Genomic DNA, 57,671 nt, shown 5'->3' on the forward strand with positions numbered 1-57,671 from the left:
CTTTTCAATAAGCTCTTCCTTGATATCTCCTTTAATCTGCTCAGCTCTTTTAGCGATAATTGAAATCGCTTCATACATATTACCAGTAGGTGAAGTAAGGGCATCACGATTGTAGGTAATAGTTGTAGTTGCTGCGTCTAAATTTTTAGTATCCATATTAATTACTCAAATTCTCTGATTCAAATTTTTCTATTTCGGCCATGATCTCCTGTGCATCTTCTTTATATTCACTATTAGGAAATCTGCGTGCAAAGTTATTATAATATTTTTTAGCAAGCGCTAATCGTTCTGGAATTAAATTTTCAAAACTATTAACAGCATAAATATACTGAGATTCAAAAAGATAATAATGTGCATCATCTAGGTAATTTGATCCTGGATGATCGATTATAAAATTCTCAAAACCTGCAATGGCTGCTTTAATATAAATTCCGCCTCTGTGATGATATTGTTTAGCAATTTCATAGGCCTTGCGATCTAATTTCTCTCTTAATTCAGCTACAAGAACATTAGCTTCTTCATTATACTTCCCTTCTGGGTAAGCATTTATATAATCTTGCAGTTTAACAAGTGCCGTATTAGTTTCAGATTGATCTTTAGAATATACAGGAGACATGTGATAGTAACTCTTGGCTCCTAAAAAAATCGCTTCCTCCACATTGTTATCTAAAGGGTGAGAAGTTACAAATCGCTCAAATTGATAAGCACTGCTTAAATACCTTCTATCTCCATAAAGCGCCTTGGCATACTTAATAGCCATAGGAGCAGCACTGTCAGTACCTCTATATAAGGGAATGATCTGTTCAAAAAGATCGATACTCTTACTATATTTCTCCTTCTTCATTAATGTATCAATCATACTCACCTTGACATTAGGATCATCTGATTTTAATGCCTTTTGATAAGGACCACAAGACACAAGAACTAAAAAGATAAAAAATATTAAAACAATTTGTTTCATACTACGGTATTGATAGGCTGCAAAAGTAATGTATTCACAACACTCCTTATAATTTTAATTGTGAACGACAGTTAATACGTTTTAGTACGCATTCATGAAATCAATTATACTAGTTCTCAATTTTTGTGAAACTGGCACTAGTGGTAATCTTAAATGTTCTTCACATAAATCGAGATGGGCTAGCATTGCCTTAATACCACCAGGATTTCCTTCGGCAAAGATTAAATCGATACTAGCTTCAAGTTTATGATGCAATTTATATGAATCAACTGCATTACCTTTTAAAGCTAGTCTAATCATTTCGCTAAAATCGCTAGGCAATCCTTGACCGATTACAGATATCACTCCAGCACCACCCGCAAGAGTCATTGCGTTGGCGATCATATCATCTCCAGATATCACGAGAAAATCATCTGGTGTATGTTTTATCATTTTCATGGCAGCTACAAGATCTCCTGCTGCTTCCTTTATCGCTACAATATTTGTATAATCATTTGCCAATCGAACTACGGTATCAACAGCCATATTACTCGCTGTTCTTCCAGGAACATTATATAAAATAATAGGCTTATCAGTAGCTTGTGCGACTGCTGCAAAGTGTTGATAGATACCTTCTTGAGTAGGTTTGTTGTAAGCAGGTGAGACACTAAGTACAGCATCAAAAGATGAAAGGTCAGTTTGTTTTAATTCATCTACTACAACAGCTGTATTACTACCACCTATACCTATTACAAGAGGCAATCGTCCTGCATTGGTTTCAACCACGGTTTTTACAACATCCTGTTTTTCCTGTTTAGAAAGGGTAACGCTTTCTCCAGTCGTTCCTAAGACAACTAGATATTCTATACCATTATCAATTTGGTAATTCACTACGGACTGTAAAGCACTGTGATCCACATCATCGTTTGCTTTAAAAGGAGTTACAAGTGCTACTCCTGTTCCTTTAAGTTGTTGCATATTATCGGGTTAAAATTTTTATATACTTTGCTATTTCTTTTACAAATACGTCTTTGTCGTTTGATGACACATTAATTGACAAATCATAAAGCTCTTCTCGTGCATCATTGATGGCTACTTTAAGAGCTGCCTGTGCCTTTATCGTCACAAATGTAGCTAGTTCATCCGGATCTTTTATGAGTAATATTTGTAAATCGTGTTTTTTTTCAAGCGCCTCGACTAGTTGCTCATCAACAACGGTTGCATTCCATTTAATAGACTTTTCATCAAACGGAATACCATCCATTTCATGTAATTTCTTTTTATCAGTTACTTGATTTAAAACTGTCAAGTTTTTATCGTCAATTTTAAGTTGTTCACACCACCTTAAAATATCATCATAGGCAATTTGACTAGCGCTAGAGGTTATGACTAACAATGATTTAGGTACCACAGGAACACTATTCCTGTTTTGCGATTTCAATTTTCTTATCGCTTTCCTCAGCGATCTACGCTTTATTCCTTTAAAAAACATTTACTTTTACTGTGGAAACAAAAATAGAATATTTCACATGGCTTTTTGCTACAACTTTCCTCTTAAAACAGATAGGAAATTAGGTGTTTATCTCGCTTTCGCGAAAGCGCTTTTCTTAATCACACTATTAACTAGTTGCAATTCAAACACAAACGTTCATTTAGATACCGTTGACTATAAACGAATAGAAATAAACGACTCACTAGCTCAAGAAGATAGTATCGCGCAATTTATTGCCCCTTATGGCGCAAAAATAAATCAAGAAATGAATAGAGTGCTTTGCTATAATCCTAAAAGCATGCACAAAAATGATACTCCACTGAACACAGCGCTTGGAAATATGCTATGTGAAATCATTGTGGAACAAGTTAATCCTGTTGTTAAAAGTAGGTTAGATACCAACATTGATGTTGTTTTACTAAATCACGGAGGAATAAGAGCTCCCTTACCAGCTGGTGAGGTAACAACCAAAAGAGCCTATGAAATAATGCCTTTTGAAAATGAGGTTGTGGTAGCACAGCTTAATAAAGCTCAAATGGAGCAACTTATCAAATATATAGTAGATAGAGAAAGAGCTCATCCTTTCTCCGGCATGAAAATTTCTTTAAATGCTGATAGTAGCCTGAATAATGTATCTATTAACGATCAACCTTTAACTGAAAAGATCTATTATGTTGCTACCAGTGATTACTTGTATAACGGCGGTGATAGCATGAACTTTTTTAACAATACAACGGTAACAAAAACTGATTATAAAATAAGAAATGCCATGATTGACTATTTCAAAAAGGTGGATACTCTTAAGTTTGAATCCGACAATAGATTTACTAAAGCAAATTAATCATGAAAAGAAGTACATTTCTTAAAAGTTCAACCGCTGCGGTAGCTGGAATGGGTTTATTTGCCAATTTTTCTACTGCAACCAGTTTATATAAAGTAAGTAGTATAACTGAGAAAAGCAAAAAGATCACCATTTTACATACTAATGATACTCACAGCCACATTGAACCTATTGTAGGAGGACGCAATGATGGTCGTGGTGGTGTTGCTCGTAGAGCAGCTTTAGTCAATCAAATTAGAAAGGAGAATCCTAATACTCTTTTGTTGGATTGTGGTGATATTTTTCAAGGAACCCCATACTTCAATTTCTATGGTGGAGAGCTAGAAATTAAACTCATGAGTATGATGGGTTATGATGCGGCAACAATTGGTAATCATGATTTTGATAATGGAATAGATGGGTTGTACAAGCAGCTTCCACATGCCAATTTTGACTTTGTAATATCCAATTATGATTTCAAGAATACCATATTGGATGGTCATACATTAGAAAACAAGATAGTGACACTAGACGGCATCAAAATAGGAATGTTCGGATTAGGAATCGAACTAGACGGATTAGTAAATAAGACCAACTATAAAGAAACCAAATACCTAGATCCTATAGATATCGCTACAGATCAGGCACGCATACTCAAAGAGGAAAAAGGATGCGATCTAGTTATTTGCATGTCGCATTTGGGATATTCCTATAAATCAGATACTGTAAGTGATGTAAGCCTAGCAGCAGCGACGTCAAATATTGATGTAATAATTGGTGGTCACACTCATACTTTTCTAGAAAAACCAGAATTGATTCTTAATAAAGAAGGAAAAAACGTGGTTGTTAATCAAGTAGGCTGCTATGGAATGTATCTAGGTAGAATAGATCTTTACTTAAACGAGACAGATATTAACAATCAAGCTGGAACCGTTTATAATCTATAGAAATTTTATTTTACTCTTTTAAATCCTCTTTCAGGGAATTGAGTATCATACTTAACAGGAGATTCTTCCATATGTTCGTAACAACTTTGAATTTTTTCAGAATCTGAAAACAGTAGCTTGTTCTGCTTATCAAGCCGTAGATAGAGTAAATAAATTTCATCACCTGCTCCACACATACCACGACCATTTCCTCCTGGCTTACTGGGTTCTATAACGGTGATAAGCATGTGAGTAATGTCATGAACTTCTTTAAATCCTTCTATGTGTACTTCATATACATATTCAAAACCCATCGTTCCAAAGTCTAATACCAGATCATCGTCAACCGTGAGGTAGGTATCATATTCCCCTAAATCCCAAAATTTACTTACCACATCTTCTTCAAACGTAACTTCCCAAACTTGTGAGGAACCTTTCTTATTCCAGCTCATATTATTGAATATACCATCATCAGAGTCTCCATAAAACTTCTCGTCATAATTTACTGGATGACAACTATAATCTTCATCAATTTCTAGTTGAAAATCGCCATCGTATTTTGCATAAATGATGAATTCCTCATTTTCTGGATAAGTTGAAAAATAAACCTGTATGGGTATTGATTGAGTACTTGAATCGTATTTATACCAACCTGTATATTCTCTTTCATATTCACAAAAACCTTGATATTCCATGTACAAGGTTATAGGATATTTACCTACCTTACCTTTTACCATCATTTGATTATTTGTGATAGTTCTATAGGAATAGGTTTGGGATTTCAACCCAAAACTATTTAAAGCGAGTAGAAAAACTATCAGTAATCTCATAATTACAGCATCTTTAAAAACTCTTGTTCGCTAATCATGGCAATACCCAATTTTTCAGCTTTAGCAAGTTTTGAAGGTCCCATTTTATCACCTCGAATGAGAAAGTCTGTTTTACTTGAAAGCGAGCTGCTTACCTTACCACCATTATCCTCAATAAGTTTTTTTAGATCATTACGCGACATTTCAAAAACACCAGAAACTACAAAGCTTTTACCAACTAGTTTATCAGTTTGACCTTCTAATTGCTCTTCACTTAATGAGAATTGTAATCCAGCATTTTTTAACCGTTCTAGAATGGATTGCTGCCTTTCGTCAACTATGAATTTTACAACAGTTTGTGCTATGCGGTCGCCTATTTCTGGGATAGCGGTTAGTTCTTGTAACTTCTTTTCTGTAGGACTGGAAACGTCGGCAAATAAATCTAGATTTTCTTTATCAGGTGCTTCTGGTAAAGCTATGAGAGCATCCATGTTTTTATAATGTTTGGCTAGTTTTTTTGCCACTGTTTCACCTACGTACCGTATTCCTAAAGCAAAAAGAACACGCTCAAATGGAATTTGCTTACTTGCTTGTATCCCGTTAATCATATTCTCTGCACTCTTTTGAGCCATACGTTCTAAAGGCAGAACTTGTTCAACGGTAAGGTCATATAAATCGGCATAGTTAGAAATTAGTCCTGCATCAACGAGTTGACCAACAGTCTCTGCTCCTATTCCATCAATATCCATTGCCTTTCTTGATATAAAATGCTCAATCCTACCTTTAATTTGTGGTGGGCATCCTAATTCATTGGGACAAAAATGTTGAGCTTCGCCTTCTTTACGGACTAGTTCTGTATTACATTCTGGACATCGTGTAGCATATTCAGTAGGACTGGAATTATCTGGTCGTTTAGTAAGCTCTACAGCAACAATTTTAGGGATAATTTCTCCACCTTTTTCTACATAGACCTCATCTCCTACTCTAATATCTAGTTTTTCAATTTGATCGGCATTATGTAAACTCGCTCTTTTTACCGTAGTACCTGAAATTTCAACCGGTTCTAGATTAGCTACTGGTGTTATGGCACCAGTACGACCTATTTGATAGGTGATTTCATTAAGTCTAGTACTCACCTGTTCTGCAGCAAATTTATAAGCCATTGCCCATCGTGGTGCCTTGGCCGTAAAGCCTAGTTCTTCTTGTTGTTGCAGGCTATTTACCTTTATAACAACTCCATCTGTTTCATAAGGTAAATCCTTTCTTGCAACATCCCAATGTTCTATATACTGCAACACCTCATCAATACTCTGCACCAATTGAGATTCTGCAGGCGCTTTGAAACCCCAATCACGCGCTAGGTTCAAACTGTCGTATTGTGATTGCACCGGTAAGTTATCTCCTGCAAGTTGATATAACAAACATTCCAGTGGTCGCTGTGCAACTATACTACTATCTTGTAATTTTAAACTACCACTAGCGGTATTACGTGGATTGCGATATAGTTCTAATCCTTGAGCTTCACGTTCTTGATTCATTTTATGAAATCCTTGCCACGGTAACACAATCTCACCACGAATTTCAAATTTATCAGGCACTTCACTAGCTCGTAGTTTTAATGGGACTGACTTAATGGTACGCACATTGGCAGTAACATTATCACCTTGAGTACCATCTCCACGAGTAACTGCCTTTACAAAAACTCCTTTTTCATACCTCAAACTTATACTTGCACCATCGTATTTAAGCTCGCATACATATTCAATAGGACCATCAACAATTTTTCTTAATCGCTGTTCCCAATCCAGTAAATCTTCTTTACTATAACTATTATCTAGTGAATACATGCGGTATTCATGCTTCACGGTTTCAAAATTCTTAGTGATTTCACCACCTACCCTAACACTGGGACTATTAGGGTCAAAAAACTCAGGATTTGCTGCTTCGAGTTGTTTGAGTTGCTCTAATTTCTTATCAAATTCAAAATCTGAAATGGTAGGATTGTCGTTTACATAATAGTTGTAATTATGTTCTCGCAATTCATTTCTTAATGCTAGTATTTGTTCTTCAGGACTCATTAAATTGTACTATCTTCTGCAAGTATTTTGTCGACTCTAAATTACAATAATGCTTCAAAGAATTCTACTAATCACCATATTGATATTAACAGTATTATCCTGTACCAAAACCACTAGACATGTAGACCTTAAAAGTCCCAGTATCATTCCAGCGCCGCAATCCTTGCAGGTAAATGATGGATATTTTACGTTTCATGAAAACACTTCGTTTAGGTTTGATCCTGAGTTTCCTATGGCTGGCAAGTTCTTACTTGATCATTTTGATAAAATGGGTTTTGACGAGTTAAACGATTATGATGATAAGGAAGACAACTACATCTATTTGAAATTCAATGAAGAGATCGATAGTACCGAAGGGTACCGAATGAAAATCGATCCTGAACGAATACTTATTCATGCCCGTACGGATGCAGGCGCTTTCTATGCGGTACAATCGCTCATCCAGTTGTTCCCCATACTTAATGACAAGGATGAAATTCACTTACCAGCACTAACCATTGAGGATGAACCACGTTTTAAATATCGTGGTATGCATCTCGACGTTTCTAGACATATGTTTCCAGTAGCGTTTATCAAGAAATACATCGATGCTATGGCGATGTTAAAGATGAATAATTTTCACTGGCATCTCACTGATGATCAAGGCTGGCGCATCGAGATCAAACAATATTCTAAACTTCAAGAAGTGGCTGCTTACCGTGACAGTACTTTACTAGGACATTACAACGATACACCGCACAAGTACAACACGACTAGATATGGTGGATACTACACACAAGATGAAGTGCGTGAGGTTATCGCTTTCGCGAAAGCGAGACACATCAACATCATTCCAGAAATCGAATTACCTGGTCATGCTCAAGCGGCCATTGCTGCCTATCCAGAACTAGGATGCGCCAATAAAGATGTGAATGTAGCTACAGAATGGGGCGTTTTTGACAACATTTATTGCCCTAACCCAGAGACTTTTGAGTTTCTAGAAAACGTACTAGACGAGGTAGCAGCCTTATTTCCATCACCATACATTCACATAGGCGGCGATGAGGCACCAAAAACACAGTGGAAACAAAGTGTAATCGCACAACGATTTATCAAAGAAAATGGATTAAAAGATGAATACGAATTACAATCCTACTTCATTAAACATTTTGAAAAATACCTAGCTTCAAAAGGCAAGAAAATCATCGGTTGGGATGAAATCCTAGAAGGCGGACTAGCAAAGGATGCCACAGTTATGAGTTGGCGCGGCATGCAAGGTGCCATAGACGCTGCAAAGAAAGGTAACGATGTTATTATGACGCCTACTTCTCATTGTTATTTTGACTATTACCAAAGTGATGATGAGAATGAACCACTAGCTATAGGCGGCTTTTTACCATTAGAAAAAGTGTATGGTTTCAATCCAATTCCAGATGAGCTTAGTGGTGAAGAAATAACGCACGTTTTAGGCGTACAAGGAAATGTATGGACTGAGTACATGCCTACTACAGATCAAGTAGAATACATGGCTTTCCCACGCATGCTAGCACTTAGTGAGGTCGCTTGGTCTCCAGTAGAAAAAAGAGATTATAACTTGTTTGTCAATAACCTAGAAGTCATGCTTCCACGGCTAGACGCTATGGATATTAAATACGCCAATCATTTATATGTAATTGAAGGAAATTTGAATGAAGATCAAGAATATGAATTAAGCACTAAAACCTTAGGCAAAGAAATCAGATACACTACTGACGGAACTGAGCCAAATACCAATTCAACTATTTATGAATCACCTATTCCATTTAAGGAAAACATGATTGTAAAAGCTCAAGTATTTGACAATGCTCAACCGCTTGGACGTTTATTCTCTCAAGAATTCCTTTATCATAAAGGTGTAGGCGCCACTATTACTATTAATCATCCACCACATAAATCCTATAGTGGTAGTGGTGCAAATGGACTTATCAATGGTATAGTAGGTAGTGATACACGTTATGGTGATAAAGAATGGTTGGGCTTTTGGGGTGATGATCTGGAAATTGAAATAGCATTTGATGAACCTACAGAAGTAAACGAAATCCAATTACGATTTTACCATGCACCTGGACAGTGGATTTATTCACCAAAATCATACGATTTGCATCTAGAGACTAAAATGGGTAGAATATCCGATCGGGTATTCATACCTAAAGGGAATGAAAATCTAATTACTTACAAATATAACAGTGAGAGATTCAAAGGTTATGAGGATATGATGTTTTACAAATTGGAACTGATTATCCCCAACTATGGTACCATTCCAGATGGCGCGCAAGGCGCTGGAAATAAAGCCTGGACATTTATTGACGAAATCATCATCAAATAAGCATGAACAACCTACCTAAACACCTACTTTTTTACCTAGTCTTTTTGACCGGATTATTAATCTGGTCTGGAATTGAACCTAAAGAACGATTTACTTGGTTTCTAGAAGTTCTTCCTGCCGTTATAGGGATGATGATATTGATTTTTACCTACAGGAACTTAAAGTTTTCAAACCTTACCTACTTCTGGATATTTGTTCATTGTATTATTTTAATTATAGGTGGAAAATATACCTATGCAGATGTACCACTTTTTGACTGGATACAAGAATACTTTGATCACTCCAGGAACAATTATGATAAGTTAGGGCATTTCATTCAAGGCTTTACACCAGCATTAATTGTGCGTGAAGTATTACTACGTAAAAACGTAGTTCACGGTAAAAAATGGCTCGCCCTTATCGTTATCTCAATTTGTTTAGCCATCAGCGCAGCTTATGAATTAATAGAAGCTGTCGTGTCCATGATCGTAAGTGATGGTGCAGACAGTTTTCTAGGTATGCAAGGTTATGTTTGGGACACGCAAACTGATATGCTACTTGCATTAATTGGTGCTTGTATCGCTGTTGCTTTTTTGAGTAATTTTCAAGATAATTCCATCGCTAAAATTGAAACAACATGATTTTAGAAATCTGCGCTGCAAATTATCAAAGCGCCATCAATGCTCAAAAGGCTGGCGCTCATCGCATTGAGCTATGTAACGAGTTAGCCGTAGGTGGCATCACGCCTAGCTTCGGACTGCTCAAAAAGGTAATTGCAGACCTCAACATTCCTGTAATTGTATTAATACGACCACGATCTGGTGATTTTGTGTACAGCAAAGCCGAGTTTGAAATCATGAAACAGGATATTCAACTTTGCAAAGAGTTAGGTGCCGCTGGTATTGTTTCCGGAGTATTGACTTCGGATTTTAAAGTGGATATTAAACGTACTAGCGAACTTATAGAGCTTTCTAGACCATTACCCTTTACCTTTCACAGAGCTTTTGATCACGTAGAAAATCCACAGCAGGCCTTGATTGATTTAATCAATTTAGGTGCACATCGCATACTCAGCTCTGGTCAGCAAGCTAGTGCTTTTGAAGGTATTAGTTTATTAATGGAGTTACAGCAACAAACAGGCGATGAATTAATTATCATGCCTGGTGGTGGCATTAATGCTAGTAATAGTGATGCTTTCGCGAAAGCGAACTTCAAAGAAATTCACGCAAGCGCTACAGCAATAAGTGAGCAAACCAGTGAAGAGAAATTGCCTATGAATACACCTAAATTTCTTCAAGAAAACATAGAAATCACATCAAACATTGAAAGCATTAAAGCAATCCTTAATAGAATCACGCATGAAATATAGTTGGCTCCTAATCATAGTGATTTCACTAGTCTCATGTAATGATAAACAACCCCATGTAAAGCGTCAATATCTTAACCATAACTGGTCCTTATTGAAAGAAGCTGACAATAGTTTAGTATCAGATTCTGTAAGAATTCCCTCTACGGTTCACAAAGAGTTATTACCACTTATCGAGCATCCTTTTCAAGCAAATAATGAAGACAGTTTACAATGGATTACTGAGGAAAACTGGATTTACAAAACCATTTTTAAGGTAAACAAAGAAATTCTTGACAAAGAACACATTACTTTAAACTTTGAAGGCATTGATACGTATGCCAGCATTGAGCTCAATGGCCATAAGATTCTTGACACCGACAATGCTTTTCTCAACTGGCAGATAGATGTAAAGCCATTTATAGAAAAAGAAAATGAGCTTTACGTTACCATAAAGTCTCCTTTAGAAAAAGAACTTCAAAAAGCAGCAGCAAATCCGTATCAATTACCAGAAGGAAATCGTGTTTACACACGTAAAGCACAATTTCAATACGGTTGGGATTGGGGTCCAAACCTAAACACTATGGGAGTTTGGAAATCAGTTTATCTTGAGGCTTACAACGATTTTAAAATTAAGGATATTTACTTAAAGCAAAATAGTCTTAATGATTCTATTGCAAATCTTTCGGCACAAGTGACATTATCAAAACCTGTTTCCTCACCGCTTACCTATTCTCTTAAAATCAATGACAGTATTTATCCATATAAAATTACAGACTCCTTGACAGTAGCCACAAAAACAGCTACTCAAGAACTGCATTTTGAAATACAAAATCCTAAAAAATGGTGGCCGCATAATCTAGGTGAACCCTATTTATATGAGGTAGAGATTAGCATTTTTAAAGATGAAAATCTTATTGATCAAAAAACAATTAATAAGGGACTGCGCACAGTAGAATTGGTAAATGAGCCAGACGAATACGGAACCAGCTTTTATTTCAAGGTGAACGACGTTCCGGTATATGCAAAAGGTGCAAACTACATTCCACAAAACAGCATGCAAGATTTGGTCACGGATGATCATTATGAAAAGCTTTTAAATGACGCTGTAGATGCAAATATGAACATGCTACGTGTTTGGGGTGGCGGCATTTATGAGAGTGATGTTTTCTATGAAAAATGTGACGAAAAAGGAATCATGGTATGGCAAGATTTTATGTTTGCTTGTGCGATGTATCCTAGTGGAGATAGCTTTCGCGAAAGCGTAAAAAAAGAGGTCACTCAACAACTTACTAGATTACGAGATCATTCGAGTATAGTACTGTGGTGCGGTAACAATGAAAGTCGTGAAGGCTGGCATCGTTGGGGCTGGCAAGAAGGTCGCAGCCAGCAAGAACGTGACAGTATTTGGGAAGACTACCGCAACATTTTTCAAATAGACATGCCGAAATACGTAGCCGAAATGACCAAGGAACCCTACTGGGAAAGCTCACCACAATACGGTCGTGGCAATCCTAAATATGAGTTTAATGGCGATGCACATGACTGGCGCGTGTGGCACGATGCTTACCCGTTTGAGCATTTTGAAGAGCATGTGCCAAGGTTTATGAGTGAATTTGGTTTTCAGGCGCATCCCTCTTATGAAACCATTCGCTACATTAATTCATCTGGTGAAGTAGATATTAAGTCAAAGGAATATGCTACACATCAAAAACACGCTCGAGGTGACGAGCTTATACAAACTTATATGGAGCGCGATTTTCCCATACCAGAAAATGATGAAGATTATGTGTACGTGAGTCAGCTCGTACAAGCTTATGGAATGTCTAAAGGTATTCAAGCACATCGTCGTGCGCGACCTTACAATATGGGAACGCTATACTGGCAGCTCAACGACTGCTGGCCAGCGGTAAGCTGGTCGAGTATCGATTATTTTGGCAACTGGAAAGCCTTACACTATCAGGTAAAACGTGATTTTGAGAATGTTCTAATTAGTAACGTAGTTGAAAATGATACTTTGAAGACGTATGTGGTAAATGATAATCTCGAGACAGAAGTAGGCGATTTCAAAATCGAAATCAAAGACTTTTCGGGCAAATCGCTTTTTGTTGATGCCATCGATAGTTCTATATGCTCAGTTAATGCTGGTTCTAGTGAGCTCATTCATGCGCTTTCCTTAAAACATTTAAACCTTGATCTAAACAAAATTTACGTGTCTTACCAATTTGGTAATCACAAAAGCATTAAAACTTTAACAAGACCAAAAGATCTCAAATTACCTAAAGCAGAAATCAAAATAAAAAGTCCAAAGCGTAATGACTTTTATGAAATTACGATCGTTTCAAATGTATTTGTAAAGGATCTATTTGTCTTTTCTAGTATAGATGGTCATTTTTCTGATAATTTCTTTGACTTGGAGCCTAATACTGAAAAATCAATTCTGTTCTATCCAAAATCGGAAGAGCATGGTGTCCTGCATATTAATAGCTTAAATGATATGGTAAGGATCAGTGTGAAATAATTTTGTTTATTGCTCCAAAGAACCAAACAATTCTTTTCTCAAAAGCAAGATCAAAATTAAAAAGTAAAATATGTAATTTAAAAAGTAAGCCATTACTACAGCATTTTTTCCATAGTACGGTAATAAAACCATCGTAAAAAGATAGAAACAAAAAATGCTTATAAGTTCAGCCACTAGATAGCGCTTAAGATCATTTAATGCGATAAACCTAAAAGCCATTACAGTGGTGATGACCTTTATAAAATCACCTAATAATTGCCATTTAAACATGCTAGAAGCAGGTAAAAACTCTGACGTGAATAAATATTCAAGAATAAAATCTCTACATAAATAAACAGATATAAGTCCTGCTACAACCATAGGAAGTATGGTTTTATAAAAATTCCATATCGTACTTCTATATTGTTTAAAACTAGAATCCTTGCTCAAATTAGGTAATACGTATAAACTGATTAAGGTGGTAACAAATACCATGTAATATCCTGAAATACGTTGAACAGATTCCCACCATCCTGCTGCATGGTCACTTACTTGATCAATAACCTCGTTGCGCACTTCAATATTTACAAGCGGTATAAGTATAGCGCTCACTAAAGCCATAACACTGTATTTAAAGAGCTGTAGTGCTTGCTCATTACTCCATTCAATTGAAAAGGTGAGCACTCCTTTCTTACCTTTTAAATAAAAGAAGTACACCAAAAGAGCCAAAATAAATTGAACATAAGGTGTCACGGCTATACTAAGCAGCGCACCGTATAAATTCTCATTTACAATCAAATAAGCGCCCAGAGCAAATACCGACAAGGCAACGATAATATTAAGAACCACATAGGTCTTAAACCACTCAAATCCTTGCAACAAGGAACTTACTGCAACAAAAACAAAGTAAAATGGTAATGAACAGCCAAAGATCCGTAAGACAAATGAATAACTATCACTATCGAATAAATACAAAGACAGCCAGCTAGCTGTAAAGTTGATACCTATAGCGGTTAATACGCTTACTATAAAAGTTGCTATCCATGCTGTTGTAAAAGTTTTGCTTAATAGTTTAGGCTCATTCTTTAAGGCAGCAGCGTTTTTAGTAAGACCGTTTTCCAATCCCAGAACGGACAGGCTTTGAAGTCCTTGAGAAAAATTACGTAAGTTTCCTAAATAACCCAATCCTGCATCACCTACAAATCGAGCCAAAAGATTAGACATAACAGCACCTAGCGCAATCCTGACAAGAATAAAAATACTATTCCAACTTGCCATTTTAAGCAGCATATTTCTATTAAACAATAAAAACAGCCTGCGCATCAATAAGAATTTATGGTTTGTATAATATGATGAACCTCTTGAGTATCTAACAAAGGATGGCATGGAAGACTTACCTGTTTTTGATGTCTACTTTCTGTGGCGGGAAATTGTAAGTCATTCCACTTAGAAAATGCTTTTTGTTGATGAGGTGGTACCTCATAATGACATCCAGTTTGTATTCCATGATGTTTCATAAAGTCTATAAAGGCTACCCTATCTTCTACAAAAATTGGGTAAATATGAAACACTGAACGATTTGCTAATTGCGTGCTTAGTAGCTGCACCTTTTTGTTATCAATACCTTGCCTATATTTGTATGCGATGGATCTACGAGAGTTGTTGTCGTTTTCTAAAACCTGTAATCGCGTACTCAAAAATAGGGCCTGTAAAGGATCCATGCGTGAATTTACTCCTACTTCACTATTTAAAAATTGGGAATCACGCCCGTAATTGGCGATTTTGCGACACATTGCAGCTAGCTCTTGGTCGTTTGTGGTGATAGCGCCTGCATCACCTAGTGCTCCTAAATTTTTAGTAGGATAAAAAGAAAAGGCACTTGCCGCTGCAAGACTTCCACTAGTTTTACCACTACTTGTACGACCACCGTGAGATTGTGCTGTATCGGTATATATTTTTTTGTGGTTCGCTTTCGCGAAAGCGTACACATCATCATCTACCATGATTCCATATAGATCCACAACTATAATAGCATCATAGTCTTCTTTAATTTTTTTAAGATCATCAACCTGTACGACACACTGCTCGGTTTCAAATAATACAGGCGTGTGATGGCTGTGAACAACGCTTAAAATAGTTGCTATATAAGTATTTGCTGGCACCGCAATTTTAGCATTTTTAGGAAGTCGATTTAGAGCGGTTTCTGCTCTTAGGATAATACTCAAGGCATCCAATCCATTACCAGTACTCACGCAATACTGAACGTTACAATAGCTTGCAAATTCCTTTTCAAATGTATCTACAAATTGACCTCCAATATACCTACCAGATTCATGCAACTCTTTTATAGATTCCATATCCTGAGGTAGAAATCGGTTTTGTATTTTTTTTAAATCGAGAAATGGAATGTGCACAAAAATTATTTATTACGAATATATAAAGAGTTTCCTATACAGGTATCTCGCTTAAAAACCATCTATAAGCCAGGTAAATTAAAAACCCAAAGTTGATTATTGTAACAATGAATTTCTTTACAGTAAAAGGTCTTTTAAAACTTAACAAACTTGCTATAGATCCAGCTATCACAATCACTGCAAAAAAGGTCATGAGATACGATATCCATGAACTGATATCATTAGAGACTGTGCGAGGAATAAAACTTAGTATTATGAAAATTCCAAATACTACAACCTGTATAACGGCAAAATGAAAGGCTTTCTTTTCCAATGATTTACATTAAAATAACACTCATTAACTATGCTTAACCCAAATGTAACACCTTGAAATGGAACACCACCGTACATTTGTAATGAATTACATAACAAACGAAATAATTATTGTAATATTCGATATAAAGAAAAACTTAAACTAAAGTTTTTCTTGCTATGAAAAAGAAAAATATTCCTTAATCGACTTTGATTGTTAAAAGATTCATTTGATAAAATAGCCTAAAACCAGCGCCTGATTAGCGCTGGTTTTTTTATTTTTTATGTGGTTTAAAATGCCAAACCGTTTGTATTTCAAAACTCGCTCCCATCTCCTTCTTATTTTTAGCGAGGCCTTTATTTATTCCTCCATTAGGATCATCTACGGCACCTAGATCATATTTAGTGATATTACACTGTCTTAAAACTTCTATAGTTTCTAAATATAAAAAATCCATAGCCCTTAATGATCTTGCCTCAATTGTACTTGCCATATATTGAGCTCTTGCAATGTTCCCTTTGATGAACATTACGACACCGGCAATTATTCCCTCTTGATTAGAAACAGTATAAAGTCTGATTTCTTTGGGAAATTTACTCTTCAACTCTTCAATTTCTTGAAGACTATGAACAGGACTAGCAGCATATTTATGTTGCAACAAGGGTACTAATACTTGATTCCAAAATTCACCCCAGTTATCATTTTCCTGAAAAATTAAATGATTCCAATTACCATTGCGATAACCAGCGGTCCGTTTAGATGAAATAGACAAATCAACATTTAATTCAAGGTATGCATTATTAACCCTTTTAAATGGCTGAAAGTCTATACTTTCAATTACCTCATTTATAAAACGGTTGATTTGAGAATAAGAGTTAAACGGTTGTTTGATAGTAATCTCCTTAATTTCATTTGAAATTAAATAAGACACCACTTGATTCATAACCTGTTTAAGAACATCCTTTGATAACTCTTGGTCTAGAATTATACCGCCGTAAGTAAGACCTTGATGACTGTACCACTTGTCTCCTACTCTATTGCCAGGTAATACAGCAATAAGAGTTTGTGACCTATAAACCATTAGGCTATAATCATTAAAACGATCCTCATGGTACTCCATGAAAGATCGTTTTAATATAAAGGTCCCGTTAAGAGATGAATCTATAAATTTATTCCATGAAGTAGCATCATCACTAGAATAACGATGGATGACTATTTCATTATTCATAAACTAGTTTAATAATTCTCTAGCCGCTTGTAGCGCTTGATCGATTCCTGCTGGATTTTTTCCTCCTGCTGTTGCAAAATGGGGTTGTCCACCACCACCACCTTGTATAAACTTACCTAGTTCTCTTACAATTTGTCCAGCGTTTAATTTCTTTTGATCTACAAGATTCTTTGAGATAATTACAGTAAGTGTGGCTTTATCACCTGCGTTTGATCCAATGATCAGGAACAAGTTAGTGATCTCTTGATCGATTGAAAAAGCCAGGTCTTTAACAGACTTTGCATCTAGATCAGTCTTTGAAGCAATAAATTGAACACCATTTATATCTTCTGCGCTATCAATCAACTCTTGTTTTAGATTGCCTGCTTTAGCTTTTTTCAATTCCTCAATCTCTTTTTTAAGATTCGAATTTTCTTCTTGTAGGGATTGAATAGCTGTTACAGGTTCTTTTGCGTTTTTTAACAGGGCTTTAATCTGCTCAAAATGTTTTGATTGATCATAAAAGAAATCCTTGACTGCATCGCCAGTAATAGCTTCGATACGGCGTATTCCTGCAGCTACTGCAGATTCATTTGTGATTTTGAAATGCCACACATCACTGGTGTTTTTAACATGTGTACCACCGCATAATTCATAACTGCTTCCAAATTTTATGGTACGTACTACGTCTCCATATTTCTCGCCAAATAAACCTATCGCACCATCTTTGATGGCATCTTCATAGGTATTGTTTCTATTTTCTTCCAGTTGTAATTGTTCAGCAATACGAGCATTTACAAAATCCTCAACTTGTTTAAGTTCTTCAATGGTTACTTTAGAAAAATGTGAAAAGTCAAAACGCAAACTAGCACTGCGTACCATACTTCCTTTTTGTTCTACATGAGTTCCCAAAATTTTACGCAACCCTTGATGTAAAAGGTGTGTAGCTGTATGGTTAGCACTGGTTCTAAAACGCTGCTTTTGGTCAACTTGAACGATGAACGTTCCTCCTAACTCTTTAGGCAGGTTTTTAGTTATGTGCACTGTTTGCCCGTTTTCTTTCTTAGTATCAATGATGTATACCGTATCACCATTTACACCTTCAATATATCCCTTGTCTCCTGTTTGTCCACCACTTTCTCCATAAAAAGGTGTCATGTTAAAGACAAGTTGATAGCGATCACCATCTTTTTTAGTCGTTACTTTCCTATATTTTGATATACGTACTTTGGCATCTAGTTTATCATAACCAATAAACTCTTGTGTATCATCATCACCTAGTATTACCCAGTCAGACGTTTCTGTTTCACTTGCCTTTCTAGAACTTTCTTGTTGTTTTTTTAAGGCCGCAGTAAATCCTTCTTCATCCATTTTGAGTTGTTGCTCGCTTAGAATAAGTCGAGTAAGCTCTTTTGGAAAACCATAAGTATCATTAAGTTCAAATGCTTTTTTACCTTCTAGCGTATCCTGGCCTTGTGATTTTAAGTTAGCAATCATGCTATCAAGCAAGGCTAGACCATTTTCTAGGGTACGTAAGAAAGAAATCTCCTCTTCTTTGATCACATTTAAAATCAAGTTCTTTTGAGATTTCAACTCAGGAAACGCCTCACCTAATTGTTTGGATAAGGTCGTTACTAATTGATAAATAAAAGGTTCCTTTCTATCCAAGTATGTAAAGCCATATCTTATAGCTCTTCTTAAGATCATTCTTATAACATAACCAGCACCATTGTTTGACGGCAATTGACCATCAGCAATAGAAAAAGACACTGCTCTCACATGATCTGCGATTACACGTATTGCAATATCTTCTTGCTCTGTTTTTCCATAAGCATGACCAGTAATAGTTTCAATCTCTCTAATTAGTGGTTGGAAAACATCAGTATCATAATTTGACTTTACTCCTTGTAAAACCATTGCCAAACGTTCAAACCCCATTCCTGTATCTACATGCTGTGCAGGAAGGTTTTCTAAAGAACCATCAGCAAGTCTATTAAACTGCATGAATACAAGATTCCAAATTTCAATCACTTGTGGATGATCCATATTGACTAGTGTAGCACCGTCAACCTCTTGTTTTTCCTTGTCGCTTCTAATGTCAACATGAATTTCAGAACAAGGACCGCATGGTCCTTGCGCGCCCATTTCCCAAAAGTTGTCTTTTTTATTACCGTTTAGGATTCTATCCTCAGCAATGTGTTGTTTCCAAAAATCATACGCCTCGGTATCGCGCGATAATCCTTCGGCATCATCACCTTCAAAAATAGTTACGTATAAATGATCTTTAGGAATTTTATATACTTCTGTAAGCAGTTCCCAAGCCCAATCAATAGCTTCTTTCTTAAAGTAATCACCAAAACTCCAGTTACCTAGCATCTCAAACATGGTATGGTGATAGGTATCAACTCCTACTTCTTCTAAGTCGTTATGCTTACCACTTACTCGCAAACACTTCTGACTATCGGCAACTCTGTTATTCTTTGGCTCTGAGTTTCCTAGAAAGTACTCTTTAAATTGATTCATACCTGCGTTTGTAAACATCAAGGTAGGATCGTCTTTTAACACCATAGGTGCGCTGGGTACAATTTGATGACTTTTTTCAGCAAAAAAATCTAGAAAGGTCTGTCTTATCTGCTTAGAATTCATACTGGTGGTCTATGAGTTTTAATTTTATATTTTTGTAAAAATCGGTAAGGGCAATTTCCTGCATCAATTAAGTACCTTTACTACTTATTTTGATTTTTAATATTACGCTTTCGCGAAAGCGTAATAAACTAAAAACAATACCGTTTTCAACACAGCAAAAATAGTATAAAAAGCATGTCTAAAATTAAGTATTACTACGATTCTGAAACTCTATCCTATAGAAAGGTGGAACGCAAGAAGCGTCATGTATTTTTTAGATTTATAGGATTTCTCGCTGCGAGTATGCTTTTTGGCCTATTATTCTTCTTCATCATTAATCAATACGTGGAGTCTCCTGCGCTGGTTGACGCCAAGGCCGAAAATGAATTTATGAAGCTCGAGGTTGAAAAAGCAAATGAGCAAATAAACAATCTGGCGCAAGTCATTGCCGAGGTTGAGGAGCGCGATAATACTATATACCGTATCTATTTTGACGCTGCGCCTATAAGTGACGAGCAACGCATGGCCGGTTTTGGCGGTGTAAATAGATACAAGGATCTTGAAGGTTTTAATACTAGTGAACGAGTTATACAGCTTAAAAAAGATATTGACCAACTTAAAAAAAGAGTGGCTATACAATCACAATCGCTTGATGAAATAGCAGAATTAGCCAAGGACAAAGAAAAACTTCTCGCTTCTATTCCAGCGATTCAACCTGTACGTAATCAGGATTTAACAAGGATGGCAAGTGGATATGGGTATAGAACCGATCCTTTTAATAAAACAAGAAAGTTTCACTACGGAATGGATTTTACTGCTCCTAGAGGAACACCTGTGTATGCAACTGGTGATGGTGTTGTTACAAGAGCAGATGCTAACAGCTCGGGTTATGGAAATCATATAAGAATTGATCATGGTTTTGGTTACATCTCGTTATACGCTCATTTAAATGCTAAAAATCCTTACAACGTGCGTGTAGGACAAAAAGTAAAGCGTGGTGACATAATTGGTTATGTGGGTAGTACAGGACGCTCGCAAGCTCCTCATTTACATTATGAGGTGTCTAAGGATGGAGAGCGCATCAACCCTATCAATTTCTATTATGGAAATTTATCTCCTGAAGAGTTTAACGAATTGCTGAAGAAATCGCAGCAAGAAAATATTTCTCTAGATTAATGCATATCGACCTACCTGAAAAATTGTATTACAGTATAGGCGAGGTGTCTAGAGCTTTTGATGTCAATCCATCATTAATCAGGTATTGGGAAAAGGAGTTTGATGTATTACAACCCAAGAAAAATGCTAAGGGTAATAGAAAATTTACTAAAGACGACATCAAAAATTTACAAACCATCTATCGATTAGTAAAGGAACAAGGTTTTACACTTGAAGGTGCCCGCGAATACATGCGTACACACAAAAATCAATTAGATAAATTTGATATTATTCAAAAATTAGAAAACGTCAAGGCCGAACTTCTCAAGATTAAAAAGCAAATGGATTAACCGTAAAGGTGATCCCATATTACTATGAAAATACTTCAAGTAATAGATAGTTTAGATGCTGGTGGTGCCGAAAGAATGGCTGTTTCAATCGCCAATGAACTAGCAGCGCATGGACATGATTCTCATTTATGTGTGACTCGCGCCGAAGGTCTTTTAAAGAAAACTATAGATAAAAAAGTAGGCTACATATTCTTGAATCGTAAAGGCAAGTTGGGTATAAGAGGTCTTTATAAACTTTATAAGTATGTCAAGAAAAACGACATCACCCATATTCATGCGCATGCAACCTCGTTTTTCCTTGCTAGTTTGATTAAAAAGGCTCTACCATCACTCATCTATATTTGGCATGATCATTACGGCAATGCCGAACAGTTACAGGATAGACCGCAAGGATGGATCAAATGGGCTAGTAATTTATCGTCGCAAAATATTGTTGTCAATGAGCTTTTGTTGGAATGGCACAAAAATATACTGGGTAAAAACAATGCGATATACTTAAAAAACTTTGCTCAAAAAACTGAATCAGATACTACAGAAATTAGTCTACCGGGCAAGCCTGGTAAGCGTATTGTTCACCTAGCCAATTTACGACCTCAAAAAGATCATCTCAATTTGCTCCAGGCCTTTGAGAAAATTGAAAGTGACTGGGATTTAATTTTAGTAGGTAAGGATTTTAACGATGAATATAGTGAGCAAATAAAAAATTATATTTCAAGCAGAAAATTAGAAAATCGAGTGCATATCTTAGGCGCTAGAAATGATATAGGCTCCATTCTTAATCAGTGCGACATTGGCGTTCTTTCATCAAAGTCAGAAGGTCTTCCAGTAGCCTTACTAGAGTATGGATTATATAAACTTCCGGTAATAATGACTAATGTAGGTGCTTGTAAAAAGGTTGTTGGAAGTTACGGTAAGGTAGTAGCAGCTAATCAACCTTTAGAATTAAATAATGCTATCGAGGAATTAATAAATTCAAAAGAAGAAAGAGAACAACTGGGAACTGCTTTTAATAAGCACGTACTTTTGAATTATGGGGCTACATCCTACATCAATCAACTTGTAAACCTGTATAAGTCGCATGTTTAAAATTGAAAAACTTTCTTATCCGGTTTTAATAATTGCACATATTGTGCTTACTATCTTTATGATAGCTATTCCGTTTTTGGTCAAAGTGTACTTTTATGGAATTACAGGATACTTTATACTAAGAGCGTTAAGTAATCAAGATCGTGGTCAAGAAGTTTTACTAGCAAGTTTTTATCTCGTTACTTTAGAGGTTTTCCTGCGCATGAATAGCGCGTTATTCTTTTATGAAATGATCAAATATTTGGTTATTGTTTTATTAGGATTAGGTATATTTTTTAAAGGATTTTCACTGCGCAGTATTCCATTTGTATTTTATTTATTGTTATTGATTCCCAGTATTGTAGTTGCCTCGCAAAACATTCCGTTGGGAGAAAGTTTACGTAAAGCTGTAGCCTTTAATTTGAGTGGTCCGGTATGTCTAGGTGTTACTGCGATTTATTGTTTTTATAGAAAAATTCCTCGTGAAAGATTGGATAGCATGCTCAAATTAGGAATTTGCCCATTGGTAATGACTACTTTTTACTTATTCCTGGTAACGCCAGATGTAAGAGATGTTGTTACTAATACAGCTTCCAACTTTGCTGCTTCAGGTGGTTATGGCCCCAATCAAGTGGCAACGGTTCTAGGAATAGGTATGTTCATATCCTTTGCACGGTTTATTATCATTAAAAACAGACTGCACAATATTATTGATATCATACTCTTTATCGCCATGACTTATAGAGGTTGGGTAACCTTTTCACGTGGTGGAGTGATCACTGCCTTTTTAATGATTGCAGGACTTTTAATTACTGTAATATTTTTAAAACGATCCGAATTTAAATTCTCATTCCTTCCTAAACTAGGCGTTCTTGCTGTAGGTTTATTGCTAGCTTGGGGTTATACATCGCTTGCTACTAATGGGATGATTGATAAAAGATATGCTAATCAGGATGCCGCCGGTAGAGCCAAAGATGATTTATCTACTGGTAGAACAGAGTTGATTCTTATTGAACTACAAGCCTTCTTTGAAAACCCTATTGCAGGAATAGGCGCAGGACAAGTAAAATATTATCGAGCCCAAAAAGATGGAATTGTTGCAGCTTCACACAACGAGACTAGCCGATTGTTATCAGAACACGGTAGCATCGGTATTCTTTCCATTATTGTATTAATTATCACGCCCTTATTGTATCGCATTACAAATCGAGGAAATATTTACTTCTATCCGTTTCTTATATTTTGGATTGCAACAATAAACCACAGCGCCATGAGGATAGCAGCACCTGCATTTATTTATGGATTCTCACTTTTATACGTTACCTACCCTACAAAGAAAGTTAACAAAATAGAAGGTCCTACTCCAGGACTCGAACCAGCAACTAGCGCATGACACGTATTGTTTACATAGGAAATCAACTGTCAGGTAGTGGTAAACCCTTAACAACCATTGACACCTTGGCTCCTTTATTGAAAAATTTAGGCTATGAGGTTGTAACAGCTAGTTCTGAACAAAACAAGTTGTCAAGGTTCCTAGAAATGGTGTATACCGTGTATAAAAACAGTTCAAAAACTAACTATGTCCTTATAGACACCTACAGCACCTTGAACTTTTGGTATGCCGTAATTGTAGCCCGAGTATGCAGAACAATGAATCTCAAATACATTCCGATATTGCATGGTGGTAATTTACCTCAACGTTTAAAATCCCATCCTAAAACTACATTGAAGTTTCTCAATAAGGCTTATAAAGTGGTAAGTCCTAGTGATTATTTAAAGGACGCTTTCGCGAAAGCGATCACTCAAAAAATCGTTCACATACCTAATAACATAGAGTTACAAAACTATCCTTTTTTACATCGCCAGGCAGCCAAACCTAAATTATTATGGGTGCGGTCATTTGCGCACATTTACCAACCCAAAATGGCGGTGCAAGTACTTCATAAATTACAATCCGTTTACCCTAATGCCGAATTATGTATGGTAGGACCCGATAAAGATGGAAGCCTAGAAGAATGTAAAGAAATGGCAGATTCATTAGGGCTTTCAATAAATTTTACTGGCCTTTTAAGCAAAAACGATTGGATCGCATTGAGCAAAAATTACGATGTGTTTATAAACACCACAAATTTTGACAATTTACCAGTGAGCCTTTTAGAAGCAATGGCGCTGGGATTGCCTATCGTAAGTACAAATGTGGGTGGAATTCCATACATCATTAAATCAGGAAAGAATGGGTTATTATGTGAAGCACAAGACGTTAACGGCATGGTTTCACATATAAAAGCATTAGTTGATCAACCTGAACTTGCTAGCAAGCTTAGTAAAAATGCTAGATCCTATGTTCAATTTTATGATTGGGATCAGGTACAACTTCTATGGAAAGAGTTGTTAACCTAGTTTATAATTTTATCTTTGGGTTTTCTAAATCGAAACCGTGCCCTCAAAAAATTCGATTCACTTTGAGATTTCTGAACGTAAAATTCTATTACGAGTTCTAGATGTGCTGGTAGTATTGACTGCCCTAGAAATAGTCGGTTTTTATTTTGAGTTTGATTATTTTAGAATAACTGCAGAGCAGTGGAGCTGGACCATAGTATTAACAGCTTATTTACTGTTTTTCAATACTTTGTTTGAACTATACAATCTAGTAAGAGCTAGTCGGATAACAAGTACTTTGAACAGTGTAATAACCGCGAGTAGTTTAACTTCACTTGCCTATTTACTTACGCCCTTTTTTACACCTACCTTACCAGAAAACAGGTTACAAATATTGTTTTTCTATCTGGCTTTAACTCTTTCTATGTTGCTGTGGCGTTCAATCTATATTAAACTTTTTGCCAGTTCTAGATTTGACAAAAAAATTGTTTTATTAGGAAACGCTGAAGATATCACATTAGTAGCTCAAAATTTAGAAGAAGCAAATCCTTATTATAAGGTAATCGGTTACTTAAACACAAACACACAAGCCAGTCTTAAAGGCCAGTTTATAAAATTAAACGAACTTACTATAACACAAGCGCAAGAGCTACTCAAATCAAATGAAGCCACAGGTGTTGTCGTTTCAGGCAATCAAATTGATGGTATTACACCCCAAGTTTATAACTGGCTTATTGAATTGGTGGAATACGGTCATGAAGTACGAGAATACACACAAGTTTATGAAGAAATGACTGAACGAGTACCCGTGCAATTTATAGGTAAAGACTTTTATAGGTTTTTCCCCTTTGCCAGAAACAATCAAAATGCCTTGTATCGATTTTATCATCGAACCATGGACATTGTATTGTCATGTGTAGGATTGGCATTTGGAATTCTACTACTACCCATAGTGCTTTTAGGAAACTTGCTGGGTAATCGTGGCCCTTTACTATATAAACAAGAACGAGTGGGCATTAATAGAACCGGTTTTTATATCTATAAGTTTAGATCTATGGTGACCAATGCCGAAGAAGGAGGCGCTCAATTCGCAAAAAAGAACGATGTTAGAATTACCAAATTCGGAAGGTTTTTGAGACGTTCAAGAATTGATGAATTCCCGCAATTTATAAATATTCTTAAGGGCGACATGAGTATCATTGGACCTAGACCAGAACGTCCAATTTTTGTTAAAGAATTATCCAAAAAAATCCCCTTTTACGATACCAGACATGTTATAAAACCTGGTTTAACCGGATGGGCACAAGTAAAGGCAAAATATGGTGAGACCGATGATGATCACTTGCGTAAATTACAATACGACCTGTTCTATATAAAAAAACGTAGTGTTTTTCTTGACATTAGAATAATTGTCAAAACTTTGAGCACTGTCTTATTCTTTAAAGGACAATAGCCTATTTGCGCTTCATGACACCACGACGAGTAAAAGAGAATAGAAATATCCCAAGCATTAAAAAGACACTTACCCGTGCGATAAAATCTCCGTGCTTCACATAAAATGTGATTTTGTTATTGGGATAAATGGTTCCTTTAAGCGCTCCTTTTTTTTCGTATCCTAATGTGGTAATGATCTTACCGTAATCATTAATGACAGCACTAATTCCAGTATTTGCACTGCGAGCAATCCATTTTCTAGTTTCAATAGCTCGCAATCTTGCTAGACTTAAATGTTGCTTATGACCTTGAGTGTTTTGCCACCAACCATCGTTGGTAATAATACTTAAAAATTGAGCACCATTATGTACATAGCCGGTTACATATTTACCATACACAGACTCATAACATATAATAGGAGCTACTTTTAAACTGTCTCTAGTAATAAAAACTTCACGATCTTCTTGTGTCGTTTTTGTGGCAACCGTACCACCTAAATCCAACATCACGTCTCCTAATATTGGTTGTAACACGTTCTTGTATGGGAAATTTTCAACTCCTACAACCAGTTTAGATTTATGATAAAGTTCCACTGGATTTGTGGAATTCATAAACACCGCACTATTATAGTCGTTATAGTAAAAATCGCCATTTTTAATATAGTTAGTTTGTGAAGTGGCTTTGTCTTTATTTTTGAAGCTATCGCCTAATGATACACCACCCAAATAATAGGTATTAGGATAATCAAATAGAAAACGTTTAATCCTATTAAGAGCAGGATTTCTATTAATTCCAGTAAGTCGCATACCAGATGCCAAAGTAGTTTCTGGAGCGATAATAAGTTTAGTGTTTGCAGTAATAGAATCTACAGCGAGAGTCATTAAATTCTCTGCCATTTGAGAATTAGAAATGTCATATTTCTCTGAATAAGGATCTATATTTGGTTGTAAGATTACTACCTCTGTTCCTTCAACATCATTTGTTATACTATTTATAGACAGAAAATGTGATAGGGATATCGGAACAACGATAAGTAGTATTGCAGGAATACCATAACGTATAGTAATTCCTTTAGTTGAAACTGAATTTTCTTTTCTGCTAGAGTACTGTAACCAGGCATTATATAGTAATGTATTTACCACAAGCACCCATAAACTTCCTCCAAAAACACCTGTAAATTCATACCATTGAATCCAACTCACGGATTCACTAAAACCATTACCTAATTGCAACCACGGCCACGAAAAATCCCAATGTAAATGTAAGTATTCAAAGGATAACCAAATAGCAATAAAAAATGATGAAGAAGTAAAGCTACTCACTTTTTTAGAAACCAAATGATACACTAAAAAAACGAGTGCCATAAGTAGGCTATTTACCAAAACAGCAAACCACATTCCAAAAGCACTGCTATAAAACAACCAACCTGTTGTAATGATATTCCAAATGAAAAAAGTAAGGTACGCATGCAAAAATACCTTCCATTTCACCGCCTTAACAGCTGTTTTATTAATCTGGTAATGAGCTATAAACAAGGGTATAAAAGCAATGAACAACAAACCAGCAAATCCATTAGTAGGCCAGGCAAACGCAAGTAACAATCCTGATAAAACGCTAAGTATTGGATTTAGAAAATTCTTCATTAAGATTGCTAGTTAATTTTAATACTATCGCGAGAATACAGACAAATCGATATTTACAGAAAACACATTGCTATACAAATCATCACCGTTACCAATATTTGTAAGTGCATAGTCCACAGATATACCTCTATACTTAAATCCAACTCCGATATTCGGTTGAAAATTTAGGGTTTCGTCACCATTAATACCTTGTACGTTTTGAAAATTACCAGCGCCAGCTCTTACAAATACCATATCTATATAACCGTATTCTAGCCCAATGGCAGGCGTAGCGCTTACACTAGATGAAGAAATAATATCATTAGTCTGGATGAATCGCATGTTCAAATCAACCTCGGCAGTGAGTATATGGTCGTAGTGAAATTCAAAAGTTCTTGCTACACCTATTTGTAATTTAGGTAAGGTAACTTCAGTAGTTTCTGGAAGATCTTGGTTTTGATTTTCAACTGCTCCTCTTACTTCTTCAAACTTCTCCTCATCGATGGTCCATGTATTATAGGTAGTAGTAATATCACGTGCCATCACTCCTATTTCCCAATCACCTCTTTTAAATTGAGCTCCTACATCAAACCCAAATCCCCAAGAATTAGCAAATTCTCCGATAACCCTACGTATCACTTTAAAGTTTCCACCATAGGTAAAACCGTCCAACTTTGCCTCGCGTGCATAGCTTACTGTGAATGCCCAATCGGCAGTTGAAAAGGTTGAAATACGATCGTAATTGATGTTTCCTTGTGAATCAATTAATTGAGTGGTATTTAAAATATCATCAACAGAGAAACGAATAAGTGATGCCCCAAAACTACTTTGATCATCAATGGGCATCGCAAATGCTGCATAATTGTACTGGGCAATATTTGCAAAGTAGCTACTGTGCATGAGTGACAGTTCCTTTTGTTCCAATCTCATGAGTCCTGCCGGATTCCAGTATCCCGAATTTACATCATCGGTTTGAGCGACCACAGCATTACTCATACCTAGCGCAGCGGCGTCTACACCTATATTGATAAATTCATTTGAGTAGGCTGCTGTAGATTGCGCTTTCGCGAAAGCGAAACACATCACAAACAAACCGGTAATAACAATTTTTTTCAACGCCATTCTTGTACGCAAATATCCGTTTTTCTGATGTAATAACTACTATTATCGACTGATATTGCTTTGTTCTATGTAGAGCACTGGTTTTTGTGCATATTTGTGTTATGAAAAAACAAGTACCTAATTTAATTACACTACTTAACTTATTGTCTGGATGCGTGGCTGCTGTCTATGCTTTTCATGATAATCTACAGATGACATTGCTTTTTGTAGCGATAGGTATAGGGTTTGATTTCTTTGACGGATTAGTTGCTAGATTATTGCAGGTGCAAGGTGAGCTGGGCAAACAATTGGATTCTCTAGCAGATATGGTTACTAGCGGACTAGTACCAGGAATTGTTATGTTTCAATTGTTACAGGATTCTACTGGTATTACTTTGTTTGAAACAGGTGTTGAGTTTACTACAGCGAGTGCGCAGCAACATGTCATGGCTTATTATATACCGTGGATTGGTTTTTTTATAACGGCTGCTAGCTGCTACCGACTGGCTAAATTTAATATTGATACTCGCCAGACTGATTCCTTTATCGGTCTTCCTACTCCTGCTAATGCTCTATTCATTATATCGCTAGGTTTGATCGCACAGACCACTCAAATAGATTGGATTTATTTTTCATTAACCAATGAATGGGTCCTGCTTGCCATTACTGCATTGAGCTGCTTTATTTTGAATGCCGAATTACCCTTGTTTGCACTCAAGTTTAAGTCATTCTCAATTGCTAAAAATAAATTGAGATACGGTTTTTTAATAACTTGTGTCGTTTTACTCTCGTTATTGGGATTACTTGCCATACCGTGCATTATAATCCTGTACGTGGCATTGAGTATGATTACTGAATTAATAAGCAGTAAAAAATCCTAATCTTCAAAGATTTTCTTTTTTCTGAGTTCAAAGTTTTGACCTAGGTAAACTTTTCTCACTATTTCATCTTCTGCTAGTTCTTCTGGAACTCCATGTTTAAGGATAGTACCTTCAAACATCAAATAGGTACGATCTGTAATAGCTAGTGTTTCTTGAACGTTGTGATCGGTAATTAAAATACCAATATTCTTTTTAGTCAATTGAGCAACAATACGTTGTATATCTTCAACTGCTACTGGATCTACTCCTGCAAAGGGCTCATCAAGTAAAATAAAGTTTGGGTTTGTGGCTAGTGCTCGTGCAATCTCGGTACGCCTGCGCTCTCCACCAGATAATAAATCACCACGACGCTTGCGACGCTCGGTCAAACCAAATTCCTCTAGCAACATATCGCAACGTTCTCTTTGCTCTTTTTTGCTAAGATCTGTAAGCTGTAAAACTCCCAAAATGTTGTCCTCGATACTTAGTTTTCTAAAAACAGAAGCTTCTTGGGCTAGATATCCAATACCGCTTTGAGCTCGCTTGTACATAGGATATTTTGTAATCTTTTGATCGTTTAACCAAACATCACCACCAGTAGGTTTAATCAAACCAACGGTCATGTAAAAGGAAGTTGTTTTACCTGCTCCGTTAGGGCCTAACAAACCAACTATTTCTCCTTGATTAACATTGAAAGACACTCCTTTTACAACTGGACGGCCTTTATAAGATTTTTGAAGATTATCTGCTCTTAATTGTTGTTGCATGCAGCAAAGTTAGTTTTTTATGGGCTACTGTCACATAGACCGATTTAATTTGTTTCTTTGTAATCGAATATAAGCATTATGACAATACCTAGATTTCTTTTAGGAGATAACGCCAGTTATCCAGATGATATTTTTATTATACACACAGAATATCCCAGATTTATTATCAATTTAAAGGATGATAGTATCGAGTTTTTGGAAGAAATAAGTAAAGCTGATAAAGAGGATCTTGAAGAGGAAACTAAGAATTTAATTGAAGAAGCTTCTAGATTCTACGACGAACAGATGGAATTCTACGAAAACAATGAATGATATCAAACAAATAGATTGGGACCTTACGGTTATTCTTAATGATTGGGGAAATGATCAAGTTGATTTATTTTTCAATGTGGTCACCCATAAATTTTATGCTATACCATTGTACTTGGTCTTTTTGTACTTCCTTTATAAAAAAATGGGATGGCGCAATTTGCTTATTGCCCTAGTTACTATTGCGCTAGTTATAGCTGCTAGTGACCAGCTAGCTAACCTATTCAAAAAAACTCTAGTTTTAAGGTTAAGGCCTTTTAGAGAACCAGCTCTTGAAGGGTTAATTTCAAAGGTAGGTAAAAGCGGTGGCCGTTATGGTTTCTATAGTGGGCATGCGAGCAATGCCATGGCTGTGGCTGTTTATTTATGGTTCCAGTTCAAGAATCATTTTAAGTGGCTGGGTATTATTGCTCTTATTTGGGGTATACTAGTGGTATACAGCCGTGTGTACCTGGGTGTTCACTACCTAGGTGATGTATTAATGGGAGGTTTTATGGGGTCTCTTTTAGGGTATGCAGGCTATCATTTTGTACCATACGGTAAGGATGAAGTTCATCGAGAAAGTTGACAACTACAAGGTTTTCTTAATCTCTTGACATTCCGTTTTTTTTGAACTAATTTTAAGTGTTACTTTTGCAAAAAATTAAACATTTGTTTATTTTTTAACCTACCAAAAAAAATCTTTGATTAATCAAGTTGCTTTTTAGGCATTATTTTATTGGACAGAATGAAAGAAATAATCTATAAGGATTTAGGCTATGCAGAACTTTACTGTTTTGAGAATTACATTATTTCTCAAGTAAAGGAAGGGACCATAATTTCTCCAGATAAAAATAAAGATCTGGATGAAGTCATACAAGAACACTATGAAAATAGACCTGTGGTTTATTTATCAAATAGAACGTTTGACTACAATGTAATGCCTACCACTTATTTAGAGTCTGCGATGATAGAAAATTTAATAGGTGTTGGTATTATCACTCAAACAGGTATTAACAAAAGAAATGCTGAATTTGAGAGTAGTTTTTTCAAAAAAGAATTTATCGTACTGGATTCACTTTTGGACGGTATTTTATGGGCAGAAAATCTAGTTAAAGAATATAGTATTAAGAAGCTGAAATAATTAAGGCATTCATTTATCATAATGAAAGCTCCTGAGAAATCAGGAGCTTTTTTTATAGTGTAAATGGCAAGATAGATGTTTAGCTAAGCGGAATACCCTTAACAAGTCTACTTAGGATTTTATAAATGAATGATGACGATAATAAGCAGGTTCTTTTTACTCTCGATGCGCTTATCAATAAGGTAAAACTTAAATCGATTGCATAAATAAACAGTAACTAGTGTCTTTACTAATTACTGTTTTTCAATCAATTATTGTTATTATTAAATTCTAATTAGGGATATTATCCACTATTTTAAAGGAGACTTTTTTTCCAACTTTTATAACCTTGTAATAAATCGCCTTGATTGAATGATTAAGAGTTAATTCTGGCCAATCTTCATCACTTACAGTTCTATTTTCAAGTTTTGCTTTTATTAAAGTAGAATCCAAGTATTTGTATTCATGTATTTTATCAAGTACATTTTTATTGTAATGATCAGCTTTTGAATAAATCAAAAACAACTTGTTTTCAGTTTCTACATAGTCTGTCGGAATATCTATCATCCTACCTTTTTGCTGATGTTGAAATATTGAAATATTGTCTAATTCTGGTAAAAACTTAACATAAGTAGTATCTTTTTTATTGAACTTTGAAATTTCATAGACATTATATTGACCTTTAAATAAATCTTGTTCAACAAAAACTTTAGCTGCATTTCTAAATAGATTCTTTGAATCCATTTTGTAAGAAGAGCAACTTGAAAATATTAAAATTACTAATACTACTTTAATCACTGATTGTAAATTTTTGTTTGCGTCCACCTGATATTATGTATTGAATTAAACCTGTTTGTTTTCTAGACGTTGATCTATCTATATCTGAAGGATCCCAAACATCATTTGCTCCTGGTCTATTGTCTCGAGGAGTATATCTGTGAGTATGGGTTGCAGTCAAATAATTGTGTGTTAAAAGCACTCCGTTTTTTGGAAAGCTATATGTGTCAAATTTAGTTTTAACAGTAGTTTTAGCTTCAATGTCGGTATTCCCTTCATATTTATTCAAAATAACAGCTTGTATATCTTGCCCTATAACTTCATTATCTTCATTAATTATTTCTTTACCTAAACCAAAACTTGAACTTTCAACTCCTATTATTCTTGACATTACCTCTTGAAAATGATCAAACTCTTTAAGTGAAGGTTCATCTGTACCATTCACGTTAAAAACATTATTTCTTTTCTTATAATTACGTTTCGTATGAATAAAACCATTGGCTATTCCTTCTTCTACTATATCATCAACTTCGCCATCATCATCTAATAAACCACTTGGGTCAACTCTCAATATTGGATTGTTCTGTACGAAGTTATAAGGCGTTAGCCAGTTCCTTTCTTCCGCCATAGGGTCTATGGTTATGAACCTCCCGAGGGCAGGATCATACGACTTCCAGTCCATTTCATATAAATCCAAACCTAAAGCTTCTTCGTGCTCAACACCTTGGAACTTAAATTTGGAAGCCGTACTATTGCTGTTCTGAACGACATTGTTGTACCCTTCATGTTCAAGTCCAAAAGGATAATAATTATTCTCTTCCTTGATCTCTGAGCTATCTACATTACCATTGTTGTTCATGTCCTGATAGGATAGTCTAATGTTATCAAGGTGACCCTTATATTGATAGACATACTTGTAATAAACTTGATCTACTTTTTCAACATACCCTTCTGCATGAGAGAAGAAATGTAACTGCTCACTACCACCTGAGGAACTCTTTTCATATATAAAAGCACCTGCGTAGGATGTTGTGCTGGTTAAGGTGTTGTTCACGTAGATTTGTTTTTGAAGCTTTGTTATCGTAGCATTATAAATATACTTAATTTACTTATCTTCCAAAAAATGTATTGATACTAGTAAGTTCAAATGATTATACTTGATGGTTTCTATTTTTTTAACCGAAACATCAGAACATCAATGTCCATTTACCGACATCGAATGAACTTTAAGTCGGACTAGCACCTAAAACGAAAAAGACATATGCATAAAAACCACTCCGAAGTGTGAGATTTTGATTATTTGATCTCATTATACGTTTTTAAGAAAAAAAGCAGTGGCTTAATATACTAACTACTTTCTGTCTAACGAGGCTATAGCTTTTACAAATTGTTCTTTTTGCTCTTCTGGTACATTGACATAACCTACAACCACATCTCCCAATATATACTCTAACCAATACAAGTTATTTCTATCTTTTCCAGAGTTTTTTATAGTATCCACTAGGGTAATACTTCTTGAAATTGCATATGTATTCACACCAATTGAATAAAGATTATCAGAGTTTAACCTCGATCCACTATAAATATCAGTTGAAACATAAATTGTTGATTTATTTTGGTATTCAAATCTATACTCGCAAAACCCATGGTTTTCTACTTTTTTTTTGATAAAACCTTTAGGAAGGTTTAATTCAATATACTTGTAATTTTTTTCTTTTGAAAGACAGTTTTCAAAATTTAAAGTTTTTGAATTAAATAGAAGGCTCTTACTTGATGAACAGCTAGCAGATATTAATAAAAGTAAGATTGCTATGTATGTGTATAAACTTTTCATTTTTTTAAAACTTAATAATTTTGAGAAAAACGGTGTCGGGTAAAAAGTTGGATTTTTATTGTTATCCAGAAGATTCGGACAGCCATTATAATTACGCCTTAACCTAAACCACTATATTTTAATACTGTTCCAACTTTGGAACATTTTTATCGTTTTAGTAAAGATTAGTGCCAACTAGTACACTTACTAATTACTTTCTTTCAATAATTTAAACTCCTTTATTTAATTATGTCCTAATTTGAGACACTACCGCCATTACCTACCCTATCTAACGAATTATCTTTTTCTTAGCTATTAATTTTTGTCCTTTAGATAAAATATCATAAGCTCCAATAAAAGTTGGAGGGTTTACTATAATTTCATAATCATTACATTCTTCTTTAGTGATTTTAGAGTACCACATACATGAATCTAACTTTTTCCCCTTTTTGAGCAATAAATCATAGAAAGAATGTCTATTTTTATTTAAAGTAGAATCGTGCCAATAAAATAACCTGTTATTTCTTGAAATATAATTGTAATTGAATAACGAATCTGGGAGCACAACTTCTTTATTGTCCCAAGTCATAAAAATATAAGATTGTTTATTCCTTTTACTAATCTTGCTTATTTCAAAAACATAATTATCTTCCAATTCTTTACTAACACTTGGATCGTTCTCAAAATGGGTTATTATAATTTCATAAATATTTTCTTTTGAATCAATATCAATCGCATTACAGCAACTCAATAAAATAAATAGTATGTAAAGAAATATCACTTTTAAAATTCTCATCTTTTATTTAGTTTTTACGATTTCATCTTGCTTGTTATAATAATATCTGACACTACCATAAAGGACATAGCTAGTTACATTATGTTTATATTTAGTACTTAATATTTACGATACCTGTCCGTCCTTTAACATAACCTTTCCTTCTTTTTCCTCTTTGCGTGTTTCACCGAGTAGAACACGGCGCTAGCGGAGAAACGCTATTTGGCTATACTTTCTATATTTATAATCTGTGATAAATTGATTTGACCTCTTGCTTCTGTGTTTTTATTAATTGCTTTTAGTATGAAGAGATATACCTTATTATATTTTTTAACAATACATATTTCTAAAGAGTAGGTTTTAGAAAATGATTTATTTTCTACTAGTACAAAGGATTCTTTGCCATTATTTAGAGACAAGCCTATCTCGTCTAAAACAGGTGTCTTTAAGTTAAAAACATTAGGTTTTTTGTATTCGATTTCAGCTTTTTCAAAATTAACACTTCTAATCTCAATCTTATTAATAAAATTATCTGGATGATAATTATAAAAAAAATCAGTTTTAAAAATACTTCCTTGACCATAATTAAATCGATCATAGGGGTCTTTATTTACTCTTGATATAATACTATCAAGCATAATATCTGAGTCAATATCATATGATGATATTATTAAACCATAATCAAAATTATTAATATTATATATACTGTAAATAGAGCTATTTCTATTTCTTTGTGATCTAACATGTTTTATATTTTCTGAATCTTTGTAAAAAAAAGATTTGTTAATTTCTGGCTGATCTACATTCTTGTTGTCATTAACCAAATCCAAAGCGCTAAAAATTCTATACCCAGCTATTACTAGAAAGATTCCACAAACTAAAACTATGATTATTTGTTTTTTTGTCATGTAATATTATTTAAAATGCAGGTACAGGAATAGGAATAGGTGCCGCAGCACTTATCGCAGTTAAAGCGCCGATAAAACCAATGTAACTTGGTTTATATGTCCCTTTCAGCCCTGAAGTATAATTAGCACTTTTAACTACTAATGAAGGATTTCCTACAGCTCTAAAACCATCAAGCCCAAGTTCATCTTGTTCTTCTTTATTTCCGAAACCGTACTTGTGGTCTCTGCCGATAATTACGTTATTGTACCCCTTATGCTTGAGTCCGAAGGGATAATAGTTATTCTCTTCTTTAATCATTAAACCGTCAGGACCTTTAGCATAGTTGAGTCTCACGTTACCAAGGTGGTCTTTGTATTGATAGACATCCTTGTAATAAACTTAATCTACTTTTTCAACATACCCTTCTACATGAGAAAAGAACTGTAACTGCTCACTACCACCTGGGGAACTCTTTTCATATATAAAAGCACCTGCATAGGATGTTATACTTGTTAAGTTGTTGTTCACGTAGATTTGTTTTTGAAGCTTTGTTACCGTAGCATCATAAATATACTTAATTTGTTTATCATCCAAAAAATGTATTGATACTAGTAAGTTCAAATGATTATACTTGATGGTTTCTATTTCTTTAACCGAATCATCAGCACATCAATGTCCATTTACCGACATCCAATAAACTTTAAGTCGAATTACCACCTAAAACGAAAAAAGCTCCTGATTTCTCAGGAGCTTTTGTTAGTAGCGAGGACTGGACTCGAACCAGCGACCTTCGGGTTATGAGCCCGACGAGCTACCTACTGCTCTACCTCGCGATATCAACAAACTAAGTTAAACACTCTGTCATAACTCAGAAACAAAGTTTGTTTCATTTGGGATGGCAAATATACAACCCTTTTTCACTTCTAACCAAATATTTTGGAGAGAATCTTTCATAATAAAATATAACAGTTGTTAAAAGATTTTCAATTGATTGAATTTTAAGAACATGCTCTATTATTCTATGTAAATTCAAAATAAAAAATTATGAGCAATACAGTAAAAACAGAAAATTATCTGAACAATCTAATAGAAAAAAGTTACGACGCGCAACATGGTTATGAAAATGCTGCCGAAGTTGTAGATAATGTCCAATTAAAAAAATGGTTCATTTCTCAAGCACAACGAAGAACTGAATATGCAGGTGCTTTAATTAATGAAATGAATAATGTAAATGGTGAGGCGCATCTATCAGGATCCTTTACTGGTGACATGCATCGCAGTTGGACTAATTTGAAAGCAGCTCTTTCTTCTAACAAAGAAGAAACTATACTAGAGGAATGTTTAAGAGGTGAAAAAGCAACCATTGAAGAATATGAAAATGTGCTTGAACATAAGGGTGAATTGCCTCCTACCATAGTGAGTATCTTACAAGCTCAGAAGGATGAAGTTCAATCTACTGTAAATACAGTAAAACGATTGGAAGACATCGCCGATGATTTAGATAGGTAATATGCAATGATATAAACAAAAAGGCTGCCACTATCGGCAGCCTTTTTTTATTTACTTTTTTAAAACTTCAATGGAACTTCCATAAATAAAGCTTCACTATCCTGGGTAATATTAAAATCAAAAGATGAAGTCTGGTATATACCAATGCCATCTCTCGTAGATAATTGTTCGCCATCTATAGTCATAGATCCTTTAATTAAAAAAATATACAGACCGTTTGTTTCATCTTTAAATTTATAAGTAAGGTGGCTGTCCTTTGTGGTTTGAATCATATGCCACCAACTGTTTTGATGTACCCAAACACCATCATCATCTGGATTAGGCGATAGAATTTGGTAGAGTTCGTTCTCAACAGCGATTTCACTTATCGCGACTTCATCATACCTAGGCGTTACATTCTGTTTATTGGGAATCATCCATATTTGCAATAGCTTGAGTTCCTCATTTTCATTTTTATTATACTCGCTGTGCTGCACACCTGTTCCCGCGCTCATTACTTGTACCTTGCCCTTTTCTATGACAGCGGTATTTCCCATACTATCCTTATGTTCTAGAGCACCTTCCAAAGGAATGGTAACAATTTCCATATTATCATGTGGATGAGTAGGAAATCCTGCTCCACCTGCAATTCTATCGTCGTTTAATACCCGTAAAACGCCAAAGCTCATTCTATCCGGATTATAATACCTACCAAAACTAAAGGTGTGTCTGGCATCTAACCAACCAAAGTTAGCAGCTCCTCTAGTTTCCGCTCTATGTATAACTGTTTTCATTTTTTTATTACAAGTTAATCATTGACCTAATTCTTTAGCGTTAAAGCTTTCTAAACTACCATTTTCAAACACCACCTTAATCTCTATAGGATTGCAGCACACTTCACAGTCTTCCACATAATTTTGTGAATAGGCTGGATCTAGTAACATCGAAATTTCTTGCCAACAATGCGGACACATAAAAAAATGCTCTATCATAACTCTACATTTAATAATTGTCCTGTGAGTTGAAGTAATTGTAACTCGGCAAGTTTTGCATCGTATTTAGCAAGGTTTTTTGTTGTTTGAGCGTTTAACAAGTTTACCTGAGCCTGTCTAAACTCCACCGACGATACTTGACCTAATTTATAACGCTCTTCAGTTCTGGTAAAGTTGTTTTGATTAGTAATCAAGTTTTGCTCCTGCATTTGATAAATTCGTAAAGCGTTGTTGTAATTACCACGAGCATTTGCGATATCTCTCTTTACTTCGTCGCCTATTTGTTTTTTAAGCAATTCTTCATTCTTGAATCGAATTTGCGCATTTCGATAATTAGTGATTGATGTACCACCGTCAAAAATATCCCATGTAAGATTTGCACCCAACTGCAATGAAGTACTTAAATTGGTAGTGCTAGGGAAAAATGCACTAGCTGGGTTGTCAGTTTGATTCCAACCGTAAGAACCTGTTAGACCTATTCGAGGTAACATAAGCGACCTTGCTGTTTTAATATCGTATTCACTTACAGTCACGTTGCGATCGGCTTGTAATAAACGTACGTTGTTCTCACTAGCCTTTTCAATAAACGATACGATCTCGAGCTCATTGAGTAATGTCACGGTTGTATCTACTGCAAACGACGTTTCTATATCACGTTGCATGATCAAGTTTAAATCTCGTTTTGCATTACGTAATTGTTGTTGAGCATTTAGCAAGTTAATGCTGTCGGTATTAATATCTACTCTAGCATTAAGAACCTCAAGTTTGTTTACTTGTCCATAATCAAACTGGTACTGCGCTCTTTGCTCTCGCTTTAAGGATATATCCAGTGCCTGTTCTAGAACTTGTACGTTTTCTCTAATACGTGCTACCTCTAGATAGACAGACATCAATTGCAAGGCATTTGTTTCTATGGTTTGTCTAGCTTGTAATTCAGATAAGTTATATAATTCTTTTAAACGCTTGTAGTTATACAACCTACCTAAACCATCAAACAATGTGTAATTGACATTGATAGCAGCATTGTAGCGTCTCGTTTCAGCATCCTGAATGTTTACATTATCCCTTACCGATCCATCTTGATTTAAGGCACCGCCAAAGTCTACTTCGGTATCCGTTTGTTCATAATTGGCGCCTGCTGTTCCATTAACGGTAGGCAGGTATCCAGAATTCAGAATCCCTTTATTATTTTCAGCAATGAGTTTTTGATTTTCAGCAATTCTAACTCCGTAATTATTTTCTAGCATTTGTGCGATTGCCTCTTGCTTGGTTAACAAGCTTGCTGGTGACTGTTGTGAGTACGCTTTCGCGAAAGCGTAAAAACAAAAAGCTATTAAAATGAACCTACTTTTATTCTTCATAATCCACTGTGCTATCTTGTTCTTTTTTTACCGGTGTCACTTCCTTAGGAGCTAAGGATTCACCTTTTATAAGCCAGCGCATAGCGAGCTTACTACGATTTCCGAAACTTAAAAATAACGGTAACAACAATAAGGTTAAAATCGTGGCCAAACCTATCCCGTAAGATATTGAAATCGCCATAGGTTTAAGAAATTGCGCCTGTCGGCTAGTTTCTAACAGTAAGGGTGCTAGACCAGCAATGGTAGTTATAGAGGTTAAAAATATGGCTCTAAAACGTGATTTTCCAGCCTCATAAAGGGCATCATCAAAATCTAGTCCTTCCTTAATGTAATTATTGAACTTACCGATGAGCACAAGACCGTCGTTTACCATAATACCTATTAATGCGATAATACCTAGCATCGATAAAATATTCACAGGAAAACCATGAATCCAGTGTCCCCAACCTACTGCCACTAGACTAAAAGGAATAAGTAATAATAGCATGATAGGTTGTGTCCAACTTCTAAAGGTAAATGCGATTACTATATAAATTAATAATAAAATTATAGGCATTACAGCGCCAGCACTGGAACTAATCTTCTGTGCCTCGCGTGCCTGTCCATTTAAATAGTTAGGTGATATGGTCGGGTACTTGGTCTGTAATTCTGGAATAATGTTTTCTTGAATGTCTGTTAGGATATCTGTGGCGCTTTGATTAGGATCCTTTAAATCGGCAGAAACTTGGATTTCCCTACGACCGTCAAGGTGATTAATGACAACATCGCCACGTTCAATTGTGTATTCTGCAATGTCTCTAAGAGGCACACGATCTCCAGCTGGCGTTACTATTCTCAATTCATCTAGGTCAGTAATACTGCTTCGGTTTTCACGATCGTAGCGCACCCATACTTTAATCTCGTCTTGACCTCGTTGGAATCGTTGCGCCTCGCGACCGAAAAAAGCAGCTCTTACCTGAGTCATAATACTTCGTGTATTAAGACCTAGCGCATAAGCATTTTGTTTTAAGTTAAGTCGTATTTCTTTTATTCCAGCAGGATCGTTATCTGTAACATCCTTGAGCAACGGATTGCTTATTAAAATTTCCTTCAATTCCTCAGTCGCAGATTTCAATTCCTGAATATCATTACTCAATAAAGAAACTGAAACAGGACTACCACCAAAGTTACCACCTGACCCAAAGACCAGTCTTTCAGCACCTGGAACATCTCCTACTAGTTCCCTTAATCGGTTAGAAACAATATTTGAGTTGAGAGATTCTGGTCTAGTTTCACCTGGCAGTAGGTTTATCGTTAATCCAGCAGAAGAAGATGAGGTTTGTGTTTTAATAATGTTTTCAAATAACATAATGCTATCACCATAAACATCATCGGTTAGGTATTCCTCGGTTAATTCTTGATTTACAATTTGCGCTTTTTGTTCTATATGTGAAATAATAGAATCTGTAATTGCAGTGGCTGTTCCATTAGGCATTTCCAGTTCTACACTTACTCTGTCGCTGGCAATTCTAGGAAATAAAGTCACTCCAATAACTCCACCACCTATACTTCCTAAAGTGAGTAAAATAGCCGCTAAGAAAAAACTAAAAGTCAAAAACTTATTGCGTAGGGTAAATCGTAAAGCAGGCGCGTAAAGTTTATCTCGCATCCACGCCATGGACCTATCGCCGTAGTCGTTAATTCCTCTCATTTTTTTGAAGAATTGTCCTAATTTACTTTTAGGATCCTTAGGTTTTTCTGCCAGCGCTTTGGAATGTGCCAGGTGAGCTGGTAAAATGATCAATGCCTCAACTAGAGACACCAGTAATGTCAACATAACAATAACGGAAACCTCACTGAAAAACTCACCTATTCTACTATCTAAAAATAAAAAGGAAGAAAAGGCTAGTATTGTTGTTGTAATCGCACTCAAAATAGGTGGAATCACTTCTAGTGTTCCATCAACAGCAGCTTTTATGGCACTTTTACCATTCTCGTAATGCTGATAGATATTTTCGGCAATCACAATTCCATCGTCCACCAATATACCTATCACGATTATCATCCCAAACAAGGAAAGCACATTGATGGTGACATCAAACTGCCCAGCAAACATGAACATTCCTAAAAAAGCTACTGGTAGTCCAAAAGCTACCCAAAAAGCCAATCTTACATTTAAAAAAACCGATAGAAATATCAAGACTAAAATCATCCCTACGACAGCATTTTCTGCCAGTAATGCTGTTCTTTGATTTAAGGTAATTGATTGATCACTCACTACGTTTAACTGTACATTTGAAGAACGTTGATTGAATCCTTCAATGTACTCCTTAACCTTATCGGCACTATCAATTAAATCTTCAGAATTAGTACTGGTAATGGTTACATTTACTGCAAGTTCATTATTAAAGTAGGATGCATTTGGTGTTTCAGAGAAACGGTCTCGCACAGTAGCTACATCGCTTAATCTTAAAGTAGTACCATCAATATTTGTACGTACAGGAATAAAGTTAAGCTCAGTCCCGTAATAGTTACGGCTGTTTGCCCTAATTAGATACTCCTCAACATCGGTTTTAATATTTCCACCGGTAACCAGTAAATTACTACTAGCAACAGCATCTGCAACCTCTTGAAAGCTTAAATTATAAGCCAACAGAGTATTTTCATTAACAGCAATTTCAATTTCCTCGGCTGGATAACCTGCAATATTAACTTGAGAAATACCGTCTATTCCTCTAAGATCATTTTCAATATCACGAGCTATTGTTTTAAGCGTTTTTAAAGGTATATTCTTACCGCTTACAGCAAAAGATATAGTAGGTCGAGCATTTTCTTGTTTGGCTACCACTAGCGGCTCCATTCCTGTGGGAAATGATGGGACCCTATCTACTGCATTTTTAACCTCGAGCAGCATAAAGTCGATATCGTAACCTTTTATTATTTCTACTGTAATAGTTCCTGCATTCTCTCGTGATGCACTAGTAACCCTATCTACACCTTCAATCCCTTTTAAATTATCTTCAATTTTTAAAACTACTCCTTCTTCTATTTCTTGAGGTGAAGCTCCTGGGTAGACCACATTAATGGTAATAATTTTTGAGTCTACTAGTGGAAAAAAGGAAGAATTAAGAGATAAAGCACCTATGATACCAAACACTAAAAATGCAAAGATCATCACATTAACTGCGATGTGATGTTCTATAAAATAACTGATTATTTTTTTCATGTCTCCTTACTCCTCTTCTGGTTTTACAAGCATGCCTTCATAAGCACCAGGTAAAGATTTTGAAATGATAACAGTATTATCAGGAACGTCCTTTATTACCGCTGTTTTATCACTAAAATAGACTGGATTCACTTCCATAAGTTTAAGCACACTATCTTGAACTGTAAACAACGCCTTATCATTTTGTAATAGAGACCTACTAATTTCAATTGCTTGATCAATTTTCTCGGCTTCTAATTGAGCTTGAACAAACATTCCTTCTTTTAAATCTGCATCACTTACTTCAATTATAGCGTCAATAGTTTGACTAGCTTGATCGATTTTAGCATTTATTCTAGTAATAGTACCTGTATAGGTTTTAGTCCTGGTAACATTTTCAAGAACTACCTTTTCCCCAACTTTTAGCAAGTCAGCAAATTCACTACTTACCGCTACCGGTAGTTCATAGGTTCCCGATTTAATAAATTCACCTAATAGTTGACCATTGCGCACTAGTGTACCTTCGGTAACATTAGCCTCGGTCAAAGTTCCTGTAAAAGGAGCTCTTATGCGGTATTTACCTAATCGTTGCTCTAAATTTTTAATATTGTAATAGGTTGTATAAATATTACGACCAGTTATGTAATATTTTTCCTTATCCGATTTTGGCTCTGGTAATGCTGCTGTGGCTGCATTAATGTTCCAGTTATTAAGATAATCCTGCCACTGCTGGAACGACTCGGGATAATCAAGACGTAAATCTGGCATGAGCGCGGTAATTTGATTATTCAAACTACTACGCAAGCTTTGAACCTGCGCGTAAAATTCGGTATTATCTATAAGGATAATAGTCTCTCCAGCTTTATACTCCTGTCCTGTTCTAAAGAGCTTGTTTACAGGTTTAAACACACCAGAAACTTCGGCATATAATTCAATTCTATCCTTTGCTTGTAAGTTACCTTGTGCAGGAATAATAATAGGTACAGTAGTATTTTTTACTGTATCAACTTGAACAATCTTAACCTCTTTCTTGATCTTAGGTTTTGGTTTCTTTTTGCTATTAAAAATAGAATAAGCACCATAGGCTGCACCAAGAATAATAAGCAAGCCTAGAACAATACGTAAAGCAGTTCGCATGTATATACAAATATTAAAGTAGTGCCAAAACTACAATAATATCAAACTGCTGCGGTTAAGGAAAACTTAAAGACTAGGAAAAGGATTCAATTTCCTCGTATAGGGATTCCCATTTTTGATTCCAGTCTTTTAATTCTGTTTTAAGAGCTTGGTAGGAATCAAAAAATTTAGGGTCGGCAACGGTTTGATCATAATTCACTTGTAATTCTAGATCAATCTCTTTAATCTCCTTTTCTAATCGGTTTATGTTTGATTCTGCTTTTGATAAACGATTGTTGAGCGATTTCAGTTTTTTTTGATCCTCGTAACTTAATTTTTTTTCAGGTTGTGATTCTTCTTGCTTTCGCGAAAGCGCACCACTTACCTCTTTATCGTTCTTACTATCCTTTGAGACTTTTTCAATCTCTCGCATATCCATAGCCTTGCGTTGCTCTAAATAATAATCAATATCGCCTAAATGCACCTGTAGTTTGTGATCTCTAAACTCATACACCAATTCAGTAAGCCCTTGTAAAAATTCTCTATCGTGAGAAACGACTATTAATGTACCATCGTAGTTAAGTAGGGCTTTTTTCAATACATTTTTTGACTGTATATCTAGGTGGTTTGTAGGCTCATCCATAATCAGAACGTTAAATGGCTGTAGCAATAATTTACAAAGTGCCAGCCTATTGCGTTCTCCACCACTTAATACCTTGACCTTTTTTTCCACTTCATCTCCTCTAAAAAGGAAACTTCCTAACATGTCTCTTACTTTGACACGATTAGTATCGTCTGCAGCATCTAGCATGGTATCTAAAATGGTTTTTTCACCGTCTAGATATTCTGCCTGATTTTGCGCAAAATAACCCAATTGAACGTTGTGTCCTAAATTCACATTCCCTTGAGCATCATTAATATCACCTACAATAATTTTTGCGAGTGTAGATTTTCCCATTCCGTTTTGCCCTACAAACGCTACTCGTTTACCTCTTTCAAGCAGTAAGTTTACATTCCTCAATACCGTTTTGGCACCATAGTTTTTTGAAACATCTTCTAGCTCCAGAACTACTTTACCAGGTTGTACTGATGCCGCAAAACGGATATTCATAGCTGCATTATCCTCTTGCTCAATCTCGACCACATCCATGCGGTCCAACTTTTTTATAAGTGACTGTGCCATGGTCGCTTTGCTTGCTTTGGCCCTAAATTTTTCTATCAGCTTTTCAGTACGTTCAATTTCTTTTTGTTGGTTTTTGAATGTAGCCTCTTGTTGTTCTCTAATTTCGGCTCGTAGTTCCAGAAATTTAGTATAAGGCTTTGGATAATCATAAATACGACCTAGACTGATTTCTATAGTACGGTTGGTAACATTGTCCAAAAACATCTTGTCGTGACTTACAATCATTACAGCTCCTGGATAATTTTGCAAAAATTGCTCTAACCAAAGTATAGATTCAATATCCAGGTGGTTAGTAGGTTCATCCAGAAGCAGGATATCATGATTTTCTAATAATAATTTTGCCAGCTCAATACGCATGCGCCAGCCACCTGAAAGTTCATCAGTTAGTTTATTAAATTGTTCTGGTTGAAAACCTAATCCTTTTAAAATCTTTTCAGTTTCTCCCTTATAATGATATCCGCCAATAATTTCATACTCATGAGTTAAATCACTCAAATCGATCATGAGTTGATTGTAACCTTCACTTTCATAATCGGTGCGTGTGGCAAGTTGCTCATTGATGTTTTCTAACTGAGCTTCTATTTGTATCGCTTTCGCGAAAGCGGTATAAGCCTCTTCAAGAACTGTTCTTCCCTGTACGAAATCAATATCCTGTCTTAAGAAACCTATACTGGTACCTTTTTCCATAGCTACCTGACCTTCATCGTACTCTAGGTCACCAGCAACTACTTTGAGTAAGGTAGATTTACCAGCACCATTTTTACCAATAAGTCCAACTCGTTGACCAGCATTTAAACGAAAGGTGATCTCTTGAAAAAGTGTCTCACCACCAAATGAAACGTGTAAATTATGAATGTTTAACATGAAAGTATTCTATGGATGCAAAGATGCGTAACTACTAGTAAACCTTAAAACTTTGGCAGTTAAAAGCTACATATTTATTTAAATGGAAAATAAACAATTATTTACCTAAATCTTTGAATATCCATTTCTGAATGTAAGGATGAGTTTTTAAAAATACAATCATGGAGCTGTTCACTAGCCCAAGGAGCAATCAACACTGCCCTACTACCCATTCCATTAAACACATAATGATTTTTAAGATTAGGATGCGCTCCTAAAAAAGGTCTTCTATCAACCGTTGTTGGTCTAATGCCCCATTTATATTCGACAATCTCATAAGGTACCGTGAGAATTTTTTCCAAACGAGAGGAAAGAAATTGCGCGCCTGCGTGTGAAATATTATCAGACAGGTCATGCCTATTGTACGTGGCTCCTACCCAAAACATATCGTCCTTATAAGGCATAATAAAAACACCTGCCTTGATAATAGCATTAAGCTTTAAATCAGGTGCTTTTATAAGCATAATTTCTCCTTTATTACCTTGCAAGGGCAAATAATTAAATTTTGCATTATCCTTTATGGCATAACCTTCTGCATAAATTACATGATCAAAGACTTCTGTATTAAAAATCACAGATTGATTATCAAAAGAAAGACCGTTGTCATTACCTGTATAAAAACTATCTAAATTTTTAAAGAATTCATAGGATTTTGACATGAAGGTTAGTGTGTCTAACCAACCCGTTTGAGTAACCTCTCCAAAACCAAAAGGTGCATTAATTCCATCAATTTTTAAAGAAGAAATAGAACCTTTCATAAAAGGTTTTAATTCGGGTTTTTCAGATTTTGCAACCCAAGTTTTCTGTTCATTATTGTCATGTAATCTTCTTAAGATTTTATAGGGATGAAGTAATTTACAGTCTAATTCCTTTTCTATTTTTTGGTAAAAAGGCAACATATACTCAAGCTGTTCCTGAGCTTTCCATACACTAGTAAACCTTTTTAAAATAGTTGGATTATACACGCCAGCTGCAACTGCACTAGATCCTTTTTTTTGATCGGTGACTAAGGTGAATGATTTATTATTAAAGTACCATTGCCAGGCAAGAGTACAACCTGAGATTCCACCACCAATGATTAAAGTGTCTTTCATATAAAGAGATGAAGAACAAATTTACGTCAAAAAAAAACCTCGCTTTACAGCGAGGTTTTATAAATTTAACTATGTGGTTTTAGTAATTCCACATATCTAATTCGAAATTTCTAATGATTTCGTTTAATCTTCTAGATTCCAATAACTGCATTAAAGAGTTATCTGCAATGTAACGTTCGATTTCACGATCACCTTGAACATTGTCCATTTTATAGATTAACGCATTAAATCTGCGTGAATTTAAAATATGATCAAATGAAATAGGACGCGCACTGTTAAGCGTATTAAATGCTTTAGCCTCGTGAAGTAGTTGACGAGCATCTGGATAGTAAACCCAGAATAATTCAACACCTTCATCAGAGTCCATAAAGTTAGCATCTGGAGTAACAGGACATATACCTATTAAACGATAACGTAATTCAGATTGACGAGCATCGAAATACCATACACCACGTATTCTGTATTCTTTAACATTGTCTGCACCAACAGTTACTACGTTGACATACTGATCAAAACCAGGGATGTTGTAAGTAGTATCTACATCTAGAGGTCTTACTCCTTCTTCAAGAATAATACCTTCATCATTAAGGATGTTGATACCAGCTTCAGAAATTGTTTGACTGCTCAATGAGTTTTCTATATCAGCATATTCTCTCTTCTCATTGAAATAAGAATCAGCATATAAAGGTAGATCTCCTTTTATAGCAGCATCAGTTAATACATGGAATAAAGAACGACGGTCTTTACCTACTCTAATAGTGTCTACAGGATAATAAAGAGGAAAATTAATACGCTCATCAAGATCTATGGTTTCCCATACAGTTCTTTGCCATAAAACATCACGTTGTTCCACATATCCATAAGGTAACGGTGTATCGTTATTATTTTCAACCTGTTCTTCCGTCAATTTCCCAAATTCCTCTGGACTTTTGGCATTGAGAATATTGTTTTGAGCAACAGCAGTTCCTGTAAAGGCTACAGCAGCTATTAAAACGATTATCTTCTTCATTATTGAGATACTATTAATTTATTAGTTTGTAAGTTCAACAGCTACACTTGATACACCTGGAAGGTTTACCTTAACTCCAGGAATAGCAGCTTTAATTTTAGCAAATTGAACGATATCACCCTTACGAGCTCTATTTAAAGCACTTTTTGCAGCACCATTTAATCTATTACCACTTACTGGTATAGCAGGCTGGCCAGGTACTTTAAATATAAAACTTGTAACTCTAGGCTTTAATTCAAAGTCAAAGTTTAAGAACTTAGCGTCAACATCAGATATAGCAAGCTGTTGACGTCCTTTTTTAACATCGTCGTATTCACCTGCTACCATACCTGTAGGTCTTGGTAAGTTTTTGATACGGAAAGTTTTAGAATCAGAAACTGTTTCACCAGTAGATAATTTACCAGTAACATTAATCTTAACTTCTTTACCAGCACCAGGACTCATGATATAACTAGAACCACTTTGCTTTCTTAAACCAGGAGCAGATGCATTAACATTACCACTTTGAACTCCTGCAAAAGTAATGGTCATTGGGTTATCTACACCACGATATACTACATTCATTTTATCAGCAGATATAGTTGCCGAATTAGGCTTAGCAATAGTAGCAAAAGATTGTTCAACATCAACAGGTAAGTCCTCACCATCTTGTTCAAATATCAACTGACCTGTGATTTTGTGATCACCAACCGAACCTGCACCAACTTTTAGTACAACACGACCATCCTCAATGGCGTATTGATTTTCAGATAACGTTCTACCATCTAATTTCAGCTCAACTCTTTTAGGCTTTAACGTAGCATCCTTTCTTCCTAAAACAATTTGACCATCAAAAGTCTCTCCATTATAGTAAGCAGCTTTAGGAGTCTCCATAAGAGTGGTATACTTATTCATACTCACTTCTTCCTTAAGAGCGCCAGTTGTTAATTTACTTAAAACTTCAGATTCAATATTCTTAACCTGACTTTGCAATAATGTAATCTTAGCAATTGAAGCAATTAATGGAAAACCTTTATAGTGATAGTCCATGTATTCAACTTCTTTACCATCACGATTAGTTTCAGCTTTAGGTGTGAATTTATTATCTAATTCACTTTTTAACTCTGCATTATCTGCAACAACTTGTTTCATGTTGTCACGATATTCTGTCATTCTAGATAAAAATTCTTCTCCTTCAGGGCGTAATTTATCACCTACAAAGAACTTCTGATCAAGAAAGTCTGCCTTATCCATAACCTGATAATCCGTAGCATCCTCAACCGAACCTTCCATTTCTTCTTTAATATTTTGAAGATATTGATAGTATTCAGTAGATAATTGATCTACTTTATCTGCCTTTGCTTTAAGTGGAGCATATTTTTCAGGCTGGTCACTAGCTAATTGTGCTAGACCATCCATAGCATTACTATTTTTTGCTGTCGCAGCAACATTGCTTTCTTCTATGTTTGCATTTAATAGACCAAATGCATTAAGAACTTCCTTACTCATATTAAGAGCAAGCATCGCGATGAAAACCAGATACATCAGGTTAATCATCTTCTGTCTTGGGGACTGTTTTCCTCCTGCCATAACTTTTTAATTAGTTGTTGTTAAATTAATTAAGCGAACTAATTATGCTTTCATTGCTCCAAGCATGTTACCATACACACTGTTCAATGAAGATAAGTTATTAGCTAGTCCAGCCATTTGCTCCTGAAGTTTAGTAGCGTTTTCAGCGATTGCTTGATTAGCTTCAGCTTGTTTAGCACCGCTCTCTACTTGTACTTTGTAAAGACTGTTTAAAGATTCCATTTGAGCAGCTGCAAGAGCCATTTCCTCAGAATACTTTTTAGTAGAAGTCATAGCCTCAGTAGTTGGCTTAATACCTTCTGCTGCACCTTTAAAGCTACGGATGCTATCTCCTAAACTAGACATAAGTTCAGAATCAAGTTTAGCCTCCTTAAGCATTTCATCTAATTTTTTTGATAAAAGACCTTGTGCATCTTTAGGCTCTTCTACTTTTTTCTTTTTCCCACCAACTGCTTGACCACCAGCTAATTCTGGATAAACAAGTGACCAATCAAGATCATCTTCTACAGGTTCAAAAGCAGATATAAAGAAAATTAAAGCTTCAGTAATCAGACCAATAGCAAGTAAGGTACCACCACCAATTTTAGCTCCACCACCTAATGGAATTTCCCAGTGAAGAATTTTGAATAATGCACCGATAATTACAATTGAGGCTCCGATACCGTAAGCCATGTTAAATAATTTCTTAGTTGTTTTAGACTGTGCCATTTTTAAATAAGTGTTTAGTTAAGTTGTTAAGTTAAGATTTAATTAATTAAGGGGTATTAGTTAGTAGCTGCATTAAGAGTAATATCAGTACCTTGATACGTTTGTACCGTACGGAAACCAATAAAACTTCTTGCACTATCCTGGTATTCGTAGTCACGAGTTCCTACTTGTAAGAAGTATGATACATCCTTCCAAGATCCACCTCTAACACCTTTACGTTTATTTTCTTTATCATTTACTACAGGCGATAATGAACTCATAAATTCATAAGCTCCTGGCTCATATGAAGAATTCACCCATTCTGATACATTACCTGACATATTGTATAAGTTGTAATCATTTGGTTCATAAGCATCTGCCTCTACCGTATAAACCGCTTGATCTGCTGCGTAATCACCTCTTAATGGCTTGAAGTTAGCAAGGAAACAACCTCTATCATTTTTTGCATAAGGACCACCCCATGGATAAGTAGCTCCTTCCAATCCACCACGAGCAGCATATTCCCATTCTGCCTCACTTGGTAAACGGTACTCAAATACTCTTTCCAGGTTACGTTGCTTTCTATACCCATTGTGATAAAGTGTTCTCCATTGACAGAACGCCTTAGCTTGTTTCCAGTTTACACCTACTACAGGATAATTACTATAAGCTTCATGATAATAGTAATCATTGTGCATTGGCTCATTGTAACTGTAGTTAAAATCTCTAATCCATACTGTAGTGTCTGGATATACAGGAACTGGCTCTTGAGTTATAAAGTCTTTTCTAGATTTAGATTTGTCACGATTACGAGCAACTGCTTCTACATCGTACTCTGTGTACATAAACTGTAATTTGTCCGTATCGATAGTACGTTCTCCGTTATAAGCTTCCTCGTAAGGGATTAGGAAATTGTCATAAACCTCAGCATAAAATTCATCTGGAATCTCCTCTGTATCCCAAATAAGATCAACATCACGATTTAATTTTCTTCCTTCATATCCAGTTGGGCCAAGACCTACGTAGTTATCTTGAAGGTATTGCTCCCAAGGAGTAAGCTCTCCTTCTTCACCATCAAGAAAGGCAAATTCCCCTATTCCATCATCACCAGGAGTAGCACCATTTTCATCTGCCATAATAGCTAGATTTGTTCTAAAAATAGAGTCACGTACCCAGTTTGTAAACTGACGGTATTCTGCGTTTGTAATCTCAGTTTCATCCATGTAGAAAGATGGTACTGTAACAGTTTTAGCCGGCGCATTTCTAGTAGCAGCGATATCATCATCACTTTTACCCATTATAAACGCACCACCTGGTATAAGCGTCATACCATAAGGCTTTTCAGGATGCCATTTCTTTCCTTTGGCACCTACTACCATTCCGCGGTCTCCTTTTCCACAACTAGCTACAAAAACTGCCACTGCTATAAGGACAAAAAACTTTTTCATAAGGTATCTTAAGTTATCTTTATGAGATTTAAGGCCGTAAACCTATTATTTTATTTATAATTCCACAACTTTTTTTTATGATTAATTTAAAGAAACTATCGATAAAATGTTGCTAAAATTCGTTTTTCTTCCTAGCTCTTAACCATTTATCAGGAAGATGTTGATTGCAAGCTTCTTGATAATCTTGATAAGAACAAGGTAATAACGTATGTTGTTTTAATTTATTATTGACTCCTTGAATAAAAGGTATTTCTATCCACCAGCGCCCAGTATTACTACTCTTGTAAAATATAAGTATCTCGTCCTCAACAGGTACCTGATACTTTAATACATTATCATCGATATTCAATGGATACTCACCGCTGCGATAATTGTAACCTTCGATAAAATACCAAACTATCTCTGCTACCAACTGCGCAGGTGTATCTATTGCCTCCAGAACAGTCTCAAAAACACCAAATACTTTTAACCTATCACTAATTCCAGCGTACCTGGAAAGACTGCAAATTTGCTTACCATTAAATCCATTAGGGTTCGCTTTCGCGAAAGCGAGATCACCACTACGAACCGATTGTAAATCGATACCTACCAAGTCTGCATCTCTCATATGAGGCTCTGCCAAGGTGATATCCTGATCCAACGCACCTAATCGATCTGCTTCAAAATACATGCGTTGCAACAACTCAATTTCGTCTTGCGAATTGAAATAGGTTTGAAAACCAAGGTTGGTATAATTGAATAAATTATAGGGCTGTTCCGTCACCATTTTACCAACGTAATTGCGTGAGGTAATGGGCGCATTGATATCGCCTAAGTCAAACCTACAATCAACATTCAACGCATTAATCATTGTATAATGCTCATCAAATGCTCGATACATAGGATACATAAGATCTTGACTACCACCAATGTATATAGGTATAATTTTTCTTAAGAGAAAAAATTCGGTAAGCTGTCTTACCACGAAATAGGTATCTTCAACAGTTTCACCAGGAAAAACATCTCCTAAATCGGCTATGGTTGATGTCCAGTTTCCTGGATACAATTCGTACAGCTTTCTTCTAATATGATCCAAGGTTTTAACTTGAATCAAGGCATTATTATCCTTACGGTTTTCTAACAGACCGATGATCACCAAATCCACATTTTGCAAGTCTGGCATACCATCTTGCTCTGTATGAATTTGTATTGTTTGTCCTAAAGTGGCTGGTGGTTGCAACATTGCATGAGCCACCGCAAGCTCATGAACTGGGTTTAAAAAATCCAGAGACATGTTTATTTTTTAGTACTCTTACGAGTGGTTTTTTTCTTAGTTGTTTTCTTTTTAGGAGCTTTTTTTGCAATTAATTCTTGAGCTTTTTCTAGAGTAATACTTAACGGATCGATAGTTTTTGCTAGTTCCACCTTAGTCTTACCTTTAATGATATTATGCCTACCCCATCGAGCCTTTTCAATTCTTATACCTTCTTCTTCCCAATCAACTATCAGCTTGTCTTTTTCCTTTTGAATTTTATCTTTAATTAAAGTTTCAATATCTGAATTAGACAGGTTATCAAAGTCGTACTTTTTGTTTACTGAAATAAACATACCACTCCATTTTATAAATGGCCCAAATCTACCAACTCCTTTAGTAACCGGTTGGCCGTCATATTCATAAATTGGAGCATCGGCCTTTTCTTTTTCTTCTATAAGCTCCATAGCACGATCTAGTGATATACTCATTGGATCATCTGTTTTCTCCAAGGAAACAAATGTTTTACCGTTGAATTTAACATAAGGACCATATCGTCCTTGATTAACTTCAACAGGATGCCCATTGTATTCACCCAAAGTTCTAGGAAGTTTAAAAAGCTCTAAAGCTTCTTCTAAAGTAATCGTCGATAGATTTTGAGAAGGCAGTAAGCTAGCAAACTGAGGCTTCTCTTCATCCTCTACAGTACCTATTTGAGCCATAGCTCCAAACCTTCCTAATCGAACACTTATAGGTTTACCGCTTTCAGGATGTGTTCCTAGGATACGTTCACCTACTTCTCGTTCGGCATTTTCTGCTACGTCCTTAACTTTAGGATGAAAGTCTTTATAGAAAGACTGCATCATATCAGTCCATTCTTCTTTTCCTTCGGCGATGTTATCGAAAGACTCTTCTACTTTGGCTGTAAAATTATAATCTAAGATATCACCAAAATGCTCTACTAAGAAGTCATTCACAACTCTTCCTACATCCGTAGGAATCATTTTACCTTTATTTGATCCTGTTTTTTCAGTTAATTCTTGAATCTGAACTTCTTCATCAACCAAAGTGAATTGTTTGTAAGATCTTTCTTCTCCTGTATCTTGACCTTTTTCAATATACTTACGATTTTGAATGGTCGTAATTGTAGGTGCGTATGTAGAAGGTCTACCAATACCTAATTCTTCTAGTTTTTTAACCAATGAAGCTTCCGTATAACGGTATGGTGGTCGTGAGAAACGCTCGGTAGCAGTTATAGATTTTGAATCTAAAACATCTCCAACGGTTAAATCTGGTAACAGTCCTTCTTGTTCTAGGTCTTCATCATCAGTTCCTTCTAGGTATACTTTTAAAAAACCTTCGAATTTTACGATTTCACCATTTGCAGTGAATTCTTTATCGTGAGTACTAGCACTTATAGAAACGTTGGTTCTTTCAAGTTTAGCATCACTCATCTGGCTGGCTATAGCTCTTTTCCATATGAGCTCGTATAATCTGATTTGATCTCTATCGGCTCCTGCACTATGGACAGCAAAGTCAGTTGGCCTTATAGCCTCGTGAGCCTCTTGAGCTCCTTTAGACTTTCCTTTATAATTACGCTCTTTATGGTATTTATCTCCGTATGCCTTATTTATTTCCTCCTTGGCACCGTTTTTTGCTTCATTACTTAAGTTAACCGAGTCGGTTCTCATATAAGTAATCAATCCAGCTTCATACAATCGTTGTGCAAGTTGCATGGTACGACTTACATTGAAGTATAATTTCCTTGAAGCCTCTTGCTGTAATGTTGATGTAGTAAATGGTGGCGCTGGAGATTTACTAGCTGGCTTTTTGGTTAGATTTGAAACCTTAAAAGTAGCTCCTTTATTGGATTCTAAAAACTCCTCTGCTTCCTTAGTAGAATCAAGTGAACTTGGTAATTTTGCTTTGACTAGCTTACCTTCTTTTGAAAGGAATTCCGCATCAACCCTAAAGAAGTTTGTTGAATTAAACTTCAAGATTTCATCCTCGCGTTCTACTATTAATCGAACTGCCACACTTTGCACACGACCAGCACTTGCACCACCTTTGACCTTTCTCCATAATATAGGAGAAATCTCATATCCTACTATACGGTCTAGCACTCGTCTAGCCTGTTGAGCATTTACAAGATCATAATCTATCGTTCTAGGATTATCAATTGCCTTTTGAACAGCGCTTTTAGTGATCGCATTAAATACAATACGTTTTGTTTTTTCCTTTTTGAGATCTAGTTGTTCAGCAAGGTGCCATGCAATAGCTTCTCCTTCTCGATCTTCATCACTCGCTAACCAAACAATTTCGCAATCGGCAGCTAATTTTTTAAGCTTTTTAACCAGATCTTTTTTATCACTAGAAACAATATATTTAGGTGTAAAATCTTTATCGACATTAACACCTAATTCCTTGGCAGGAAGGTCAGCAATGTGACCAAAACTAGATGCTACTTTGAAATCTTTTCCTAGAAATTTTTCAATAGTTTTTGCCTTGGCAGGCGACTCTACTATTACAAGATTTTTTGCCATTAAGTTTTGAAATTTGAAATGCAAAGTTATAGTTAAAATAATTAGAGAGTCTAAATAATTGTTAAACCAATATTTTTTATGATTATAAAAAGCTGTTGATCAGCGTTTTACCTTTAAATATTCTTTTAAACCAAATAATCATAGATAATTCTCCCTTTTCGTATTATTCTTTTTAGGTTATTAATAGGCAAACCAACTTTTGAACTTTTTCCTCAGAAAGAGCATAAATATCTGTTAGAATGTTAAGGTGACAGATTGTCATTAAACCAAAAAAACAAACTATCTTTGCACCACCTAAAAAAAGGTGAAATACTAAGGAGACGATGGAAAAAGTAATTGAAGAAGAAAAGCAAGGAACTACTGTTCAATTAAATGATAAAAAAGAGAACGGCCGTAAGTTGTACATAGAGAGCTACGGTTGTCAAATGAATTTTTCAGATAGTGAGATTGTTGCATCAATCTTGGCTAAAGAAGGTTTTAACACTACTAATACTCTTGAAGAAGCAGACCTAGTTCTAGTTAACACATGCTCCATTCGTGAGAAAGCGGAACAAACAGTTCGTAAAAGATTAGAGAAATTTAATCGAGTAAAAGAGCGCGACAATCCAAACATGAAAGTTGGGGTTCTAGGCTGTATGGCAGAAAGGCTTAAATCTAAATTTCTTGAAGAAGAGAAAATTGTAGACATGGTTGTAGGACCAGATGCCTACAAAGACCTTCCAAATCTTGTAGCAGAAATCGATGAAGGTCGTGATGCTGTTAATGTAATTTTATCTAAAGAAGAAACCTATGGTGATGTTGCACCTGTAAGATTACATAGTAATGGTGTCACTGCATTTGTATCCATAACTAGAGGTTGCGATAACATGTGTACGTTTTGTGTGGTTCCTTTTACAAGAGGACGTGAACGTAGTCGTGATCCTCAATCTATCTTAGAAGAAATTCAAGATTTGGTAAACAAAGGTTTTAAGGAAGTAACTCTTCTAGGACAAAACGTTGATTCGTATTTGTGGTATGGCGGTGGTCTTAAGAAAGATTTTAAAAAGGCGAGCCCAATGGCACAGGCTACTGCAGTAGATTTTGCCAAGCTTCTGCATATAGTTGCTAAGGCTCAACCTAATTTAAGAGTACGCTTTTCTACAAGCAATCCACAAGATATTAGTGATGATGTTCTCCATGCTATGGCAGCACATCGTAATATTTGTAATTATATACACTTACCTGTACAGTCAGGAAGTGATCGTATATTAAAAGAAATGAATCGACTGCATACCCGTCAAGAATACATGGATTTGATTGATCGTATTCATGACATTATTGAGGATTGCGCAATTTCTCAAGATATGATCGCTGGATTCCCAACTGAGACCGAAGCAGATCATCAAGACACTTTAAGTCTTATGGAATATGTAAAGTATGACTATGGTTTCATGTTTGCTTATAGTGAGAGACCTGGTACTATGGCTGCAAGAAAAATGGAAGATGATGTTCCTGAAGAAGTAAAGAAAAGACGTTTATCAGAGATAATCGATGTACAACGTCGTACCGGTCTAGAAAGAGCTCAATACTTTGTAGGAAAGACTGTAGAGGTACTTATTGAAAAAGAGTCTAAACGATCTGATCAACATTGGGCAGGACGCAACTCTCAAAATTACATGACCGTTTTTCCAAAAGGTAATTTTAAGGTTGGCGATT

At 35.6% G+C, this 57,671-nt stretch carries 52 protein-coding genes and 1 tRNA gene (1 of these 53 running past the window's edge); 19 read left to right on the forward strand and 34 right to left on the reverse strand.

Annotated elements, in window-relative coordinates; translation table 11 throughout:
- The 4 genes from BST93_RS11555 to BST93_RS11570 all read right to left on the reverse strand — a co-directional run.
- The coding region (locus BST93_RS11555; protein WP_146105022.1) for a DNA-directed RNA polymerase subunit omega at positions 1 to 156 on the reverse strand (156 nt) is incomplete at its 3' end.
- A 1-nt stretch (position 157) separates the two neighbouring features.
- Entirely contained in the window at positions 158 to 961 is an 804-nt protein-coding gene (locus BST93_RS11560) for an outer membrane protein assembly factor BamD (RefSeq protein WP_105017673.1), read from the reverse strand.
- Between the two features lie 81 nt (positions 962 to 1,042).
- On the reverse strand, positions 1,043 to 1,918 hold the full coding sequence (dapA, locus tag BST93_RS11565; protein WP_105017672.1) for a 4-hydroxy-tetrahydrodipicolinate synthase: 876 nt from the start codon (positions 1,916 to 1,918) through the stop codon (positions 1,043 to 1,045).
- Between the two features lies 1 nt (position 1,919).
- Positions 1,920 to 2,432, reverse strand: a complete 513-nt coding sequence (locus tag BST93_RS11570; RefSeq protein WP_373420722.1) for a DUF6913 domain-containing protein — start codon at positions 2,430 to 2,432, stop codon at positions 1,920 to 1,922.
- Positions 2,433 to 2,469: 37 nt separating this feature from the next.
- Between BST93_RS11570 and BST93_RS11575 the strand changes: the two genes are divergently transcribed.
- The gene (locus tag BST93_RS11575) at positions 2,470 to 3,273 is read left to right on the forward strand and encodes a 5'-nucleotidase C-terminal domain-containing protein (protein WP_181072503.1); all 804 of its coding nucleotides are present in this window, start codon (positions 2,470 to 2,472) and stop codon (positions 3,271 to 3,273) included.
- 2 nt (positions 3,274 to 3,275) lie between these two features.
- The gene (locus tag BST93_RS11580; RefSeq protein ID WP_105019266.1) at positions 3,276 to 4,199 is read left to right on the forward strand and encodes a metallophosphatase; all 924 of its coding nucleotides are present in this window, start codon (positions 3,276 to 3,278) and stop codon (positions 4,197 to 4,199) included.
- A gap of 5 nt (positions 4,200 to 4,204) precedes the next feature.
- On the opposite strand, the gene BST93_RS11585 is transcribed toward BST93_RS11580, so the two are convergent.
- Both BST93_RS11585 and ligA read right to left on the reverse strand, forming a co-directional pair.
- Positions 4,205 to 5,008: a hypothetical protein gene (locus BST93_RS11585; protein ID WP_105019267.1), complete on the reverse strand. Its 804-nt coding sequence runs from the start codon at positions 5,006 to 5,008 to the stop codon at positions 4,205 to 4,207.
- A gap of 2 nt (positions 5,009 to 5,010) precedes the next feature.
- Complete coding sequence (gene ligA / locus BST93_RS11590) at positions 5,011 to 7,065, reverse strand: NAD-dependent DNA ligase LigA (RefSeq protein WP_105019268.1); 2,055 nt, start codon at positions 7,063 to 7,065, stop codon at positions 5,011 to 5,013.
- A gap of 49 nt (positions 7,066 to 7,114) precedes the next feature.
- On the opposite strand from ligA, the gene BST93_RS11595 reads away from it, so the two are divergent.
- Genes BST93_RS11595 through BST93_RS11610 form a run of 4 tightly spaced genes read left to right on the forward strand, consistent with a single transcriptional unit; the run spans position 7,115 to position 13,254 of the window.
- The gene (locus BST93_RS11595) at positions 7,115 to 9,409 is read left to right on the forward strand and encodes a beta-N-acetylhexosaminidase (protein WP_105019296.1); all 2,295 of its coding nucleotides are present in this window, start codon (positions 7,115 to 7,117) and stop codon (positions 9,407 to 9,409) included.
- Positions 9,410 to 9,411: 2 nt separating this feature from the next.
- Positions 9,412 to 10,029 (forward strand): DUF2238 domain-containing protein, encoded by a 618-nt coding sequence (locus tag BST93_RS11600; protein ID WP_105019297.1) that lies wholly within the window; start codon positions 9,412 to 9,414, stop codon positions 10,027 to 10,029.
- The gene (locus BST93_RS11605; protein ID WP_105019298.1) at positions 10,026 to 10,757 is read left to right on the forward strand and encodes a copper homeostasis protein CutC; all 732 of its coding nucleotides are present in this window, start codon (positions 10,026 to 10,028) and stop codon (positions 10,755 to 10,757) included. Before BST93_RS11600 ends, BST93_RS11605 begins: the two co-directional genes overlap by 4 nt.
- Complete coding sequence (locus BST93_RS11610; protein ID WP_105019299.1) at positions 10,747 to 13,254, forward strand: beta-mannosidase; 2,508 nt, start codon at positions 10,747 to 10,749, stop codon at positions 13,252 to 13,254. The genes BST93_RS11605 and BST93_RS11610 overlap by 11 nt, the downstream gene beginning before the upstream one ends.
- Positions 13,255 to 13,260: 6 nt before the next feature.
- Here the strand turns inward: BST93_RS11610 and BST93_RS11615 are convergent, their stop codons facing one another.
- Both BST93_RS11615 and BST93_RS11620 read right to left on the reverse strand, forming a co-directional pair.
- Positions 13,261 to 14,511, reverse strand: coding sequence for an O-antigen translocase (locus tag BST93_RS11615; RefSeq protein ID WP_258150535.1), 1,251 nt, complete (start codon positions 14,509 to 14,511; stop codon positions 13,261 to 13,263).
- A 44-nt stretch (positions 14,512 to 14,555) separates the two neighbouring features.
- Entirely contained in the window at positions 14,556 to 15,590 is a 1,035-nt protein-coding gene (locus BST93_RS11620; RefSeq protein WP_258150536.1) for a DegT/DnrJ/EryC1/StrS family aminotransferase, read from the reverse strand.
- 149 nt (positions 15,591 to 15,739) lie between these two features.
- Here BST93_RS11620 and BST93_RS11625 point away from each other — a divergent pair, with 149 nt between their 5' ends.
- Positions 15,740 to 15,943 (forward strand): hypothetical protein, encoded by a 204-nt coding sequence (locus BST93_RS11625; RefSeq protein ID WP_146105023.1) that lies wholly within the window; start codon positions 15,740 to 15,742, stop codon positions 15,941 to 15,943.
- Positions 15,944 to 16,213: 270 nt separating this feature from the next.
- On the opposite strand, the gene BST93_RS11630 is transcribed toward BST93_RS11625, so the two are convergent.
- Both BST93_RS11630 and alaS read right to left on the reverse strand, forming a co-directional pair.
- The gene (locus tag BST93_RS11630) at positions 16,214 to 17,167 is read right to left on the reverse strand and encodes a GNAT family N-acetyltransferase (RefSeq protein ID WP_105019303.1); all 954 of its coding nucleotides are present in this window, start codon (positions 17,165 to 17,167) and stop codon (positions 16,214 to 16,216) included.
- 3 nt (positions 17,168 to 17,170) lie between these two features.
- Positions 17,171 to 19,792: an alanine--tRNA ligase gene (gene alaS / locus BST93_RS11635; RefSeq protein WP_105019304.1), complete on the reverse strand. Its 2,622-nt coding sequence runs from the start codon at positions 19,790 to 19,792 to the stop codon at positions 17,171 to 17,173.
- A gap of 174 nt (positions 19,793 to 19,966) precedes the next feature.
- Here alaS and BST93_RS11640 point away from each other — a divergent pair, with 174 nt between their 5' ends.
- The 6 genes from BST93_RS11640 to BST93_RS11665 are packed head-to-tail and all read left to right on the forward strand — an operon-like array spanning position 19,967 to position 26,173.
- Positions 19,967 to 20,947: a M23 family metallopeptidase gene (locus BST93_RS11640; RefSeq protein ID WP_042280406.1), complete on the forward strand. Its 981-nt coding sequence runs from the start codon at positions 19,967 to 19,969 to the stop codon at positions 20,945 to 20,947.
- Positions 20,947 to 21,276 carry a MerR family transcriptional regulator gene (locus BST93_RS11645; RefSeq protein WP_042280408.1) on the forward strand — a complete coding sequence of 110 codons (330 nt, stop codon included), beginning with the start codon at positions 20,947 to 20,949 and terminating at the stop codon, positions 21,274 to 21,276. Before BST93_RS11640 ends, BST93_RS11645 begins: the two co-directional genes overlap by 1 nt.
- A 24-nt stretch (positions 21,277 to 21,300) precedes the next feature.
- Positions 21,301 to 22,362: a glycosyltransferase gene (locus BST93_RS11650; protein ID WP_105019305.1), complete on the forward strand. Its 1,062-nt coding sequence runs from the start codon at positions 21,301 to 21,303 to the stop codon at positions 22,360 to 22,362.
- Positions 22,355 to 23,734: an O-antigen ligase family protein gene (locus BST93_RS11655; protein ID WP_105019306.1), complete on the forward strand. Its 1,380-nt coding sequence runs from the start codon at positions 22,355 to 22,357 to the stop codon at positions 23,732 to 23,734. The genes BST93_RS11650 and BST93_RS11655 overlap by 8 nt, the downstream gene beginning before the upstream one ends.
- Positions 23,731 to 24,741, forward strand: a complete 1,011-nt coding sequence (locus BST93_RS11660; protein ID WP_105019307.1) for a glycosyltransferase family 4 protein — start codon at positions 23,731 to 23,733, stop codon at positions 24,739 to 24,741. The genes BST93_RS11655 and BST93_RS11660 overlap by 4 nt, the downstream gene beginning before the upstream one ends.
- Before the next feature lie 37 nt (positions 24,742 to 24,778).
- Positions 24,779 to 26,173: a sugar transferase gene (locus BST93_RS11665; RefSeq protein ID WP_258150537.1), complete on the forward strand. Its 1,395-nt coding sequence runs from the start codon at positions 24,779 to 24,781 to the stop codon at positions 26,171 to 26,173.
- A gap of 1 nt (position 26,174) precedes the next feature.
- Here BST93_RS11665 and lnt read toward each other — a convergent pair whose 3' ends face one another.
- The gene (gene lnt, locus BST93_RS11670) at positions 26,175 to 27,797 is read right to left on the reverse strand and encodes an apolipoprotein N-acyltransferase (protein ID WP_105019308.1); all 1,623 of its coding nucleotides are present in this window, start codon (positions 27,795 to 27,797) and stop codon (positions 26,175 to 26,177) included.
- 24 nt (positions 27,798 to 27,821) lie between these two features.
- The gene (locus BST93_RS11675; protein WP_444850717.1) at positions 27,822 to 28,892 is read right to left on the reverse strand and encodes a putative type IX sorting system protein PorV2; all 1,071 of its coding nucleotides are present in this window, start codon (positions 28,890 to 28,892) and stop codon (positions 27,822 to 27,824) included.
- 107 nt (positions 28,893 to 28,999) lie between these two features.
- Between BST93_RS11675 and BST93_RS11680 the strand changes: the two genes are divergently transcribed.
- On the forward strand, positions 29,000 to 29,758 hold the full coding sequence (locus BST93_RS11680; protein WP_105019309.1) for a CDP-alcohol phosphatidyltransferase family protein: 759 nt from the start codon (positions 29,000 to 29,002) through the stop codon (positions 29,756 to 29,758).
- Here BST93_RS11680 and lptB read toward each other — a convergent pair.
- On the reverse strand, positions 29,755 to 30,504 hold the full coding sequence (gene lptB / locus BST93_RS11685) for an LPS export ABC transporter ATP-binding protein (protein ID WP_042280419.1): 750 nt from the start codon (positions 30,502 to 30,504) through the stop codon (positions 29,755 to 29,757). The two genes, BST93_RS11680 and lptB, sit on opposite strands and share 4 nt — an antisense overlap.
- Before the next feature lie 78 nt (positions 30,505 to 30,582).
- Between lptB and BST93_RS11690 the strand changes: the two genes are divergently transcribed.
- The 3 genes from BST93_RS11690 (at position 30,583) to BST93_RS11700 (ending at position 31,936) form a co-directional block, all read left to right on the forward strand.
- Positions 30,583 to 30,816, forward strand: a complete 234-nt coding sequence (locus BST93_RS11690; protein WP_042280421.1) for a DUF8828 family protein — start codon at positions 30,583 to 30,585, stop codon at positions 30,814 to 30,816.
- Complete coding sequence (locus BST93_RS11695; protein WP_042280423.1) at positions 30,809 to 31,381, forward strand: phosphatase PAP2 family protein; 573 nt, start codon at positions 30,809 to 30,811, stop codon at positions 31,379 to 31,381. The genes BST93_RS11690 and BST93_RS11695 overlap by 8 nt, the downstream gene beginning before the upstream one ends.
- Before the next feature lie 159 nt (positions 31,382 to 31,540).
- Positions 31,541 to 31,936 (forward strand): hypothetical protein, encoded by a 396-nt coding sequence (locus BST93_RS11700; RefSeq protein WP_042280425.1) that lies wholly within the window; start codon positions 31,541 to 31,543, stop codon positions 31,934 to 31,936.
- Between the two features lie 270 nt (positions 31,937 to 32,206).
- On the opposite strand, the gene BST93_RS11705 is transcribed toward BST93_RS11700, so the two are convergent.
- The 8 genes from BST93_RS11705 to BST93_RS11740 all read right to left on the reverse strand — a co-directional run bounded on the left by BST93_RS11705 (position 32,207) and on the right by BST93_RS11740 (position 37,001).
- Positions 32,207 to 32,713 (reverse strand): hypothetical protein, encoded by a 507-nt coding sequence (locus BST93_RS11705; RefSeq protein WP_146105025.1) that lies wholly within the window; start codon positions 32,711 to 32,713, stop codon positions 32,207 to 32,209.
- Positions 32,706 to 33,746 (reverse strand): RHS repeat-associated core domain-containing protein, encoded by a 1,041-nt coding sequence (locus tag BST93_RS11710; RefSeq protein WP_105019311.1) that lies wholly within the window; start codon positions 33,744 to 33,746, stop codon positions 32,706 to 32,708. The genes BST93_RS11705 and BST93_RS11710 overlap by 8 nt, the downstream gene beginning before the upstream one ends.
- Positions 33,747 to 34,043: 297 nt before the next feature.
- Complete coding sequence (locus BST93_RS11715) at positions 34,044 to 34,526, reverse strand: hypothetical protein (RefSeq protein ID WP_105019312.1); 483 nt, start codon at positions 34,524 to 34,526, stop codon at positions 34,044 to 34,046.
- Positions 34,527 to 34,794: 268 nt separating this feature from the next.
- Positions 34,795 to 35,301: a hypothetical protein gene (locus BST93_RS11720; protein ID WP_146105026.1), complete on the reverse strand. Its 507-nt coding sequence runs from the start codon at positions 35,299 to 35,301 to the stop codon at positions 34,795 to 34,797.
- 197 nt (positions 35,302 to 35,498) lie between these two features.
- The gene (locus tag BST93_RS11725; protein ID WP_105019314.1) at positions 35,499 to 36,188 is read right to left on the reverse strand and encodes a hypothetical protein; all 690 of its coding nucleotides are present in this window, start codon (positions 36,186 to 36,188) and stop codon (positions 35,499 to 35,501) included.
- 10 nt (positions 36,189 to 36,198) lie between these two features.
- The gene (locus BST93_RS11730) at positions 36,199 to 36,486 is read right to left on the reverse strand and encodes a hypothetical protein (RefSeq protein ID WP_181072625.1); all 288 of its coding nucleotides are present in this window, start codon (positions 36,484 to 36,486) and stop codon (positions 36,199 to 36,201) included.
- An 81-nt stretch (positions 36,487 to 36,567) separates the two neighbouring features.
- Positions 36,568 to 36,789, reverse strand: a complete 222-nt coding sequence (locus BST93_RS11735) for a hypothetical protein (protein WP_181072627.1) — start codon at positions 36,787 to 36,789, stop codon at positions 36,568 to 36,570.
- Positions 36,790 to 36,928: 139 nt separating this feature from the next.
- Positions 36,929 to 37,001 (reverse strand) — tRNA-Met (locus tag BST93_RS11740).
- A gap of 211 nt (positions 37,002 to 37,212) precedes the next feature.
- Here BST93_RS11740 and BST93_RS11745 point away from each other — a divergent pair.
- The gene (locus tag BST93_RS11745) at positions 37,213 to 37,677 is read left to right on the forward strand and encodes a ferritin-like domain-containing protein (RefSeq protein WP_060524530.1); all 465 of its coding nucleotides are present in this window, start codon (positions 37,213 to 37,215) and stop codon (positions 37,675 to 37,677) included.
- Between the two features lie 59 nt (positions 37,678 to 37,736).
- Here BST93_RS11745 and BST93_RS11750 read toward each other — a convergent pair whose 3' ends face one another.
- The 13 genes from BST93_RS11750 to topA all read right to left on the reverse strand — a co-directional run bounded on the left by BST93_RS11750 (position 37,737) and on the right by topA (position 55,976).
- Positions 37,737 to 38,450 (reverse strand): pirin family protein, encoded by a 714-nt coding sequence (locus BST93_RS11750; RefSeq protein WP_105019317.1) that lies wholly within the window; start codon positions 38,448 to 38,450, stop codon positions 37,737 to 37,739.
- Positions 38,451 to 38,468: 18 nt separating this feature from the next.
- Positions 38,469 to 38,648: a zinc ribbon domain-containing protein gene (locus BST93_RS11755; protein ID WP_105019318.1), complete on the reverse strand. Its 180-nt coding sequence runs from the start codon at positions 38,646 to 38,648 to the stop codon at positions 38,469 to 38,471.
- On the reverse strand, positions 38,645 to 40,009 hold the full coding sequence (locus BST93_RS11760) for a TolC family protein (protein ID WP_105019319.1): 1,365 nt from the start codon (positions 40,007 to 40,009) through the stop codon (positions 38,645 to 38,647). Before BST93_RS11760 ends, BST93_RS11755 begins: the two co-directional genes overlap by 4 nt.
- A complete protein-coding gene (locus BST93_RS11765) occupies positions 39,999 to 43,214 on the reverse strand; it encodes an efflux RND transporter permease subunit (RefSeq protein ID WP_105019320.1) in 3,216 nt (1,071 codons plus the stop codon). Before BST93_RS11765 ends, BST93_RS11760 begins: the two co-directional genes overlap by 11 nt.
- 6 nt (positions 43,215 to 43,220) lie before the next feature.
- Entirely contained in the window at positions 43,221 to 44,330 is a 1,110-nt protein-coding gene (locus tag BST93_RS11770; RefSeq protein ID WP_105019321.1) for an efflux RND transporter periplasmic adaptor subunit, read from the reverse strand.
- 73 nt (positions 44,331 to 44,403) lie between these two features.
- Positions 44,404 to 46,356 (reverse strand): ABC-F family ATP-binding cassette domain-containing protein, encoded by a 1,953-nt coding sequence (locus BST93_RS11775; protein WP_105019322.1) that lies wholly within the window; start codon positions 46,354 to 46,356, stop codon positions 44,404 to 44,406.
- A 101-nt stretch (positions 46,357 to 46,457) separates the two neighbouring features.
- On the reverse strand, positions 46,458 to 47,489 hold the full coding sequence (locus BST93_RS11780) for an NAD(P)/FAD-dependent oxidoreductase (protein WP_105019323.1): 1,032 nt from the start codon (positions 47,487 to 47,489) through the stop codon (positions 46,458 to 46,460).
- 79 nt (positions 47,490 to 47,568) lie between these two features.
- Positions 47,569 to 48,498: a type IX secretion system ring subunit PorN/GldN gene (porN, locus tag BST93_RS11785; protein ID WP_042277985.1), complete on the reverse strand. Its 930-nt coding sequence runs from the start codon at positions 48,496 to 48,498 to the stop codon at positions 47,569 to 47,571.
- 21 nt (positions 48,499 to 48,519) lie between these two features.
- On the reverse strand, positions 48,520 to 50,067 hold the full coding sequence (gene porM, locus BST93_RS11790) for a type IX secretion system motor protein PorM/GldM (RefSeq protein ID WP_105019324.1): 1,548 nt from the start codon (positions 50,065 to 50,067) through the stop codon (positions 48,520 to 48,522).
- A 42-nt stretch (positions 50,068 to 50,109) separates the two neighbouring features.
- The gene (gene porL, locus BST93_RS11795; RefSeq protein ID WP_060524512.1) at positions 50,110 to 50,775 is read right to left on the reverse strand and encodes a type IX secretion system motor protein PorL/GldL; all 666 of its coding nucleotides are present in this window, start codon (positions 50,773 to 50,775) and stop codon (positions 50,110 to 50,112) included.
- 56 nt (positions 50,776 to 50,831) lie between these two features.
- The gene (gene porK / locus BST93_RS11800; RefSeq protein WP_042277979.1) at positions 50,832 to 52,202 is read right to left on the reverse strand and encodes a T9SS ring complex lipoprotein PorK/GldK; all 1,371 of its coding nucleotides are present in this window, start codon (positions 52,200 to 52,202) and stop codon (positions 50,832 to 50,834) included.
- Positions 52,203 to 52,314: 112 nt separating this feature from the next.
- Complete coding sequence (locus tag BST93_RS11805; protein ID WP_105019325.1) at positions 52,315 to 53,475, reverse strand: formimidoylglutamase; 1,161 nt, start codon at positions 53,473 to 53,475, stop codon at positions 52,315 to 52,317.
- A gap of 2 nt (positions 53,476 to 53,477) precedes the next feature.
- Complete coding sequence (gene topA / locus BST93_RS11810) at positions 53,478 to 55,976, reverse strand: type I DNA topoisomerase (RefSeq protein WP_105019326.1); 2,499 nt, start codon at positions 55,974 to 55,976, stop codon at positions 53,478 to 53,480.
- Between the two features lie 323 nt (positions 55,977 to 56,299).
- On the opposite strand from topA, the gene miaB reads away from it, so the two are divergent.
- Positions 56,300 to 57,671: the 5' portion of a tRNA (N6-isopentenyl adenosine(37)-C2)-methylthiotransferase MiaB gene (miaB, locus tag BST93_RS11815; RefSeq protein WP_105019327.1), read on the forward strand. Its footprint extends 95 nt past the window's final position; 1,372 of the gene's 1,467 nt are visible here — the first part of the coding sequence; it begins with the start codon at positions 56,300 to 56,302; its stop codon lies beyond the right edge, outside the window.

The sequence above is a fragment of the Nonlabens tegetincola genome, from assembly GCF_002954355.1.
Taxonomy (GTDB): Bacteria; Bacteroidota; Bacteroidia; order Flavobacteriales; family Flavobacteriaceae; genus Nonlabens; species Nonlabens tegetincola.

Bases quoted from the DNA above. Each gene is read 5' to 3' on its own strand.
- ligA (WP_105019268.1), bottom strand. From the start codon at position 7,065: ATGAGTCCTGAAGAACAAATACTAGCATTAAGAAATGAATTGCGAGAA.
- BST93_RS11620 (WP_258150536.1), bottom strand. From the start codon at position 15,590: ATGGAATCTATAAAAGAGTTGCATGAATCTGGTAGGTATATTGGAGGT.
- alaS (WP_105019304.1), bottom strand. From the start codon at position 19,792: ATGAATTCTAAGCAGATAAGACAGACCTTTCTAGATTTTTTTGCTGAA.
- porN (WP_042277985.1), bottom strand. From the start codon at position 48,498: ATGAAGAAGATAATCGTTTTAATAGCTGCTGTAGCCTTTACAGGAACT.
- topA (WP_105019326.1), bottom strand. From the start codon at position 55,976: ATGGCAAAAAATCTTGTAATAGTAGAGTCGCCTGCCAAGGCAAAAACT.
- BST93_RS11700 (WP_042280425.1), top strand. From the start codon at position 31,541: ATGAAAGAAATAATCTATAAGGATTTAGGCTATGCAGAACTTTACTGT.
- BST93_RS11575 (WP_181072503.1), top strand. From the start codon at position 2,470: ATGGCTTTTTGCTACAACTTTCCTCTTAAAACAGATAGGAAATTAGGT.
- BST93_RS11745 (WP_060524530.1), top strand. From the start codon at position 37,213: ATGAGCAATACAGTAAAAACAGAAAATTATCTGAACAATCTAATAGAA.
- lnt (WP_105019308.1), bottom strand. From the start codon at position 27,797: ATGAAGAATTTTCTAAATCCAATACTTAGCGTTTTATCAGGATTGTTA.
- BST93_RS11655 (WP_105019306.1), top strand. From the start codon at position 22,355: ATGTTTAAAATTGAAAAACTTTCTTATCCGGTTTTAATAATTGCACAT.
- BST93_RS11600 (WP_105019297.1), top strand. From the start codon at position 9,412: ATGAACAACCTACCTAAACACCTACTTTTTTACCTAGTCTTTTTGACC.
- dapA (WP_105017672.1), bottom strand. From the start codon at position 1,918: ATGCAACAACTTAAAGGAACAGGAGTAGCACTTGTAACTCCTTTTAAA.
- porL (WP_060524512.1), bottom strand. From the start codon at position 50,775: ATGGCACAGTCTAAAACAACTAAGAAATTATTTAACATGGCTTACGGT.
- BST93_RS11560 (WP_105017673.1), bottom strand. From the start codon at position 961: ATGAAACAAATTGTTTTAATATTTTTTATCTTTTTAGTTCTTGTGTCT.
- lptB (WP_042280419.1), bottom strand. From the start codon at position 30,504: ATGCAACAACAATTAAGAGCAGATAATCTTCAAAAATCTTATAAAGGC.
- BST93_RS11570 (WP_373420722.1), bottom strand. From the start codon at position 2,432: ATGTTTTTTAAAGGAATAAAGCGTAGATCGCTGAGGAAAGCGATAAGA.
- BST93_RS11780 (WP_105019323.1), bottom strand. From the start codon at position 47,489: ATGAAAGACACTTTAATCATTGGTGGTGGAATCTCAGGTTGTACTCTT.
- BST93_RS11755 (WP_105019318.1), bottom strand. From the start codon at position 38,648: ATGATAGAGCATTTTTTTATGTGTCCGCATTGTTGGCAAGAAATTTCG.
- BST93_RS11805 (WP_105019325.1), bottom strand. From the start codon at position 53,475: ATGTCTCTGGATTTTTTAAACCCAGTTCATGAGCTTGCGGTGGCTCAT.
- BST93_RS11715 (WP_105019312.1), bottom strand. From the start codon at position 34,526: ATGAAAAGTTTATACACATACATAGCAATCTTACTTTTATTAATATCT.
- BST93_RS11580 (WP_105019266.1), top strand. From the start codon at position 3,276: ATGAAAAGAAGTACATTTCTTAAAAGTTCAACCGCTGCGGTAGCTGGA.
- BST93_RS11730 (WP_181072625.1), bottom strand. From the start codon at position 36,486: ATGATTAAAGAAGAGAATAACTATTATCCCTTCGGACTCAAGCATAAG.
- BST93_RS11770 (WP_105019321.1), bottom strand. From the start codon at position 44,330: ATGCGAACTGCTTTACGTATTGTTCTAGGCTTGCTTATTATTCTTGGT.
- BST93_RS11775 (WP_105019322.1), bottom strand. From the start codon at position 46,356: ATGTTAAACATTCATAATTTACACGTTTCATTTGGTGGTGAGACACTT.
- BST93_RS11725 (WP_105019314.1), bottom strand. From the start codon at position 36,188: ATGACAAAAAAACAAATAATCATAGTTTTAGTTTGTGGAATCTTTCTA.
- BST93_RS11750 (WP_105019317.1), bottom strand. From the start codon at position 38,450: ATGAAAACAGTTATACATAGAGCGGAAACTAGAGGAGCTGCTAACTTT.
- BST93_RS11760 (WP_105019319.1), bottom strand. From the start codon at position 40,009: ATGAAGAATAAAAGTAGGTTCATTTTAATAGCTTTTTGTTTTTACGCT.
- BST93_RS11640 (WP_042280406.1), top strand. From the start codon at position 19,967: ATGTCTAAAATTAAGTATTACTACGATTCTGAAACTCTATCCTATAGA.
- BST93_RS11645 (WP_042280408.1), top strand. From the start codon at position 20,947: ATGCATATCGACCTACCTGAAAAATTGTATTACAGTATAGGCGAGGTG.
- porK (WP_042277979.1), bottom strand. From the start codon at position 52,202: ATGAAAAAGTTTTTTGTCCTTATAGCAGTGGCAGTTTTTGTAGCTAGT.
- BST93_RS11660 (WP_105019307.1), top strand. From the start codon at position 23,731: ATGACACGTATTGTTTACATAGGAAATCAACTGTCAGGTAGTGGTAAA.
- BST93_RS11690 (WP_042280421.1), top strand. From the start codon at position 30,583: ATGACAATACCTAGATTTCTTTTAGGAGATAACGCCAGTTATCCAGAT.
- BST93_RS11595 (WP_105019296.1), top strand. From the start codon at position 7,115: ATGCTTCAAAGAATTCTACTAATCACCATATTGATATTAACAGTATTA.
- porM (WP_105019324.1), bottom strand. From the start codon at position 50,067: ATGGCAGGAGGAAAACAGTCCCCAAGACAGAAGATGATTAACCTGATG.
- BST93_RS11630 (WP_105019303.1), bottom strand. From the start codon at position 17,167: ATGAATAATGAAATAGTCATCCATCGTTATTCTAGTGATGATGCTACT.
- BST93_RS11585 (WP_105019267.1), bottom strand. From the start codon at position 5,008: ATGAGATTACTGATAGTTTTTCTACTCGCTTTAAATAGTTTTGGGTTG.
- BST93_RS11765 (WP_105019320.1), bottom strand. From the start codon at position 43,214: ATGAAAAAAATAATCAGTTATTTTATAGAACATCACATCGCAGTTAAT.
- BST93_RS11650 (WP_105019305.1), top strand. From the start codon at position 21,301: ATGAAAATACTTCAAGTAATAGATAGTTTAGATGCTGGTGGTGCCGAA.
- BST93_RS11680 (WP_105019309.1), top strand. From the start codon at position 29,000: ATGAAAAAACAAGTACCTAATTTAATTACACTACTTAACTTATTGTCT.
- BST93_RS11605 (WP_105019298.1), top strand. From the start codon at position 10,026: ATGATTTTAGAAATCTGCGCTGCAAATTATCAAAGCGCCATCAATGCT.
- BST93_RS11610 (WP_105019299.1), top strand. From the start codon at position 10,747: ATGAAATATAGTTGGCTCCTAATCATAGTGATTTCACTAGTCTCATGT.
- BST93_RS11615 (WP_258150535.1), bottom strand. From the start codon at position 14,511: ATGGCAAGTTGGAATAGTATTTTTATTCTTGTCAGGATTGCGCTAGGT.
- BST93_RS11720 (WP_146105026.1), bottom strand. From the start codon at position 35,301: ATGAGAATTTTAAAAGTGATATTTCTTTACATACTATTTATTTTATTG.
- BST93_RS11695 (WP_042280423.1), top strand. From the start codon at position 30,809: ATGAATGATATCAAACAAATAGATTGGGACCTTACGGTTATTCTTAAT.